50 protein-coding genes and 1 pseudogene (1 of these 51 running past the window's edge) are annotated in these 57,671 nt (G+C 71.1%); 15 read left to right on the plus strand and 36 right to left on the minus strand.

Annotated features, from left to right (window positions below):
• The 9 genes from B082_RS35820 to B082_RS0108750 form a co-directional block, all read right to left on the minus strand.
• On the minus strand, window positions 1-7,250 hold a 7,250-nt coding region (locus B082_RS35820), incomplete at its 3' end, for a type I polyketide synthase (protein WP_018551422.1).
• A 110-nt stretch (window positions 7,251-7,360) separates the two neighbouring features.
• Complete coding sequence (locus B082_RS0108715; protein WP_018551423.1) at window positions 7,361-8,719, minus strand: hypothetical protein; 1,359 nt, start codon at window positions 8,717-8,719, stop codon at window positions 7,361-7,363.
• Complete coding sequence (locus B082_RS0108720) at window positions 8,716-9,216, minus strand: cobalamin B12-binding domain-containing protein (protein ID WP_018551424.1); 501 nt, start codon at window positions 9,214-9,216, stop codon at window positions 8,716-8,718. The genes B082_RS0108715 and B082_RS0108720 overlap by 4 nt, the downstream gene beginning before the upstream one ends.
• Entirely contained in the window at window positions 9,213-10,475 is a 1,263-nt protein-coding gene (locus tag B082_RS0108725; protein ID WP_018551425.1) for a hypothetical protein, read from the minus strand. The genes B082_RS0108720 and B082_RS0108725 overlap by 4 nt, the downstream gene beginning before the upstream one ends.
• Window positions 10,472-12,007 (minus strand): AMP-binding protein, encoded by a 1,536-nt coding sequence (locus tag B082_RS0108730; RefSeq protein ID WP_018551426.1) that lies wholly within the window; start codon window positions 12,005-12,007, stop codon window positions 10,472-10,474. Before B082_RS0108730 ends, B082_RS0108725 begins: the two co-directional genes overlap by 4 nt.
• A 157-nt stretch (window positions 12,008-12,164) precedes the next feature.
• Complete coding sequence (locus tag B082_RS0108735) at window positions 12,165-12,359, minus strand: ferredoxin (RefSeq protein ID WP_018551427.1); 195 nt, start codon at window positions 12,357-12,359, stop codon at window positions 12,165-12,167.
• 11 nt (window positions 12,360-12,370) lie between these two features.
• Window positions 12,371-13,600 (minus strand): cytochrome P450, encoded by a 1,230-nt coding sequence (locus B082_RS0108740; RefSeq protein ID WP_018551428.1) that lies wholly within the window; start codon window positions 13,598-13,600, stop codon window positions 12,371-12,373.
• Window positions 13,601-13,649: 49 nt separating this feature from the next.
• On the minus strand, window positions 13,650-14,531 hold the full coding sequence (locus B082_RS0108745) for a sugar phosphate isomerase/epimerase family protein (protein WP_018551429.1): 882 nt from the start codon (window positions 14,529-14,531) through the stop codon (window positions 13,650-13,652).
• 99 nt (window positions 14,532-14,630) lie between these two features.
• Complete coding sequence (locus tag B082_RS0108750) at window positions 14,631-15,497, minus strand: ACP S-malonyltransferase (RefSeq protein ID WP_018551430.1); 867 nt, start codon at window positions 15,495-15,497, stop codon at window positions 14,631-14,633.
• Window positions 15,498-16,137: 640 nt separating this feature from the next.
• Here B082_RS0108750 and B082_RS0108755 point away from each other — a divergent pair.
• From B082_RS0108755 to B082_RS0108800, 10 genes are all read left to right on the plus strand, one after another.
• The gene (locus B082_RS0108755; protein ID WP_018551431.1) at window positions 16,138-17,748 is read left to right on the plus strand and encodes an acyl-CoA carboxylase subunit beta; all 1,611 of its coding nucleotides are present in this window, start codon (window positions 16,138-16,140) and stop codon (window positions 17,746-17,748) included.
• 17 nt (window positions 17,749-17,765) lie between these two features.
• Window positions 17,766-17,999, plus strand: coding sequence for an acyl-CoA carboxylase epsilon subunit (locus B082_RS0108760; protein WP_018551432.1), 234 nt, complete (start codon window positions 17,766-17,768; stop codon window positions 17,997-17,999).
• A gap of 78 nt (window positions 18,000-18,077) precedes the next feature.
• Window positions 18,078-18,842: a thioesterase II family protein gene (locus B082_RS0108765; RefSeq protein WP_018551433.1), complete on the plus strand. Its 765-nt coding sequence runs from the start codon at window positions 18,078-18,080 to the stop codon at window positions 18,840-18,842.
• Window positions 18,843-19,391: 549 nt separating this feature from the next.
• Entirely contained in the window at window positions 19,392-19,661 is a 270-nt protein-coding gene (locus B082_RS0108770; protein ID WP_018551434.1) for a hypothetical protein, read from the plus strand.
• A 411-nt stretch (window positions 19,662-20,072) separates the two neighbouring features.
• Complete coding sequence (locus B082_RS35825; protein WP_018551435.1) at window positions 20,073-21,587, plus strand: ATP-binding protein; 1,515 nt, start codon at window positions 20,073-20,075, stop codon at window positions 21,585-21,587.
• Window positions 21,584-22,027, plus strand: a complete 444-nt coding sequence (locus tag B082_RS0108780; RefSeq protein ID WP_018551436.1) for a roadblock/LC7 domain-containing protein — start codon at window positions 21,584-21,586, stop codon at window positions 22,025-22,027. Before B082_RS35825 ends, B082_RS0108780 begins: the two co-directional genes overlap by 4 nt.
• Window positions 22,028-22,044: 17 nt before the next feature.
• Window positions 22,045-22,386, plus strand: a complete 342-nt coding sequence (locus B082_RS0108785; RefSeq protein ID WP_026249567.1) for a DUF742 domain-containing protein — start codon at window positions 22,045-22,047, stop codon at window positions 22,384-22,386.
• 61 nt (window positions 22,387-22,447) lie between these two features.
• Entirely contained in the window at window positions 22,448-22,996 is a 549-nt protein-coding gene (locus tag B082_RS0108790) for a GTP-binding protein (protein ID WP_018551438.1), read from the plus strand.
• On the plus strand, window positions 22,993-24,342 hold the full coding sequence (locus B082_RS0108795; RefSeq protein ID WP_018551439.1) for a cytochrome P450: 1,350 nt from the start codon (window positions 22,993-22,995) through the stop codon (window positions 24,340-24,342). Before B082_RS0108790 ends, B082_RS0108795 begins: the two co-directional genes overlap by 4 nt.
• A 139-nt stretch (window positions 24,343-24,481) precedes the next feature.
• Window positions 24,482-25,729, plus strand: a complete 1,248-nt coding sequence (locus B082_RS0108800; RefSeq protein WP_026249568.1) for a cytochrome P450 family protein — start codon at window positions 24,482-24,484, stop codon at window positions 25,727-25,729.
• Between the two features lie 69 nt (window positions 25,730-25,798).
• Here the strand turns inward: B082_RS0108800 and B082_RS0108805 are convergent, their stop codons facing one another.
• Both B082_RS0108805 and B082_RS0108810 read right to left on the minus strand, forming a co-directional pair.
• Window positions 25,799-26,008 carry a DUF397 domain-containing protein gene (locus tag B082_RS0108805; protein WP_018551441.1) on the minus strand — a complete coding sequence of 70 codons (210 nt, stop codon included), beginning with the start codon at window positions 26,006-26,008 and terminating at the stop codon, window positions 25,799-25,801.
• Window positions 25,990-26,832: a helix-turn-helix domain-containing protein gene (locus tag B082_RS0108810; protein WP_018551442.1), complete on the minus strand. Its 843-nt coding sequence runs from the start codon at window positions 26,830-26,832 to the stop codon at window positions 25,990-25,992. Before B082_RS0108810 ends, B082_RS0108805 begins: the two co-directional genes overlap by 19 nt.
• A gap of 176 nt (window positions 26,833-27,008) precedes the next feature.
• On the opposite strand from B082_RS0108810, the gene B082_RS0108815 reads away from it, so the two are divergent.
• On the plus strand, window positions 27,009-27,302 hold the full coding sequence (locus tag B082_RS0108815; protein WP_018551443.1) for a hypothetical protein: 294 nt from the start codon (window positions 27,009-27,011) through the stop codon (window positions 27,300-27,302).
• Window positions 27,303-27,587: 285 nt separating this feature from the next.
• Here B082_RS0108815 and B082_RS40490 read toward each other — a convergent pair whose 3' ends face one another.
• The 7 genes and pseudogenes from B082_RS40490 to B082_RS0108850 form a co-directional block, all read right to left on the minus strand.
• Window positions 27,588-27,719 (minus strand): DUF2399 domain-containing protein, encoded by a 132-nt coding sequence (locus B082_RS40490; protein WP_018551444.1) that lies wholly within the window; start codon window positions 27,717-27,719, stop codon window positions 27,588-27,590.
• 204 nt (window positions 27,720-27,923) lie between these two features.
• Entirely contained in the window at window positions 27,924-29,486 is a 1,563-nt protein-coding gene (locus B082_RS0108825; RefSeq protein ID WP_234018132.1) for an NnrS multi-domain protein, read from the minus strand.
• Between the two features lie 577 nt (window positions 29,487-30,063).
• On the minus strand, window positions 30,064-31,125 hold the full coding sequence (locus tag B082_RS40370; RefSeq protein WP_420707670.1) for a chitinase: 1,062 nt from the start codon (window positions 31,123-31,125) through the stop codon (window positions 30,064-30,066).
• A gap of 42 nt (window positions 31,126-31,167) precedes the next feature.
• A pseudogene (locus B082_RS40375) lies at window positions 31,168-31,698 on the minus strand (carbohydrate binding domain-containing protein); the annotation flags it as partial.
• Between the two features lie 313 nt (window positions 31,699-32,011).
• Window positions 32,012-32,686, minus strand: a complete 675-nt coding sequence (locus tag B082_RS0108840) for a lytic polysaccharide monooxygenase auxiliary activity family 9 protein (protein ID WP_026249570.1) — start codon at window positions 32,684-32,686, stop codon at window positions 32,012-32,014.
• Window positions 32,687-33,266: 580 nt separating this feature from the next.
• Entirely contained in the window at window positions 33,267-34,637 is a 1,371-nt protein-coding gene (locus B082_RS0108845) for a class I SAM-dependent RNA methyltransferase (protein WP_018551449.1), read from the minus strand.
• Window positions 34,638-34,772: 135 nt separating this feature from the next.
• Entirely contained in the window at window positions 34,773-36,821 is a 2,049-nt protein-coding gene (locus B082_RS0108850; RefSeq protein WP_018551450.1) for an APC family permease, read from the minus strand.
• Between the two features lie 297 nt (window positions 36,822-37,118).
• Between B082_RS0108850 and B082_RS0108855 the strand changes: the two genes are divergently transcribed.
• Together B082_RS0108855 and B082_RS0108860 are read left to right on the plus strand one after the other, a co-directional pair.
• Entirely contained in the window at window positions 37,119-37,787 is a 669-nt protein-coding gene (locus tag B082_RS0108855; protein ID WP_018551451.1) for a potassium channel family protein, read from the plus strand.
• Window positions 37,787-38,464, plus strand: a complete 678-nt coding sequence (locus B082_RS0108860; protein WP_018551452.1) for a potassium channel family protein — start codon at window positions 37,787-37,789, stop codon at window positions 38,462-38,464. Before B082_RS0108855 ends, B082_RS0108860 begins: the two co-directional genes overlap by 1 nt.
• A 60-nt stretch (window positions 38,465-38,524) precedes the next feature.
• Here B082_RS0108860 and B082_RS0108865 read toward each other — a convergent pair whose 3' ends face one another.
• From B082_RS0108865 to B082_RS0108925, 12 genes are all read right to left on the minus strand, one after another.
• Complete coding sequence (locus B082_RS0108865; RefSeq protein ID WP_018551453.1) at window positions 38,525-39,283, minus strand: DUF3159 domain-containing protein; 759 nt, start codon at window positions 39,281-39,283, stop codon at window positions 38,525-38,527.
• 3 nt (window positions 39,284-39,286) lie between these two features.
• Window positions 39,287-39,703 (minus strand): OB-fold nucleic acid binding domain-containing protein, encoded by a 417-nt coding sequence (locus tag B082_RS0108870; RefSeq protein WP_078622532.1) that lies wholly within the window; start codon window positions 39,701-39,703, stop codon window positions 39,287-39,289.
• 87 nt (window positions 39,704-39,790) lie between these two features.
• Entirely contained in the window at window positions 39,791-40,483 is a 693-nt protein-coding gene (locus B082_RS0108875; RefSeq protein WP_018551455.1) for a response regulator, read from the minus strand.
• Entirely contained in the window at window positions 40,480-43,182 is a 2,703-nt protein-coding gene (locus tag B082_RS0108880) for a sensor histidine kinase (RefSeq protein ID WP_018551456.1), read from the minus strand. Before B082_RS0108880 ends, B082_RS0108875 begins: the two co-directional genes overlap by 4 nt.
• A 152-nt stretch (window positions 43,183-43,334) precedes the next feature.
• A complete protein-coding gene (locus B082_RS0108885) occupies window positions 43,335-44,069 on the minus strand; it encodes an ABC transporter ATP-binding protein (RefSeq protein ID WP_018551457.1) in 735 nt (244 codons plus the stop codon).
• A gap of 112 nt (window positions 44,070-44,181) precedes the next feature.
• Window positions 44,182-44,859 carry a potassium-transporting ATPase subunit C gene (locus tag B082_RS0108890; protein WP_018551458.1) on the minus strand — a complete coding sequence of 226 codons (678 nt, stop codon included), beginning with the start codon at window positions 44,857-44,859 and terminating at the stop codon, window positions 44,182-44,184.
• Between the two features lie 6 nt (window positions 44,860-44,865).
• Window positions 44,866-46,920: a potassium-transporting ATPase subunit KdpB gene (kdpB, locus tag B082_RS0108895; RefSeq protein WP_018551459.1), complete on the minus strand. Its 2,055-nt coding sequence runs from the start codon at window positions 46,918-46,920 to the stop codon at window positions 44,866-44,868.
• A gap of 26 nt (window positions 46,921-46,946) precedes the next feature.
• A complete protein-coding gene (gene kdpA / locus B082_RS0108900) occupies window positions 46,947-48,611 on the minus strand; it encodes a potassium-transporting ATPase subunit KdpA (RefSeq protein WP_018551460.1) in 1,665 nt (554 codons plus the stop codon).
• Between the two features lie 6 nt (window positions 48,612-48,617).
• Window positions 48,618-48,707, minus strand: a complete 90-nt coding sequence (kdpF, locus tag B082_RS37585; protein ID WP_018520580.1) for a K(+)-transporting ATPase subunit F — start codon at window positions 48,705-48,707, stop codon at window positions 48,618-48,620.
• Window positions 48,708-49,022: 315 nt separating this feature from the next.
• Window positions 49,023-49,787 (minus strand): DUF3710 domain-containing protein, encoded by a 765-nt coding sequence (locus tag B082_RS0108915; protein WP_018551462.1) that lies wholly within the window; start codon window positions 49,785-49,787, stop codon window positions 49,023-49,025.
• Window position 49,788: 1 nt separating this feature from the next.
• The gene (dut, locus tag B082_RS0108920; protein ID WP_018551463.1) at window positions 49,789-50,322 is read right to left on the minus strand and encodes a dUTP diphosphatase; all 534 of its coding nucleotides are present in this window, start codon (window positions 50,320-50,322) and stop codon (window positions 49,789-49,791) included.
• Entirely contained in the window at window positions 50,322-50,906 is a 585-nt protein-coding gene (locus tag B082_RS0108925; protein WP_026249571.1) for a PaaI family thioesterase, read from the minus strand. The genes dut and B082_RS0108925 overlap by 1 nt, the downstream gene beginning before the upstream one ends.
• A gap of 58 nt (window positions 50,907-50,964) precedes the next feature.
• On the opposite strand from B082_RS0108925, the gene B082_RS0108930 reads away from it, so the two are divergent.
• Complete coding sequence (locus B082_RS0108930; RefSeq protein WP_018551465.1) at window positions 50,965-51,423, plus strand: DUF3093 domain-containing protein; 459 nt, start codon at window positions 50,965-50,967, stop codon at window positions 51,421-51,423.
• 39 nt (window positions 51,424-51,462) lie between these two features.
• Here the strand turns inward: B082_RS0108930 and B082_RS35835 are convergent, their stop codons facing one another.
• The 4 genes from B082_RS35835 to B082_RS0108950 all read right to left on the minus strand — a co-directional run bounded on the left by B082_RS35835 (window position 51,463) and on the right by B082_RS0108950 (window position 55,024).
• Window positions 51,463-52,413: a hypothetical protein gene (locus tag B082_RS35835; protein WP_026249572.1), complete on the minus strand. Its 951-nt coding sequence runs from the start codon at window positions 52,411-52,413 to the stop codon at window positions 51,463-51,465.
• Between the two features lie 13 nt (window positions 52,414-52,426).
• On the minus strand, window positions 52,427-52,723 hold the full coding sequence (locus tag B082_RS0108940; RefSeq protein WP_003965732.1) for a DUF4193 domain-containing protein: 297 nt from the start codon (window positions 52,721-52,723) through the stop codon (window positions 52,427-52,429).
• 406 nt (window positions 52,724-53,129) lie between these two features.
• Window positions 53,130-54,344: a sensor histidine kinase gene (locus tag B082_RS0108945; protein WP_018551467.1), complete on the minus strand. Its 1,215-nt coding sequence runs from the start codon at window positions 54,342-54,344 to the stop codon at window positions 53,130-53,132.
• Window positions 54,345-54,370: 26 nt separating this feature from the next.
• Complete coding sequence (locus tag B082_RS0108950; protein WP_018551468.1) at window positions 54,371-55,024, minus strand: response regulator transcription factor; 654 nt, start codon at window positions 55,022-55,024, stop codon at window positions 54,371-54,373.
• Between the two features lie 381 nt (window positions 55,025-55,405).
• On the opposite strand from B082_RS0108950, the gene B082_RS39435 reads away from it, so the two are divergent.
• On the plus strand, window positions 55,406-55,582 hold the full coding sequence (locus tag B082_RS39435; RefSeq protein WP_168712273.1) for a hypothetical protein: 177 nt from the start codon (window positions 55,406-55,408) through the stop codon (window positions 55,580-55,582).
• Window positions 55,583-55,687: 105 nt separating this feature from the next.
• Here B082_RS39435 and B082_RS0108960 read toward each other — a convergent pair whose 3' ends face one another.
• The gene (locus B082_RS0108960; RefSeq protein WP_018551470.1) at window positions 55,688-56,512 is read right to left on the minus strand and encodes an inositol monophosphatase family protein; all 825 of its coding nucleotides are present in this window, start codon (window positions 56,510-56,512) and stop codon (window positions 55,688-55,690) included.
• Window positions 56,513-56,557: 45 nt separating this feature from the next.
• Window positions 56,558-57,671, minus strand: the 3' portion of a protein-coding gene (locus B082_RS0108965) for a ferrochelatase (RefSeq protein ID WP_018551471.1). Its footprint extends 14 nt past the window's final position; 1,114 of the gene's 1,128 nt are visible here — the last part of the coding sequence; the start codon falls outside the window, past its right edge; it ends in the stop codon at window positions 56,558-56,560.

Here is a 57,671-nt window from a genome sequence, read left to right on the forward strand (position 1 = left end):
GCGTCGAACGCCTCCGCGAACACCGGATACGCCCCATACAACTCACGCCCCATACCCAGACGCTGCGCACCCTGNCCCGTGAACAGGAACGCGACCTTGCCCTCGCTGACCGTGTCCCGCACCGGTCCGGCTCCGGAGGCCAACGCCTCCAGTGAGGCGGCGAGTTCGGTACGGTCGGCGCCGAGCGCCACGGCTCGGTGGTCCAGGGCGGCGCGGGTCGTCGCGAGGGCGTGTCCCGTCGCGGCGAGGGCGTCGTCGGGGACGGACGCGAGGTGGTCGAGCAGGCGCGTCGCCTGGGCGTTCAGCGCGTCCGGGGTCCTCGCCGAGAGCGGCCAGGAGATCAGACCGGGGGTGGGCCCGGCCGGCTCGGGCTCTTCCGGCGTGGTGACGGCGGGCGGCTCCTCGATGATCACGTGGGCGTTGGTGCCGCTGATACCGAACGACGACACCCCGGCGCGACGCGGACGGCCGTGCGTGGGCCAGGCGGTGGAACCGGTGAGCAGCGCGACGGCGCCGGAATCCCAGTCCACCTGGGGTGACGGCTCGTCGGCGTGCAGGGTCGCGGGCAGGGTGCCGTGCCGCATGGCCTGCACCATCTTGATGATGCCCGCCACACCGGCCGCCGCCTGGGTGTGGCCCATGTTGGACTTGATGGAGCCGAGCAGCAGGGGGCTGTCGTCCGACGGGCGCTCCTGGCCGTAGGTCTCCAGCAGCGCCTGGGCCTCGATCGGGTCGCCGAGGACGGTGCCGGTGCCATGGCCCTCGACTGCGTCCACGTCGGCCGGGGTGAGGCCGGCGACGCTCAACGCGCGTCGGATGACGCGCTGTTGCGCCGGGCCGTTGGGGGCGGTGAGGCCGTTGGAGGCTCCGTCGGAGTTGACGGCCGAACCGCGGACGATGCCGAGGACCCGGTGCCCGTTGCGTTCGGCGTCGGAGAGCCGCTCCAGCAGGAGCATGCCGACGCCTTCGCCCCAGCCGGTGCCGTCGGCACCGCTGCCGAAGGACTTGCACCGCCCGTCCGCGGCCAGGCCCCGCTGCCGGCTCATGTCGACGAAGGTGTCGGGGGTGGACATGACGGTGACGCCGCCCGCGAGGGCGAGGCTGCAGTCGCCGCGACGCAGGGCCTGGGCGGCCCAGTGCAGGGCGACGAGGGAGGACGAGCAGGCGGTGTCGACGGTGACCGCGGGGCCTTCGACGCCCAGGGTGTAGGCGACCCGTCCGGACACCACGCTGGCGAGGCTGCCGTTGCCGTGGTAGCCGGCCACGTGCTCGGGCAGCGGGCCGAGCCGCAGTCCCCAGTCGTGGTACATCACTCCGGCGAAGACACCGGTGTCGCTGCCGCGCAGGGCGTGCGGGTCGATGCCCGCGCGTTCGACCGTCTCCCAGGCGATCTCCAGCAGCAGTCGCTGCTGGGGGTCCATGGCCTGGGCCTCGCGGGGGCTGATGCCGAAGAACTCGGCGTCGAAGTCCGCCGCCTCGTAGAGGAAACCGCCCTGATCGGTGAGGCTCTTGCCCGGTGTGCCGGGCACGGTGTCGTGGATATCGGTGGCCCAGCCGCGGTCGGTGGGGAACGCCGAGACGACATCGCGTCCCTCTTCGACGAGCTGCCACAGCTCCTCGGGCGAGGTCACCCCGCCGGGGTAGCGGCACGCCATGGAGACGATGGCGATGGGGTCGTCGTCGGAGACGGTGGCGGCGGGGACGGGCAGGCCGGACTGCTGTTCCGCGTCGCCGTCGAGCCGGGAGGCCAGGTGGTCGGCGAGGGCCCCGGGCGAGGGATAGTCGAAGACGAGAGTGGCCGTCAGAGGCAGGCCCGTGGCGGAGCAGAGGCGGTTGCGCAGTTCGACGGCCGCGAGGGAGTCGAAGCCCATCTCGTTGAAGGCCCGCGTGGTGACGACGCGTTCGGGTCCGTCGTGGCCGAGGACCGCGGCCACCTGGGTACGGACCAGGTCGAGGAGGGCGTCGCCGCGCTGCGCGCGGGTCAGACCGGCCAGGCTGCGCGCGAGGGACTGCTCGACGTTGACTCCGCCGCCGCCCACGGCACGGCGCGGGGCTCGGACCAGGGCGCGCAGAACGGCCGGGACGTCACCGCCACGGGCGTTGAGCGTGCGCAGGTTCAGCCGTACGGGCAGAACGGCCGGGTGTTCCGCGGTGGCGATCGCGCGGTCGAGCAGCGCCAGGTTCTCCGCGACGGACAGGGGCTGGAGGCCGAGGCGTTCGATGCGCCGCAGCGCGGCTTCGTCGAGGCTGCCGCCCATGCCGCCGGTGCCGGTCCACAGCCCCCAGGCGAGCGAGGTCGCGGGGAGTCCGAGTGCGGCGCGGTGGGTGGCGAGGGCGTCGAGGAAGACATTGGCGGCGGCGTAGTTCCCCTGTCCGGCGCCGTCCAGGACGGTGGCGGTGGAGGAGAACAGGACGAACGCCGACAGGTCGCTGTCGCGGGTGAGTTCGTGCAGGTTCCAGGCACCGTCGGCCTTGGGCCGCAGAACGGTGTCCAGGCGGGCGTCGTCGAGCGAATCGACCAGGGCGTCGTCCAGGACTCCCGCCGCGTGCACCACGGCGCTCAGCGGCAGTCCTTCCGGAATGGCGGCCAGGGCACCGGCCATCGCGTCGCGGTCGGCGGCGTCGCAGGCGGCGATCACGACCTCGGCTCCCAGCGCGGTGAGCTCGGCCCGCAGCTCCTCGGCGCCGGGGGCGTCCGCGCCCCGGCGGCCGGTGAGCAGCAGCCCGCGTACACCGTGCGCGGCGACCAGGTGCCGGGCGACCGTGGCACCGACGCCACCGGTGCCGCCGGTGATCAGGACGGTGCCGTCGGTGCGCCAGGGGGCGGCGGGGTTCGGCGCCTGGGTGGTGCGGGTCAGCCGCGGGACGTACAACCGGCCTTCACGCAGTGCGATTTCGGGCTCGTCCGTGCCGGCCGTGAGGCGCAGCAGTTCGTCCGTGCCGAGGGAACCGTCGGTGTCGAGCAGGAGGAAGCGGCCGGGGTGTTCGGCCTGGGCCGAGCGCACCAGGCCCCAGACGGGTGCCTGGGCGAGTGCGGCCGGCTCCCCCGCGGTGGCGGCGACCGCGCCCCTGGTGAGCAGGGTGAGCCGGGCGGTTGCGGACCGTTCGTCGGCGAGCCAGTCCCGTACGGCCGTCAGCGTGGTACCGAGGGCGGTACGGACTTCGGCCGCGATGTCGGGCCCCGCGGGTTCCGGGCAGATGTGGAAGCGGGCGTCGGGGTCCGGCTCGGTGGCGGCGGGGGCCGGCAGCGGGGTCCACCGGATGTGGTGGAGCGCGTCGGGGTGGGCGGTGGCGGCCAGTTGGCCGGTGGCGAGGGGCCGGACGAGGAACGAGTCGACGGAGGCCACCGGGGCGCCGGTGGCATCGGCCAGTTCGATGGCGACCTCATCGGTGCCGGTGGCGGTGACGCGGGCCCGCAGCGTGGTGGCCCCTGCCGCGTGCAGAGTGACGCCGGTCCAGGCGAAGGGCAGCAGGACGCGGTTGTCCGGGGTGTCGGTGGCCGCCGCCGTGGCGAAGTCGGTGGCGTGCAGGACCGCGTCGAGGAGGGCGGGGTGGAGTCCGTAGGCGGAGGCGGGGTCCCCGGCCGTGTCGGGCAGCCGGACCTCCGCGCACACCTCGCCCTGTCCGGTCCTCCAGACGGCTCGCAGCCCGTGGAAGGCGGGGCCGTACCCGTAACCCTGCGCGGCCAGGTCTCCGTAGAGGCCGGTGATGTCGAGGGGCTCGGCGCCGGGGGGCGGCCAGGTGCCCGCCGCGAAGTCCGCGGCCTGCTGCCCGGCGTCCCGGGGGGCGAGGCGGCCGGTGGCGTGACGGACCCACGGGGCGTCGGCGGGGGCGTCCTCGTCGCGGGAGTAGAAGGTGATGGCGCGACGGCCGGCGGGGTCGGGGGCGTCGACGACGATCTGGAGGGCGACGCCGCCCGTGGTGGGCAGGGTCAGCGGGGCCGCCATGACAAGTTCGTCCAGGCGTTCGCAGCCGGTCTGTTCACCGGCCCGGACCGCGAGGTCGACGAACGCGGTGCCGGGCAGCAGGACATGGCCGTCGATCACGTGGTCGGCGAGCCACGGGTGCGAACGCAGCGAGACCCGTCCGGTGAGGACGGCGCCGCCGGTGTCCGCGAGGCCCACCACCGCACCCAGCAGGGGGTGGTCGGCGGCCATCTGGCCGAAGACGGTCGCGTCCTGGGCTGCGTCGGGGGCGCTCAGCCAGTACCGCTCGCGCTGGAAGGCGTAGGTGGGCAGGTCGACGCGGTGGGCGCCGGTGCCGGCGAAGAAGGCGTGCCAGTCGACGCGGGTGCCACGTGTGTGGGCGACGGCCAGGGCGCCGAGCACCTGCTGCGGTTCGTCGTGCCCGCGCCGCAGGAGCGGGGCGAAGACGGCGGACGGGTCGGCGCTCGCACGGCCCATGGCGCAGAGCACCGGGTCGGGGCCGAGTTCGAGGAAGGTGGCGACGGCCCGTTCCGTGAGGGAGGCGACGGCGTCGTGGAAGCGTACGGGCGCGCAGATGTGCCGCACCCAGTGCTCGGGGTCGGTGAGTTCACCGGTGGTGGCGAGCCGGCCGGTGAGGGCGGAGACGACGGGGAGCTTCGGCGCGTTGTAGGTGAGGATCCGGGCGACCTGCCGGAACTCCTCGAGCATGGGTGCCATCAGGGGGGAGTGGAACGCGTGGCTGACCCTGAGCCGCTTGGTGCGGTGTCCGTCGGCTTCCAGCCTGCGGGCGAGGGCGGTGACCGTGTCCTCGTCGCCGGACAGGACGACCGAGCGGGGGCCGTTGACCGCGGCGATGCTGACGGTCTCGCGGCAGTCCGCGAGGAGCGGCTCCACCGTCTCCTCGGCGGCTTCCACGGCGATCATGGCGCCGCCCTCGGGCAGTGCCTGCATCAGCCTGCCGCGTGCGGCGACGAGGGTGGCGGCGTCGTCGAGCGAGAGGACTCCGGCAACATGGGCGGCGGTCAGTTCACCGATGGAGTGCCCGGCCACGTAGTCGGGCCGGACGCCCCAGGACTCCAGGAGCCGGAACAGCGCGGTCTCGACGGCGAAGAGCGCCGCCTGGGCGTACATGGTGTGGTCCAGCAGGGCCGCCTCGGGGGTGTCCTCCTCGGCGAACAGGACGTCCCACAGGGAGCGGTCGAGCTGAAGGTCGAGATAGCCGATGGCGTTGTCGAGGGCCTTGGCGTAGACGGGGTAGCTGTCGTACAGACGGCGTCCCATGGCCAGGCGCTGGCTGCCCTGGCCGGTGAAGAGGAAGGCGGTGCCGCCGTGTCCGGATACCGAGGTGAACACCTCGGGGGCGTCGCGGCCGTCCGCCACGGCGCGCAGTCCGGCGAGGAGGCCGGCGCGGTCTCCGGCGAGCACCACGGCGCGGTGGGGCAGCGCGGAGCGGGTGGTCGCCAGGGAGTGCGCGAGGTCGAGCGGCCGGGCGCCGGGGGTGTTCTCGATGTGCGTCAGCAGGCGTCGCGCCTGGTCACGCAAGGCGGCCCCGCTCTTCGCCGAGAGAGCAGCCGGCAGCGGTCTGCCGTCCTCGTCCGGGGCGCCGGAGTCCTCGGCTTCGCCCTGTGCGTCCTGGGCCGGCGGCTCCTCGACGACGATGTGGGCGTTGGTGCCGCTGACGCCGAAGGAGGAGACGGCGGCCCGGCGGGGGCGCTCGCCCGGCGCCCACGGCACGGCTTCGGTCAGCAGACGGACCTCGCCCGCCGACCAGTCGACGTTGGGCGAGGGGGCGTCCACATGCAGCGTCGCGGGCAGCAGACCGTGGCGCATCGCCATGATCATCTTGATCAGTCCCGCCGAGCCCGCCGCCGCCTGGGTGTGCCCGATGTTGGACTTCACCGAACCGAGCCAGGCCGGCCCCGCGGTGCGCCCCTGCCCGTAGGTGGCAAGCAGCGCCTGGGCCTCGATGGGGTCGCCGAGCGTCGTGCCGGTGCCGTGCGCCTCTACGGCGTCGACCTCGCCGGCGGTGAGTCCGGCGTCCGCGAGCGCTTGGCGGATGACATGACGCTGGGCCCGGCCGCTCGGTGCGGTCAGACCGTTGGACGCGCCGTCCTGGTTGATGGCCGTGCCGCGTACGACGGCGAGGACCGGGTGGTTGTTGGCCTGTGCGTCGGACAGGCGTTCCAGGACGAACACACCGGCGCCTTCGGCGAACGCGGTGCCGTCCGCGGCGGCGGCGAACGCCTTGACCGTGCCGTCGGGCGCGAGACCGCGCTGCCGGCTGAACGCGGTGAACACGCCGGGGCTCCCCATGACGGCGACCCCGCCGGCCAGCGCGAGGGAGCACTCGCCGCGCCGCAGCGACTGGACGGCGAGGTGGAGGCCGACCAGCGAACCCGAGCAGGCGGTGTCGATGGTCAGCGCGGGGCCTTCCAGACCGAGCGTGTAGGCGACCCGGCCGGACACCACGCTGGGTGCGTTGCCGCTGAGCAGATATCCGTCCAGACCGTCCGGTGCCTCGTGCAGGCGCATCGCGTACTCCTGCGGCTCCGCGGCGACGAAGACGCCGGTCCGGCTGGAGCGCAGGCTCTGCGCGTCGATCCCGGCCCGTTCCACGGCCTCCCACACGGTCTCCAGCACGAGACGCTGCTGCGGGTCCATGGCGAGGGCTTCGCGGGGGCTGATGGAGAAGAACTCGGCGTCGAACTCGGCCGCGCCGGAGAGGAATCCGCCGTGCCGGGCGTAGCTGGTGCCGGGGGTCGTGGGGTCGTCGTCGAAGAGACGGTCGAGGTTCCAGCCCCGGTCGGCGGGGAAGTCGTCGCGAATGTGGGTGCCTTCGGCGACCAGCCGCCACAGGTCCTCGGGCGACGACACGTCACCGGGGTAGCGGCAGCCGATACCGACGACGGCGATCGGATCGTCGGTGGCGATGCCCGGCGCGACGACCGGGTCGGGCAGGTCGGGCAGCCCCAGGGCCTCGGTGCGCAGATGGGCGGCGAGGGCGGCCGGTGAGGGGTGGTCGAAGACGACGGTAGGGGGCAGTGCGAGGCCGGTGGCCGCGTTCAGCCGGGCGTGCAGGGCCACCAGTGCCACGGAGTCGAGCCCCAGCTCGCGGAAGGCGCGTGCCGGGTCCACGGTCTGCGCGGTGTCCGGCCGGGTCTGCCGCAGAACGGCCTCGGCGTTCTCGCGTACCAGGTCCAGCAGCACCCGGGTCTGCTCCGAGGTGGGGAGGGATTCCAGCTCACGCACGAGTGCGGCCTGCCGCTCTGTGCCCCCGTCCGGCACACCGTCGGTGCCAGAGACGAAGTTGCCCGACTCAGTCATCTGCACTCCACACAATTGTCGCCCGTCGCCAGACGGAATTCACCAAGGAACCGCACCACTGCGGGTCACGCTATGAAGGCAAAGGGCCGCGCACAGCCCCTAGAGCCCCCCTAAGAGAAACCGGAATCCGGCAGCGCGATATCCGCGCGGTCGCGGCCCGGGAGGCCACTGGATTCCCTCGCCCTTCTGTCGAACGCCCGTTGCACATAGGAGAGGTCGGCGATCAGCCCTGACGAGGTGACGTCGCGGGAACGGGCCGGGCCGACGAGCCCGGCCAGCGGCAGCCTCCCGATGCCTGCCCACCGCAGCCTGCCGTCGCCGTCGATGTAGCTGCGGGCCCGGCCGTGGTTGTCCGGGTGCAGGCAGTAGGGGATGTCCAGGGCCCCCTGCCTGAAGGCGAGCTCGAAGGCGTGCCCGATGTCCGGGGACAGTTCGAGTACGCCCTCGATCAGGGCTCTGGCCTCCAGGTACGTCTGTGAGTCGGACTCGGTGGAGGACGGGCCGCCGGCCACCGCCGTCCTCGCGGTCCGGGCCGCCGCCTCCAGGGCGGCGACGTTCTCGGCGACGGTGGGGATCCGGCGTGACTCCGCCACCGTCTTCACGATGAGCCGTTCCGAGCCGGAGTCGACGGCGAGCCGCGCCGCCTCGTCGAGCAGCAGATAGGCGCCCTCGTCCGTGGTCGGGTACACGCCCATGTAGGCGTAGATGACCACGTGCCAATTGGATGTCGGAAGCAGTTCGCCGCAGAGCCGCCGCAGAGCCGCGACCGCTTCCCGGTCCTGCCCCGGGTGGGTCTGCTGGGCATAACTGAGCGACACACTGCGTATACCGTGCTGACAGAAGAAGAGCGCTTCGAGCACGCTCATCGCCACCAGTTGGCTCGGCGGGCACAATTGCCCGAGCATGCAGCCGCCGAACGTCTCCAGATGCGGTTCCACTCCCGATTCCCGCAACTGCGCGAAATCTTCGGTGCAGCGGATCCAGTTCCGTACCGACTCGTCCAGCGGAGTACGTCCGTAGGGGAGGCAGTAGGAGACGGGACCCCCCTCGGTGGCATTGATCAGCGTGGTGCGCAGCGCGGCGAAGATGTCTACGGGAACAGCCGATCCGTGCCGGACCTGGACCGGAAAGGTCTCGTCCCTGATGCCCGCGAGTACCTGCCCGGTCACGGCCCGGTCGTAGGTGACGATGGGGTAGCCGTTGAGATCGGCGCCGGTTTTCAGCGCGTTCTCCACGGACGCCAGTTCTCCGACCCTCGTATAGCTGTCGAGGGTGATGGTGCCGACCGTCGCGGCGTCGGCGTCCCGGGTGGCGGCCAGCCCCGCGCGCATGGTGAGGGGATCACCGAATCCCATGCGGGGCTGCACCACCAAGTCGCCGGTGCGGCTTCTGGCGCGGACGAAGGCTCCGAAGTCCACCGGGCGCGCGCCCTCGGCCGTCCGCCGGAGCGGGTGCGCGCCCGGTCTCACGCCACGACCTCGGTACGCCCCACGGCGCGGGCGGCCGTGGGCAGCGCGCCGACGAAGTGGATGAACTCCAGTGCGGTGGTCGAGGCGTCGTCGAAGACGGCATCGAACCCGGCGGACAGCAACGCGCCGATCGCCGCCTCGCTCTGCTGCCCGCCGACGCCGAGCTTGCCGCCGATGACCACCGGAGTGGAGGCCAGCTCACCGCAGGCGCGCAGCGCCTTGATGACGCGCAGACCGCCCTGGTGACCGTGCCCGTTGACACTGCTGACAACCACCAGGTCGGGGGCTGCCTCCCGGCAGGCGTCCACGACGACGAGGTCTGGGGTGCACGGGCCCAGGTTGATCACCTCGTAGCCCAGCTCCTCGATGAGCAACTGGAGGAAGACGAGGTTCCAGGTGTGCGAGTCGGAGGCCACGGTCGTGACGATCGCGGTGCCTCGCCGGGCGTCCGCGGAGTTCACGGTGTCCGTGACGCCGTGCATCAGGCCGGCGCTCACTCGGCGCCTCCCGCAGCGGTGTGCGTGGGCGCTCTGTCCACGGCCGCGTAGGTACGGCTGTGCTCGATCCGGGAGACGGACACCACCGTGTCGCCCCGCACCACCACCTCGGTGGGGGCCGGGCGGCCCAGGAACATCAGCAGGCTGGCGGTCGGCCCGTAGGCGCCGGCGTTGGGGATCGTCACCAGGTCGCCCGGGGCGAGTGCCGGGAGGTCGATCTCCCGGCCGAGGATGTCACCGGGGGTGCACAACGGGCCCACCAGACTGGCGGATTCGACGCACTCCCCCGACTCTGTCCCGACGGCGACGGGCAGCAGCCGCCCGAGGCCCGACATCCCGCCGAAGGTGTTGATGCCCGCGTCGAGGATGACGAACTTGCGGCCCCGGCTGATCTTGACGTTGCTGACGGAGGCGACCAGCGTGCCGCTCGCCCCGACGAGGTAGCGGCCCGATTCGCAGGCGATTTCGGGGCCCTCGGTCCGCCACTGCGGGAAGTGGGTGTCCAGTGCGGCGGCGAGTTCGCCGCGCAGCTTGGGGTACGTGCCCCGGGTGCCGGGCACGGCGTACGGCACGGTGAAACCGCCGCCGATGTCGAGGAAGCGCAGGGGGAGGCCGAGTTCGTGCTGGAGGCGGGCGGCCAGCTCGATGGTGTGCCGGAACTCGCCGACGAGGCTCTCCTCGTCCTTGGCGTTGCTCAGCGGGAAGAAGTGCATCCCGGTGATGCGGACGCCCTCGATCGCGCGCAGCTCGGGGAGGACATCGGGCAGCGTCTCGCTGTCGAAGCCGAACTGGGAGGGGGTGCCGGTCATCCGGATGCTGCTGGTGGCGCTGGCGGTCGCGCTGTTGACGCGCAGCAGGCACTCGGCGGTGGCACCGTTCGCCAGGGCGGCGTCGGCCACATGGCGGACGTCGGAGACCGAGTCGGTGGAGAAGACGCGGACTCCCAGGCGGATCGCCTCGTCCAGCTCACCCGGCGTCTTGCCGGGGCCGGTGTACAGGCAGTCCTCGCCCCGGAACCCGGCCGCGAGGGCGGCCTCCAGCTCGCCGGTGGAGCTGATCTCGGGCCTGCAGTGACGGCCTTCGCCCTCCCGCAGGGCCCGGACCAGGTCCGGGTGGGGGTTGGCCTTGAGTGCGTAGAAGAGGGTGAGCTCCTCGGGCAGGGCCTCGAACAGCTGCTGCCGTGCCGCGTCGACCTCGTCGAGGTCGTACACGTAAAGAGGTGTGCCGAAGCGTTCGGCCAGTGCCTGGTAGCGGCTCATCGTCCTTCCCCGTCGATCATCTCGGTCAGTACCTGCCGGGCGTTCTTCCCGTGCAGGCTCAGCGGAAGTTCGTCCAGGACCCGGCACAGGGCGGGCACCTTGGCCGACTCCAGGCGCTCGGCCAGTTCCTTCAGCACGGTGTGGGGCGGCAGTTCGGTCTCCGCGAAGATGACCAGGTCGCGGGTGTCGGTGGGCGGCAGCGCCGTGGCGGTGCGGACGCCGGGGATGTCCATGGCGGCGGCCTCGATCTCCACCGTGCTCATCCGGATGCCCTTGCGCTTGAACATGTCGTCGCGGCGGCCCTCGAAATAGAGGTAGCCGTCCTCGTCGAGCCGGCCGTAGTCGCCGGTGTGCAGCCGCAGCGCCCCGGTTTCGGGGTCGGTGCGGAAGGTGCGCGCCGAGAGTTCGGGGCGACGCCAGTAGCCGGGCATGACGTGCGGTCCCACGGCGACGATCTCGCCGGTCTCCCCGGGCGGCAGGGGCTGCCCCTGCGCGTCCAGGATCAGGACGGTGGTGCCGGGCAGGGGCAGGCCCACCGACCGCGGACGCTCGTTCTCCTGGTCCGGCGGCATGATGCTGACGCGTTTGCACTCGGTCTGTCCGAACTGGCGGACCACCCGCGCGCCGGGGAACGCCTCGTGCAGGGCGTCGACCGCGTGATCGGGAAGCGCGGCACCGGTGTTGGTGAACATCCGTACCGGCGGCGGGTCCTGGGAGTCGCGTGCGGCGAGAGTGCCGATCATCGTGGCCAGCGACGGCACGATGGGGACCACGGTGGCGCCGGTCTCGCGCATCCGTCGCAGCAGTACGAGATCGGACTCGCCGCCGTCCAGGACCAGCCGGGAGCGTCCCAGGCAGGCGAGCAGCACCTTGTACAGGCCGTAGTCCCAGGAGATCGGGAAGCGGCAGAAGACGACGTCGTCCGGCCGGTAGCCGAGGACCTGCTGGATGGCGCGGGAGGCGAAGGTGACCTGCGCGTGCGGGCACACCACGGCCTTGGGCGCGGCGGTGCTGCCGGAGGTGTAGACGAGGAACGCGATGTCGTCGGCGCCGATCCCGAGAGGTGCGGGCGCCGGCCGCCCCGCGGCCTCCTCCACGTACGGCCAGATCTCCGCGAGGTCGTGCACGGGGAGGGTGGCGGCGCGGCCGAGCACCTCGGTGGTGGCGCCTTCGCCGATGATCAGGGAAGGTTCGGCGTCCTCGATGACGGACCGGAGGTGGTACTCCTTCATCGCGGGGTTGAGCGGCACCAGGATCACACCGGCGCGCGAGGCCCCGTAGACCATGGCCACCAGTTCGCGCCGGCTGGGGAGCTGCACGAGCAGCCGGTCGCCGCGCGCCACGCCCTGTTCGGTGAGCCAGGCGGCGAAGCCATGGCTGAGTTCGGTCATCCGGCGGTACGTCACCAGGCCCGCGGCGTCCTGCAGGCACTGCCCGTCCGGGGTGTCCGCGGTCGCCTCGTCGAGCAGGGAATGGACCGTCCCGCCGTTCCCGTGCGCCGTCGGCGCGCAAGTGGTGTTCGGATTCTCCACGGTTCCAACGTCGCTTTCGGGAGTGAGTGGCGAGCTGACCGCGCCGTCGCGTCAGGGAGGTCGGCTCTTGGGGGCGTGGGGAGGTCCGGTGCGGCCGGGGCACGGACCCGGAGGGGGCGGGTCCGTGCCCCGGGGTTCCGGGGGGAGTGGTCGGTCCCTAGTCGGCGATGCTCAATGCCCCGACCGGGCAGACGTTGACGGACTCCAGGACTTCCTCACGCAGCCGGTCGTCCGGCGTCTCGATCAGCAGGACCACCTTGCCGTCCTCGTCGTTCTGGTCGAAGACGGCGGGTGACGTGATCACACAGGAACCGGCCGCGACGCAACGCTCTTTGTCGACGATCACACGCATGGAAAACTCCTTTACCAGGTAACCGGCAGCTCGTGGACGCCGTCGATGAGGGCGTTGGCCTTGAAGGGCAGTTCGTCCAGGGCCGCATCGAGGCGCAGTCCGGGAATGCGGCGAAGCAGAGTCGTGAAGACGACCTCCAGCTGCATGCGGACGAGCATCTGGCCCGCGCACTGGTGGCGTCCGAAGCCGAACGCCACGTTGTGGCGTGCCTCGCGGCGGGTCAGGTCGAGGGTGTTGGGGTCCTTGAAGACCGCCGGGTCGTGATTGGAGGCGGAGAGCGAGCAGATGACGCCCTCACCCTTGCGGATCAGCTGACCGCCGATCTCGGCGTCCTCCAGCGCGACTCGGACGGTGCCGTGGTCGGAGATGCTGGAGTAGCGCGACAGCTCGTCGACGGCCTGGCCCGACAGTTCGGGGTGGGCGCGCAGCCAGTCGGCCTGCTCGGGGTGCTGGAGGAGGACCAGGGTACCGATGGTGATGCCGTTGACGGTGCTCTCGTGACCGGCGGCGATCATGGCCCGAACCAGGGCGCTGATGTCGGACGGTTCGAGTTCCTTCTTCTGGTCGTTGCGCTGGAGCAGGCTGCTGATCAGGTCGTCGCCGGGGTTCTTCTGCCGCTCGGCGATGAGCTCGTAGAGCAGCACCTCGACCTCGGCGTTGGCCGATGCGTGCTCCTCGGCGCTGCCCTGGGTGACGAGGAGGGTGACCCAGCGGTGGAACAGTTCGCGCGACTCGTGCGGGACGCCGGTCAGCTCGCACATGCCGACGGACGGCACGGGCATCGAGAGCATGGACACCAGGTCCACCGGACCGCCCTGCTCCAGCATCGCGTCGATGCACTCGTCGACGATCTCCTGGGTACGCGGCCGCATCGCCTCGACGCGCTTCACACTGAGTTCCGGCATCAGCATCATGCGGTGCGCGGTGTGCTCCGGCGGGTCCATGTGGAGCAGGGCCGGCTTGACCTTGCCGAGGAGCTCCATGGGGAAGTGGAACTGGAGCGGGTAGCCGGGGTCGGCCATGTTGGAGCTGAACCTCGGGTCGACCAGCATCTGCCGGACGTCCTCGTACCGGGTGAGGAGCCATGCCTCACGGCCGTTGAACTTGAGCTTGACCCGGGAGACCGGCTCGGTCTCCCGCAGCACCGCGTACTCCGGTGCCGGGTCCAGGGGGCAGCCGGTGCGCTCCAGGGGGAACGGGCGGGGCTGGGCGTGCGGACATGCGTCGACGAGATCGGACATGGTTCCTTCTCCAGAGGTCTCTGCGCTCGGTGGGTAGGGGGCTGCGCTCTCAGCCACGGGCCTTTTCGAGGGAGGCGCGTACGGCGGCGGCGGTACGGGCGATGTTCTCGCTGAGGGGCAGCGCCCGCAGGTCGGCGGAGAGGACCTCCGCACACGGGGTGACGTCGACACCCTTGGCGTCCAGCGTGCGCAGCAGCCCGGTGACGTCGCACTCGCCGTCGCCGGGCAGCAGGCGGCCGCTGAGGACCTCGTTCATGACGTCGGGGGACGGGGTGCGCGGGGCGTCGGCGAACTCCACGGCCGCGATCTGCGCGGCGGTGAGCTGGTCGACCGAGCCGACGCCCGTCGGGTCACGGAAGAGGTGCCACATGTCGATGAGCAGACCGGCGTTGGGGCGGTCGGCGGCGACGATGATGTCGGAGGCGACCTGGTAGGTGAAGCCGGGCATCACGGCCATGGCTTCGAGGGAGATGCCCAGCCCGCGCGCGGCGGCACGGTCGCACATCGCGCCGAAGCGCTCGGCGAGGACTTCGGTGGGGGGCATCTCCACGCCGGTCGGGTAGACGGCGCAGGACTTGACCGTGGGAATGCCGGCCAGGACGGCCAGCTCGAACAGGCGGCTCTCCGACTCCAGGGCAGGTCCGCTCTCCTCGGGCCCCGCGTTCCAGCCGAACAGGACCTCCAGCTCGTGCAGCCGGACCCCGTACTCGGCGAGCAGGCCGCGCAGCTTGTCCGCCGAGTGGTCGGCCAGGAACGCCTCCAGCTCCTCGACGCTCATGCCCATCGAGACGCAGTTGTTCTCGGCCAGCGCCGCCAGGCGCTCCTCCAGGGTGTACCGGACGGGCTCCTGCCAGGCCGACCCGGTCAGCTGCAGATAGGCGAAACTCAGGTCGGTCCTGGTCAGAAGGGTCATGGTGTACCTCTCGCTCATGAATCCGCGGCCGGTCCTGGTAAAGACGGCAGGGGCGCGGCGCCGGCCTGGGCGCGTCCCGCCGGGTGTGCGTCGGGGCCAGGTCGGCCGGAGCCCCGCTCAGGCCGCGAGGTTCCGGCGGACGGGCTGGAGGGCTGTCCTCGGATCCACTGCGACGACGTCGAAGTTCCCGGTGGTGACGGGAACCCGGCCGAAGAGGCTGTCCGGGCCGGCGACGTACAGCCTGCGGACACCGTGTCCGCGCAGAGCGTCGACGACGGCGGGCCAGCGGACCGGACGGACGAAGCCGTCCAGCAGCATGGTGCGGACCTGATCGCCGGTGGTCAGCAGGGTGCCGTCCTGGTCGGCGACGACCGGTATCCGGGGGTCGTGGAAGGTCAGCGGGGCGAAGAGCTCCTCCTCGGCCCGCCGGCGCAGGGGTTCGAAGACGCTCGCGTGCATGGGCGGGCGCATCGTGTACAGCGGCAGGCCGCCGACCGAACGCAGCCGCTTGCCGAGCCACTCCAGCACGGTCTCGCGCAGCGACACCATGTAGAAGTCCTCGTCGACGTAACAGGCGATCTCGTACCACTCACCGCGCTCGTCGAGTTCGGCGAGCACCCGGTCCAGTTCGGGGCGCGGGACGCGGGTGAAGGACTGGGTGACGACGTCCTGGTGGTTCTCGGCGAACCAGGACTCCAGGAGCCTGGCCCAGCCGGCGGTCAGGCGCACCGCGTCGGCGAAGTCCAGGACGCCGGTGTAGGCCGCCGCGGTCTTTCCGCCGAAGCTGGGGCCGACGCAGAGCGCGGGTTCCGGGTCGAACCGGTCCTGCGCCCAGGTGGCGAGGGCAAGGCAGTTGACGAGGAACGCGACCTGCGCGTATTCGCTGTAGTCGCCCTCCGCGTCGCGGTAGCGGTCGACGAGCGAGTAGCCGAGCACGTCGTCGGCCTCGGCGACGAGCCGCCGGGCCACCGGGTTGATCAGCATGAACTTGGCGGATTCCTGAAGGCGCGTGGGGCTCATGCCGGGAAAGACCAGCGCACCGCCGGTGCGAAAGTCGTGTCTCATGGTGTCCTGCCCTTCAGCACGTCGTTCAGGAGCGATCAGCCCGTGGGGCGCTTCGATTCCCAACCGGTCGGGACCCAGGCTGAGGTCTGCCCGCTGCCGCCAAAACCCCTAAGGTTCGCGGGTCCCAATTCTGTTGACGACCGGTCGCGTTGGTCTCCGGGCGCGCCGCCGCCCCGGTGGTGTAAAGGCACTTCGCTTCCACCGGGCGATACCCCGTAGAGCCCCTAAGGGTGCTGGTCCGGTCCGGCGCGGCGAGGTGACGGCGGCTCGCGTGGCCCGGACACCGGCTTTCGACCGGATCAGCTCGAACTCGCTCTCGCGGCGATCGGTCTCCGGCCTGGAGGCACATTCTGCTGCTGGACGGCGATCCGGCCCCGGAGACGTGGACCGGCCACGGCCTTCCGGCGCCTCGGCCACAACGGCGAGGTTAGGGGGGTGCCGGACAACTTAGGGGAGGGCGCGGGGATCGCACCGGGCCTTCAATGAGGGACGGTTATCCCGATTCCTGCGCCGGTGCGAGCAGCCACCGCGCACCGTCGATATGCGGATGGGTGGGACCATGACAGTTATTCAGGACACCCCGTCGGACAGCGGTGGTGACATCTCCGCGGAGCACCGGCCGGACCTGCGCTCGCTGGTGGCTCAGGCGGCGGAGCTGAAGAGCGCGGCGCGCGAGGGTATGGGCCCCCGCTCGACGGAACAGCAGCATGCCCGGGGCAAGTTGACCGCGCCCGAACGTCTGGAGCTGCTCTTCGACCCGGGTACGTTCCAGGAGGTGGAGTCACTGCGGCGGCACCGGTCCACAGGGTTCGGCCTGGAGCACCGGCGGCCGAGCGGGGACGGGGTGATCACCGGGTGGGGCCAGGTGCACGGTCGCACGGTGTTCGCGTACGCGCATGACTTCAGAGTCTTCGGCGGCTCGCTGGGCGAGGCTCACGCGCAGAAGATCCACAAGGTGATGGACCTGGCGATCTCGGCCGGCGCGCCATTGGTGGGGCTGAGCGACGGCGCCGGTGCCCGGATCCAGGAGGGCGTGACGGCGCTCGCCGGATACGGCGGGATCTTCCGCCGCAATGTGCGGGCGTCCGGGGTGATCCCGCAGATCAGCGTGATCCTCGGGCCCTGCGCGGGCGGTGCCACCTACTCTCCCGCACTCACCGATTTCGTCTTCATGGTGCGGGACATCTCGCAGATGTACATCACCGGGCCGGACGTGGTCCAGGCCGTCACCAACGAACGCGTGACACACGAGCAGCTGGGCGGGGCACAGGTCCACGCGACGGTCTCCGGCGCGGCCGGTTTCGTGTACGACGACGAGGCGGAGTGCCTGGACGAGGTCCGGCACCTGCTCTCGCTGCTGCCCGCGAACAACCGCGAACTCCCGCCCGAGGCGCCGACCGAGGACCCCGCGGACCGGCGGTGCGAGGCACTGCTGAGCATCGTGCCGCACCACCCCAACCAGTCGTACGACATGCGTGGGGTGATCCGGGAGGTCGTCGACGACGAGGACTTCTTCGAGGTCCACGCGCAGTGGGCCACCAACATCATCTGCGCGCTGGCCCGGCTGGACGGCCACACGGTCGGCATCGTGGCGAACCAGCCCGCTTCACAGGCCGGGGCGCTGGACATCCACGCCTCGGAGAAGGCGGCACGGTTCGTCCAGACCTGCGACGCGTTCAGCATTCCCCTGGTCACGCTGGTCGACGTGCCGGGCTTCCTGCCGGGCACCGACCAGGAACACCAGGGCATCATCCGGCACGGCGCGAAGCTGCTCTACGCCTACTGCGACGCGACCGTCCCCCGTGTCCAGGTCATCCTGCGCAAGGCGTACGGCGGGGCGTACATCGTGCTGGACTCGCGTTCCATCGGAGCCGACCTGTCCTTCGCGTGGCCGACGAACGAGATCGCGGTGATGGGCGCGGAGGGCGCCGCGAACATCGTCTTCCGCCGGGAGATCGCCGCCGCGCCGGATCCCGCGGCGGCCCGCGAGCAGCGGATCAAGGAGTACCAGCAGGAGTTGATGCACCCGTACTACGCGGCTGAGCGCGGCCTGGTCGACGACGTGATCGATCCGGCCGAGACCCGTGCGGTGCTGGTGCGTTCCCTGGCGATGCTGCGGACCAAGAACGCACACGTCCCGGCCCGCAAGCACGGCAACCCCCCGACCTGAGCCTGTGAGGACCGACCATGACCACTGCCCCCTACTCCCCCGGGCCGGGCACCGCGGCCCCGGACCGCACCGGACCGGCGCTGCGCTTCCTCGGCGGTGCGCCGTCCGCCGAGGAGATCGCCGCGGTGACGGCCGCGCTGCTGAGCCTGCGCCGCGCCCCGACGGCCGGCCCCGAAACCCGCCGGGGCACGACACCCCGGTGGAGCGCACCGCTTCACTACCGGCCGCCCGGAAGCTGGGCGGCACGGTGAGGCGTGGGCTCGGCCCTGCCTCACCTCACCCTGTTCCCCCCGGCCGCCAAAGCCACAGCAGAAGGATGTAGAGCACTGATGACGGATGAATCACGGGAGACCGGACCCTGGATCCGGCGCTTCCATCCGGCTCCCGAGGCCCGCACTCGCCTGGTCTGCTTCCCCCACGCAGGCGGATCGGCGACCTACTACTTCCCGGTGTCGCGTGCGCTGTCCCCGGCGGTCGATGTTCTCGCGATCCAGTACCCGGGCCGTCAGGACCGGAGGCACGAACCCTGCGTCGAGGACATCGAGGAGCTGGCCGACCTGGTCGTCGGGGAGCTGGACTCCTGGCGGGACCTGCCGCTGACCCTGTTCGGCCACAGCATGGGAGCCACGCTCGCGTTCGAGGTGGCCCGCAGGCTGGAGGCCAGGGGGACACCGCCGGGCACGCTCTTCGCCTCCGGCCGGCGTGCACCCTCCCGGGTGCGCGACGAGAGGGTGCACCAGGCGGGAGACGACCGTCTCATCGCCGACATCACCCAGCTGAGCGGCACGGATTCCGCGGTGCTCGGCGATCCCGAGATCCTGCGCATGATCCTTCCGGCGATCCGCAGCGACTACAAGGCCGCGGAGACCTATCGCTACCGGCCGGGGCCCCCGCTCGGGGTGGACGTCGTAGCACTCGTCGGTGACGCCGACCAGCAGGTGACGGTCGACGAGGCGGAAGCGTGGCGCGAGCACACCACGGCCTCGTTCGAGCTGAGGGTGTTCCCCGGCGGCCACTTCTTCCTCGACTCCCACGTGGCCACGGTCCTCGACCTGATCCGCGCCCGCACGAGCGCGCTGACGGTCGGATCATGAGTGACCGGGACCGGCGGGCCGTCCGTCCGCCGGTCCCGGTCACTCACGAGCGAGTCCCGCGCAGGACGCCGACGACCGGCGTCCCTCTTCCCGGACCCGCTCCCGCCTGCCCCGGAATCGTTTCCGAGGCAGGCCAACTTCATGTACTGGGCAATGTATTCCGGACAGAGTTGCACTTCCCTCACCAGAATCTAGACGGCCGTACTAGACTAACGTCTATCGCGGCATCGGACAGTCCGCCCCAAGGGCTGTCCCGCAGTTCCTGGCAGATCGACGCGCGGCATCGGATGCGGTGCGGCGCAAGGCGGAGGGGTACTCGCATACTGGACGTCCTCGGGTGTTTCGACATCGCGGCGAAGCGTCGTAGCTGTCGTCGCGCGCCCGCCAGGAATTGCGGAACAGCTCTCAGTAAGCCGATGCGCGAGGCAGCCCCAGTAAACGCCGGCGAAACACGCCGTCCGGACAGACACCGATCTTCGCCCCGTGTACACGGTCACGCCTCCTCCCCGGTTGGCCGTCACCGACCGGCTATCGACTACGGAGGCCAGAGTGCCGGTACGACCAGAGAACGGCGTCACCTCACGCGTCACCGAGGACGGGTACCTCGAATTCCTCACCGCGGCGGACGGCGCCAGCTACCGGTGCAGCCCCGTCGCCGCAGCCATGTGGATCGCGCTGCGCCAGCACGACGGCCAACTCGGCCCGGCCGCCGAGATGCTGGCCAAGCTGTGGTGCACGGACCCGGAGAACACCCGTACCGACATGGACATCTGGGTCAGCGAGCTGCGGGACGCCGGCCTGGTCCGCGACGAGCCCTGAACGTCGTGGGTCGCATCCCGCCCGACCGCCCACCCCGTGCGAGCCGTTGGGTACCACCCCGTTCGGGCGGACGGGCCCGCCCGCCGGCGGCGCCCTGACGCAGCACCAGAGCCGCCCTCATCGCCGCCGCCGGGGCGCGGTCCGAGGTCGCTTCCTCCGGTGAGAACAGCTACCGCCGACACCGAGGGCGGGCCCTCCCGCACACCGGGTCGTACGGCGCAAGGGCGTCAACACGCCATTCCCGCGCGCCCGGTGTGACTGAAACACACCAACGACTCAACACGCTCGGTCGGTTGACCTACGCTCTGGATGCTCCCAACCCCCCGCACGGGGATTCGACGCGTCGTGAAAGGTTTCGCTTCTCGTGGCTGGCACCAATATCCACAGGGTCGTCAGATCGGGACCGCTGTGGTGAGCCGACCGTCGAGAGAGCCAGGACGCGGACCCGGTGCGAGCGCCGCCGTCGCCGGATGGGCCGTCGCGCTGTCGGCCGCCGCCGGTGCGGGTTGGGTCGTCGTCACCTCGGACGCCGAGCGGCACCGGGCGCTCGCGGGAGCCTGTGCCGCGGCGGTCGTCCTGCTGATCGCCTGCGTGCTGTTCCTCGCCCGGCGGCTGTCCACCGAACGCGCACACCGTGCCCGGGAGGCCGGAGTCGCCGCCGCCCGGGGCGCCGAGGTGGCGCATCTGGCCGCGATACGTGTCCCGGCCATCGCCGAGCGGCTGCGGACCGGACAGCGACTGGACGGTGTGCCGGGGCCGATGGCGTCGCCGGAGGAGACCGGTGAGGAATTCGCCCGAGCGCTGGACTCGGTCGTCGTCGCGCTCGGCTCGGACACGGCCGTGCACCGCGAACGTGCGCTGCGCGACTCGGTGCAGGCCGCCTTCGAATCCGTGGCGCGCACCATGCACGTGATGGCCACCGTGCAGCAGCAGGTCCTGGACGAGGTCGAGCGCTCCATCGAAGACCCCCTTCTGATGGCGAACGTGATGAAGGCCGACCACGCGGCCTCGCAGATGACCCGCAAGGCGCAGACCCTTCTGGTGATGTGCGGAATCTGGCCCGCCCGTCGGGAGACCCGGCCGGTCTCGCTCTACGACTGCGTACGGGGCGCCCAGTCCCGGATCGTGGAGTTCGGACGGATCGAGGTGCACGGCGGACAGACCCTGTACGCGGTGCCCCCGGCGGTGGAGGGGCTGATGCACTCCATCGCCGAACTGCTGGAGAACGCCGCGGTGTTCTCACCGTCCAGTTCCCCCGTGGTCGTCAGCGTGCGGGAGGTGGGCGCCGGTGCGGTCATCGAGATCGACGACGCCGGGCTCGGGATGCCGCCGGACATCCTGCACCAGGCACTCGGCCAGCTTCGCGACGACCTGGACCTGACCCGCCTGGGCGCGGTCCCGCGGCTCGGCCTGGCGTGCGTCGGGCGCTGGAGCCGGGAGCTGGGCTTCAACGTGGAGCTGAGCGCGTCCTCGGCGTACGGCGGCACCCGGGCGGTGATGTTCGTACCGTTCCGGCTGCTGACCGAGCCGCTGCCGAGGGCCGCCGCACACCGCCGCCCGGCCGTCGAACCGGCCGAGCACGTCGGGCCTGTCGTCTCCCCGGACGGCGTGCCCGACGACGCCCCCGATCCGGCCGGCGCACCCGCCCCGACGACGGCCGGCCTGCCCCGGCGGCGCAGCCGGCGCGGTGGCACCCGGGCCACGACCCCCGCACGGCACTCGGCGCCCGGTCCGCCGCCCGGTGCCGCACCCGCCGAACCCTGGACGCCGGAGGCGGCACGCGCCTCGATCACCAGTGTGGTGTCCGGGACCTTGCGTGGCCGGGCGGCCGTCGACGCGGACGGTGACACCGAACCGGCGTCGCCCCCGCACGGCGGACCGACCCTGCCCAGTACCCCGCACGAGCACGCCGGAGGCCGACCGTGACCGGAACCATCGCTCGACTCCCCGACCTGGGGTGGATGCTCCGCCCGCTCACCGAGATTCCCGGCGTCCGGCACTCCGTGGTGGTGTCCGAGGACGGACTGCGCCTCGGGCACGCCTCCGCCGAGAACCTCACGGGTCCGGTGGCCGGCCTGAGCGTCGCCGAGGCGGAGTCGCTGTCGGCGGCCTGCGCGGCGATGACCATGACGGGGCGGTCCACCAGCGCGCTGCTGTTCGGGCGGGATGCCCGGACACGCCAGTTGATGCTGGAGACCGACCAGGGGTTCGTGCTGTTCACCCATGCCGGGGTGGGCGCGCACCTGGGGGTCGCCACCGATCCGGACGCCGACGTGGGCCTGGTGGCCCAGCAGATGCAGTTGCTGGTCGCGAAGATCGGCGCACACCTGAGCAGTCTGCCCCGGGACGAGGCCGCCGCAACGTGACGACGGAGCGGCCTGAGGTGCCGAGGGCCTCGGCGATCCGCCCGTATGTCATCACCCGCGGCCGCACGGAGTCCGAGGGCGAGCCGCTGTCCTGGGAATCCCTGGTGATGACGGCGGAGGCGGCGTTCCCCGCCACGCTCCAGCCGGAGCACCTCGCCATCCTCAAGCACTGCGAGGGGCTCATCTCCGTCGCGGAGGTGGCCGCTCACCTCGGCCAGCCGCCGTCGGTCGCACAGGTGCTGCTCTCCGATCTCCTCCGATGGGGGCTGATCGTGACCCGGCCGCCCATCCCGCAGGCCGAACACGCCGATGTGACCATGCTCAGAAAGGTCCTCCATGGTCTCGAAAGTCGCCTCTGAAACCCTGGCCGCGGCCGGCCCGCCGCCCGCCGCGGCCGGCGGGAAGTACCTCGAATCAAGCGTGTCGGGCGCGGCGAAGATCCTGGTCGTCGGACCGCTGGGGGTGGGCAAGACGACGCTGATCGGTACGGTGTCGGAGATCGAACCGCTCTCCACCGAGGCGTCGATGACCCAGGCGGGCGTCCGGGTCGACCCGGACGTGGACAGCGGCAAGAAGACCACCACGGTCGCCCTCGACTTCGGCCGGCTGACCATCGACGGCGACCTGGTCCTGTATCTGTTCGGCACTCCGGGACAGCAGCGGTTCCTGCCGGCCTGGCAGGACCTGGCCAAGGGGGCGCTCGGCGCGCTCGCGCTGGTGGACACCCGGGACCTGTCGGCCTCCTTCGACGCGCTGGGCAATCTGGAGGATCTGGACCTGCCCTTCGCGGTCGCCGTCAACGTCTTCCCGTCCGGCCCCCGTTACGACGCCGACGACATCCGTACGGCCCTCGATCTGCTGCCCGATACCCCCCTGGTGACCTGCGACGCACGGGACCGGGCCTCATCGATCCGGGCGCTGATCGCCCTGATCCGTCACCTCATCCACGTCGCCACGGAGTCCTCATGAGCACGCCGCACCCCACGACCGGGCCGGCCGTCGGCTGCCCCGTGACCGGCGCCTCCGGCACGACGGCCGCGCTGTACGGGCCCGACCTCGACGGCATGACGATGCCCGCGCTGTACGAGGAACTGCGCCGCGCACACGGCCCGGTGGCGCCGGTGTCCGTCGCCCCCGGCATCGACGCCTGGCTGGTCCTGGGCCACCGCGAACTGCTCCGGCTCACCCGCGAGGAGCAGGACTTCTCACACGACCCGCGCCGGTGGGGCCTGCTGCGCGAGGGCCGGGTGCCGGCCGACGCGCCGATCCTGCCGATGGTCGGCTGGCGCCCCGCGCTGCTCTTCGCGGACGGGCAGCAGCACCGCAGGATGCGCACCGCCGTCTCCGACGCGCTGGCCGGGATCAACGGACACGAGCTGCGCCGCAGCGTCCGGGCCACCGCCGAGGCCGTGATCGCCGGATTCGCGGCGCACGGCGAGGCCGACCTCGTCTCCGCGTACGCGCGCCTGCTGCCGATGCGGGTGATCGCCGGGCTGCTCGGGCTGGACGACCGGACCGGCGGGGAGCTGGTGGAGGCGGTGGCGGGCCTCGTGTCCGCCAGCAGCGTGGCAAGGGACGCGAGCCGCAGGATGGGCGCCATCCTGCACGGACTGATCGAGGAGAAGCGGCGCGCGAGGGGCGACGACATCGTCTCGGCGCTGCTGCACCACCCGGCGCGCCTCACCGACGAGGAGGTGCTGCACAACCTGGTGGTCATGTTCGTCGCGGGCAACCAGACCACGGTGAACTGGATCGCCACCACGCTGCGCATCCTGCTCTGCGACCCCGCGCTGCGCTCCTCGCTGAGCGGCGGCCACCTCAGCGTGGACGACGCACTCGACGTGGTCCTGTGGCGCTTCCCGCCCACCCAGAACTTCCCGGCCCGCTACGCCACCCGCGACATGACGTTCGGCGGCCAGGACGTCCGGGCGGGCGACATGCTGATCCTGGGCCTGGCGGCGGCCAACGCGGACCCGGAGGTGCTGCCGGACGACGGCACCCCCGTCGTCGGCAACCGCTCCCACCTGGCATTCGGCGCGGGCCCCCACACCTGCCCCGCCCAGGACCCGGCCCGCCTGATCACCCGGACCGCGGTCGATACGATCCGGCACCGCCTGCCCGACCTGGAACTGTCGGTGCCGGAGAGCGAGTTGAAGTGGGTCAACTCGCCCTGGAGCAAGGGCCTGGGCACGCTGCCCGTACGTTTCACCTCACCGCAGTTGCCACAGGGCCCGGTGCCCTCCCGGACAGCCGAGGCCCCCGCCCCGGCATGGCCGCACCGGAACGCGGCACGGCCACAGCCCCGTCCGCACTGACCCACCCGAAGCGACCTTCACTCGGCTCGTCGCCCCCCCCTTCCCCTTTCCTCCACCAGCCCCCTCCCCCTCCCCCTCTCCCTCTCCCCTCCCCCCTCTCCATTCCGTCCCTCCCGCCCTCCGAAGACCTGGAGCCCCGTTGAACACGTCACCGGTGAACCCCGCGGCCGACCGTCCGCACCGTCTGGACCCGGCGGGTGGCTGCCCGCACGCGGCCAACGCCCGGCTGCTGGCCCAGGGGGCGGTCACCCCGGTCGTCCTCCCCGGCGAGGTGCGGGGGATGGCGGTGCTGGGCCACGACGCGCTGAAGGAATTCCTCGCGCACCCCGACGTCGCCAAGAACGCACAGCACTTCACGGCGCTCCAGGCCGGGGAGATCGCCGACGGCTGGCCGCTGAAGACGTTCGCCACGGTGCAGGGGATGACGACCGCGGACGGCGCCGACCACCGGCGGCTTCGGTCGCTGATGAGCAAGGCGTTCACGGCCCGCCGGGTCGAGGAACTACGCCCCCGTATCGAGCAGTTGACGCTGCGCCTGCTGGACGGCCTGGAGTCGGCCGCGACCAAGGACGGTGTCGTCGACCTGCGTACGCACTTCGCGCTGCCACTGCCGATGGGCGTCATCTGCGAACTGCTGGGCGTGGACGAGGCCCACCAGGACCGGCTGCACGACCTCTCCAACCAGATCGTGGCCACGGACATCGGTCCGGCCGAGGCGATGGCGGCCAACCGGGAGATGGTGGAGACGCTGACCGAGGTGGCCAGGGTCCGGACCGCCGCCCCCGGCGACGACCTGACCAGCGCGATGATCGCGGCCCGCGAGGAGAACGGCGACCGGTTCAGCCCGCACGAGCTGATCGGCACGCTGATGCTGACCATCATCGCGGGGCACGAGACGACGCTGAACCTGATCACGAACGCCGTACGCGCCCTGTGCACCCACCGGGACCAGCTCGACCTGGTCCTCTCCGACAAAGCGAGCTGGTCGGACGTGGTCGAGGAGACCCTGCGCTGGGACAGCCCGGTCAGCTACTTCCCCTTCCGGTACCCCACCCGCGATCTGACCCTGGACGGCACCGTGATCCCCCAGGGCACCCCGGTCCTCGCCGGCTACTCGGCGGCCGGCCGCGACACCCGGGCCCACGGCCCGGACGCGGCACACTTCGACATCACCCGCAGCGACACGTCCCGCCACCTCTCCCTGGGACACGGCGCGCACTACTGCATGGGCGCACCCCTGGCCCGCCTGGAGAGCACCACAGCCCTGGAACAGCTCTTCACCCGCTTCCCGGACCTGGACCTCGCGGTCCCGGAGCCGGAACTGCCCCGCCACGCCTCGTTCGTGGGAAACAGCGTGCAGAAGCTGCCGGTACGGCTGAAGGGGTGAGGGGGCGAGGGGCGTTCACGCCGGAATGCCGACGGCCCCGTCGACGGGGCCGTCTCGCACGTGGGCGGCTCAGGCGCCTAGGGTTCCGTCCTTAACGGCGGAGACGAAGGACGACCAGTCGGCCGCCGCGAAGGTCAGGGCGGGGCCGTGCGGGTTCTTGCTGTCCCGGACGGGGACGAATGCGGCGAAATCATCGGAGACCTCGATACATGCGCCACCGTCTGGATTGCTGTGGCTGCTCTTGCGCCACGCAGTAACGCTCAAATCGATGGGCTGCACGACATTTCCTCCAAGATGCGCATGATGAACTTCCGCGACTCGGATGGGGAGAGGGCCAGGTCGCGCACTACATCGTAGGCGCGCTGCAAACGCTCGACCTTGGCGCTCTCCTCGATGAGTTCACCCCAGTAGGCGTTCTCTGTGTACGCGACCGGGCGCCCTCCGGGCAATCGAAGGAACCAGACATCGGTGCTGACCAGCCCATGGGTGCCCGCACTCTGGGGCAGTACCTGGACGGTTACGTCACTCTGTTCCCCCGCCTCCGCAAGACGTTCCAGTTGCCCCCGCCACTCGGTGGCACTCCGCAGCGGCGTCCGGAGCGCCGCCTCCGACAGAATGGTACGGAAGGGCGGCGGGTCGTCCCCCGTCAGCAGATGCTGCCGCCCTATCCTCGCCTCGACCTGCTGGTCCAGGGCGGCGCCCTTGAAGCCACCTGCGGCAAGCAACTCCCGTGCGTAACCGGGTGTCTGCAACAGACCCGGCACGACACTCACCGAGAAATGCCACAGGCTCGTCGCCTCCGCTTCCAGGGCCATGTACCGCCGGTAGCGCTCCTTGAACTGCGTCTTGTCGCTGATGGCAAGTTCCCACAGCGCCAACAGCAGTCCCGGCGTCCCGTAGTACTGATCGAGCGCCTCCACCACCTCCGGGCCACCGACCGTCTCGCCCTTCTCCATCTTCCCGAACAACGACCAGTCCCAGCCCAGTCGTTCGCCGAGCTGCCGCAGACTGTCACCGCGCGCGGTACGCAGGTGCCGCAGCTCCTCCGCGAACCGTGCCCGTGGTTCCCTGCTGCGGCCTGTTACCGCCCGCCTCGTCGGCATCGCGCCCTCCGTGGAACGTGTGGAACGTGGCTCGCCCGCCGGGGAGGCACCCTCCACCCTCGGTGTGTCACCCCTCTGACGGGGCCATTCTCGTAACGAGCCCCTCACGCACCGTACGACCGGGCGTGCGGCGAGGCAGAGGAATCCGCGAAAGAACAGCCGAAGGAAGCAGCCCCATGAAGCCGTCCCTCCCCCGCAGGACGCCCCAGGCGAACCCGCCCGTCCCCCAGACAGGGAACACGCCAACGGCCAAGGCCCAGGAGGCCGTCGACGCCCGCGACGACCTCGCCGCCGCCCTGACGGCCGCGGGTATCCAGCTGCCCGCGATGGACGTACGCACCCCGTGGCGAGACGCCGGGGACGAAGGCGGCGCACGGCCGGCCGACTACGCACTCGTCCACCTCGGTGTCTGCTCCGCCCCCGTGGCGCACGCCCTCGCCGCAGTGATCAGGGGCGGAGCGACCGAGTGACCGACCACGGCCTCCCTAGCATCGGGACGGTCGTGCACGACGGCGGGAGCGACCGGGTGGGAGTGGTAATGGGCCACGAGGGTCCGTGTCTCCGGCTCCGCCCCCTCGGCGGTGGCCGCGAGTGGGAAGCCGACCCGGCCCGCCTGCGGACACTCAGCCCCTCCGAGTTACTGAGCGCCCGCGTCGCCGAGGCCAACGCCCGCAGCCGTACCGGCCTCAGTGTGTGCGACGTACGGACATCGCCCCGGCTGCTTCCGGATGGGGCGGAGGCCCCGCCTACTCCCCTCACCCGAGATCGGCCGGCAGATCGTCCAGCGCCGCCTCCTCCTCAGCCCGTACCCCCGCCTCCCGTAACGCGTCCGACAGACTGGGGTCCCACGGGGCGTCGGCCCGTGGGAGCCCGGTGAGGGCGGGCACGGGGTCAGCTGCCGCAGAGTCAGCACGACGGGCTCGCCCGTGTCGGCCGTCCAGCCCGGGGCGGGCGGGCCCCGCAGGTTCAGGGCGAGCACGGTCGAGGACAGCTCGTCGCGCGGCAAGCCGGGTCCCGGTGAAGCCTCAGAAGCCGGTGCTCGAAGGGCCGGCTGTCCCGGGTCTCGACGAGGTCCTCGCGGACTGACGAGGTCAGCCGTCCTTCGACACGCGCGCGTACGAAAAGGCGCACCGGGCCCGGCCGTCGGTCGCAGGAACAAGGCGTACCTGCTCGGCGGGCATCTGCACCGCCCGGCCCGCCGGCTCGTCCCAGAGCGACACCGTTCCTCCGGCCTCCCCGAAGGACAGGTACGGGTGCTCGGGCTTCAGCACACCCCCCTGGCTGCCGAGTTCGGCTGCGGAGACCGTCGGCTCGACGCACATCCACTCCGGGTCCACCCCGAAGTACGAAGGCGGAGCCGTCTTCCGGACCGCGGCCGTACGGAAGTCCTGCGCCGCCTCCCGAGCCGAGTCCAGCGCCCCCAGCGCACATATCAACACCACGGCCAACTGGGTACACACGTACAACGGGACCCCCAGCCGTTCGACGGGGCTGACGAACGGGGCGTGTACGTGCTTCGCGATGCCCCAGAGAGCCGGGACGAACAGGGCATAGCTGAGCAGGAGCAGCAGCTTCGCCGCCGCCGCGGCCTGCCAGATGCCAGGGACGTCGAGGTCGTCGGGTGTCACGCCGAGGTCGGCCGCATACAGCGCGTGCAGCACCGATCCGGAGGCCACCACGAAGGACGCGGCAGCCGTGAAGACGAGCGGTGCCGCCCAGGCGAGCCATTCACCCGATGTCCACTGGCGGACGAGCAACCAAATCCCTCCCGCCGTCGCGATGACGGCGAAGGCCGACAGCATCTCCACCGGAGTCCAGCCTCTGCCGTCCTCCGCGCCCACGCCGGAGGCGAGAGCGAGGAAGACCCCTGCCGCCACACCGCACACGAGGAGACTCCCCACGCGGCCGCCTACCGCGAACAGGCCATAGGCAACCCGGGCTCCCCCGGCGAAGCACAGCACCGCGATGCCGGCCCACACCCATACCCACACACCGCTGTGCTGCCAGGCGACCGCCGCACAGAAGGCCATAGCGAACAGCCAGGCCACGATGCGGAACCCACGTTGCCAACCGTCCTCCTCACGACGCGGAACGATGTGGCTCCGCTCCCGGCCGTGGAGCGGCCGCACATCGACGGGAACCCCGGGCGCGGAACCGCCGGGCAGGTTCATACGGGAGAGCCGACGGGCCTCCGATGCCGTACCCGTAACCACCATTCCGGTGTCGCGGTAGCCACGCCTCTCCAACATGCGGGCACGTGACACCGCGGCCGCTCGGCGCAGTATCGCCGGCAACGTCAGTGGCCTCGGGGCGGGTACGCGAGGTGGTCTGTGGTCAACCGTATGCGCCTGCCAGCCGGTCAGCTGTTCCCTGTCCCGGTCCACCAGATCGCAGCGCCGGGCGTACATCTCCAGACGGGCCACCCGTGCCAGCTTCTGCACCTGCCAGGCGGCCGCACGCTCGGTGCGCCGGTTGCGGGCTCCGAAGAACCGCACCTCGACGGAGTACAACCGTGACGAGACGGCCCCGCGCAACACGCCCCGCGACGGACCCTCACCGCGGGCGAACGCGGTCACGACCGGCCAGCCCCGCTGTTCGAACGCCCGCTCCGCCTCGTCCCAGTCGCGTTGCTCCCCCCGCACCTCGACAAGCACGATTACCCGCTGGTCGTACCGCAACCTTCCCCCCCCTCATCAGCCTTCGACGTTACAAGCGCTCAAGCCGGTTGCAGCACGAGGTCGAGGTCACTAACGCAGAACCGGGCGAAGCCCTTCGTGGACACCCCGAACAGCACCCCGCGCCGCATCCTGGGCCTCCCGGAAAGGGCGGGGGCCATGGGCGCAGATGCTCCTGAGTCCTCATCACGCGAGCACACGCTCGGCCCTCTCCTGGCGGACGGACGGTTCCGGCCCCGGGCAGCGGCTGGTGTGGCGGCGCCGCGATCCCAACCAGGTGCACTACGCGGATCGCCTGGAGACGGGCGCACTTCGGTTGGAGGACGGATCCGTCCACGACATCCCCTCCGGGCGGCCACCAGCCTCGCGGGTAACGCGCAGAACGCCTGGAAGGCCTTCACCACGGAAGACGGAATCCCGTTGCACGACCTGCGATGACCACCGGGCAGAGCGAGCCCGGGTCTCCTCGGGTCGATCTGCCCGGTGGCAACCTCGGCGCCCCCGGTGAAGGCGGACCCGGGACCAGCCCCGGTGGCCGGACGCGTCGGGCCTAGGGCTAGCGGTTCTGCAGGGACTTGACGTTGTTACCGAAGGACCAGCCCTTCGAGCCGTCCCAGTTGAGGGACCACGTCATAAGGCCCTTGAGCGAGCCGTTGAACGTGTTCCACGCCTGGCTGACCTGGCTGGGCGCCATGTAGCCGCCGCCCGCGCCGGGCTGGGCCGGCAGTCCGGGCACCTGCTTGTCGTACGGCACCCTGATCGTGGTGCCCTGGATGGTCAGGCCGTTGTTGAGGCAGGTGGTCTGAGCGGCGAAGCCCTCCACGGTTCCGGCCTGGTACGAATCGCCCGCGCAACCATACATGCTGCCGTTGTAGTACTGCATGTTGAGCCACCACAGCCGGCCGTTGTCCACGTACTTCTTCACGATCGGCAGGTACGCGCCCCAGATGGACCCGTAGGTGACGCTGCCGCCGGTGACGTAGGCGGTCTCGGGCGCCATCGTCAGGCCGAAGCCCGCCGGCATCTCGGCAAGCACGCCGTCGATGATGCGGATCAGGTTCGACTGGGAGGCGGACAGCGTGCTGATGTCCCCACTGCCGGACAGACCGGTCTCGATGTCGATGTCGATCCCGTCGAAGTTGTACTTCCTGAGGATCGGGACGACCGTCTCCACGAAGCGGTCGGCGATCTTGCTGGACGACAGGTCGATGCCCGCGGCCGCGCCGCCGATGGACATCAGGATCGTGGCACCGCCCGCCTTGGCCTCACACATTTCCGCCGGCGTCGAAACCTTCACACCCGCGTCCATGCCGTCCTCCCACAGGACGGTTCCGTCCGAGAGGATCACCGGGAAGGCTGCGTTGATGACGTTGTAGCCGTGCTGGGCGATCCGGCTGTCGGTGATGGGGGTCCAGCCCATGCCGGGGTGAACGCCGTTCGAAGCGCCGTCCCAGTTCTCCCAGTACCCCTGCAACACCTTGCCGGTCGGCTTGGGCTTCGTGGCACAGGTGTCGTCGCCCGGAGGGTCGGTGGGTGGCGGGGTGGTGGGCGGCGGAGTCGTGGTCGGCGGGGTGGTGGTGGGCGGGGGCGTCGTGCCACCGGGGCCGGTGAGCGACACGTCGTCCGCGAGGTACGCGGGCGTCCCGTACCAGCCGTGCAGGTAGACCGTCACCGATGTGGTGTTCGCACCGGTGGTGAAGTCGACGCTGAGCTCGCTGTACGAGGAGGAGTTGGGCGTCCAGGTCGACGGCTCGCTGGTGGCTCCGGTGCCGCTGGCGCCGAGGTAGACGTAACTGCCCTGGACGAAGGCGCTCAGCGTGTACTTCGAGTTGGGCTGCACGCTGACCGTCTGGCTGCACTGGGCGTTGCCCAGGCCGGAAGGCGTGGCCTTCAGAGCGGACGAGCCGGAGTGCGCCGGGCTGCTGGTGACCGCGCCGGAACCGTCGGCGCAGGACCAGCCGGAAAGGCCGTTCTCGAACCCGGAGTTGGTCACCAGGTTGGTGGCATCGGCGGCGCCGGCCGAGCCGGAACCGACCAGGCTGACGCAGGCACCGATGACGGTCGCGGCGCTCACCCCGGCGACCGTACGGGTCAGGACGGCCGAGCTGCGCCGGGTCCGGACAGCGACCGAACGCCCCCCATCCCCCTCGGGCAGAGTACGAATTCTCCGACGGAACATGCTGTGCTCCATTCTCGCCGCGTGCCGTGGGCGTGGGCGTGCGTGAGGGGCGCGGCCGCACGGCCCCGGATGAACTGGGGAGATGCGGTGCGGCAGTCGACGGGAGCGTAGAAGCGGGGGCCGGGCCCGTCAATAGGTCTGGACCAAAGACGAGCGTTTGCGGGTGGCTGCGCTTGCCGGACGCTTCAGGGCTGCCCCCTTCGGACCACGGGAGCCCCGCGGGGGCAGGGCAACCGGAGGGCTCCCCGCCCCGACGGGGCTCGTCATGCCGTGGGGCGCGTCATCGGCGCCCGGAAGAGGCCGGTGCCGTGCCACGCTCAACGGATCAGCCGAAGTTCACGTCACTGCACCACATGTAGGCCTGGTCGGTGTGCGAGGCCTGCCAGATCGTGAACACGATGTGACGTCCGGTGTAGCCGGAGGTGCTGACGTCGAACGTGTAGTCGGTCGACGGACCGAAGCTGCCTGTCTGCGTGATGAAGTCGAGGTTGCCCCAGCCCAGGGACTGAGCCTCGGGGTCGAAGCCCTGCTTGCTCACGTAGACCTTGAAATAGTCGGCACCGTGGGAGGCCTGGTCGGCCACGTGGACCGAGAAGTTGCTGCCGACGTCGGTCGCCTTCCACTGCCCGGGCACGTCCAGGCTGGCGTTCCTCGAGATGTTGTTGCTGCAGAGCGTGCCGTCCGGGGTCCGCGCCTGGAACTGGCCACCGAGGCCGTCGCGAAGGGCACTCATCCAGTTCCACATGGTGTCACTGTTGGCCTGGAAGGCCTGCCAGCACATGGGGTCCTCGGTCTGCATGGCCGGGTTCATGTGGTCGCTGCCCCACCTCTGCCAGCACTGATAGGCGCGGGAAGGAGGTCCGACGACGGAGCCGTGGGCCTGGGCGGGCGCCGACCAGACCAACGCGCCGACCAACACGGCGAACAGCGACACGAGCACCGAGAGGGGCCGACGAAGGATGGACCGGGAACGCCCGGATAAGGGGGTTTGTTTGCGCATGGGGGGAACTCCTTGTGGTCGCGAACATGCGTGGGAGCGCTCCCAACGGTACGAGCTCAGGAGTAAATGTCAACGCAACAAACAAGGTTGATCACGAGGAAGGCAGCCGGCAGGGGTGCGCCGGGAGATGGAGACCAACTTCTTCGGCCCGCCGGCCGCCTCCCTCCCGCTCTCCCCGGGCGTCACGCACCATCTCCTGCCAGCCGTTCGGAACCGGACCGACGTCGGACCTGACGTCGCCCTCGGCCCGGACCGACTTCCCAACGACGCCGGCCGGCCGGCTGCCTCTGACTGCACCTGCGCAAGGGAGGGGCCGGCTGCCGGGACCTCCCCGCATCCGGCCCTCTCTTCAAAACGTAGGACCAGGCGGCCTTGCGCATCGCTGCCGCGGAGGCCCGAAGCTTCTTTCGAGCGTCATCCAGGCGTCAAGAACCCCGCAGAAGCCATTGGAGGGCGTCGCCGCACAAGCGCCTCGTTCACGAAATCGCTGGTCAGAGAGCTCTCAAGGAGCGATCCGTCCGCTCGAACCGCAACGCGGAGGGAAACAGGTCGAAACCCACCGGAGGAGCAAAAACGCAGGTCAGGCGCCCTTTTCGGCGGGCTCAAGAATCGCCACGCACTCCACATGGTGCGTCATCGGAAACAGATCGAACGCCCGCAGCGTCCGCACCCGGTAGCCGCCCTCCCGGAAGTAAGCCAGGTCCCTCGCCAGCGCCGCCGGGTCGCACGCCACGTACGCGATCTTGCGCGCTCCCAGGCCCACCAGCTGCTTCACCGTGGCCTTGCCGGCGCCCGCGCGGGGCGGGTCCAGGACGATGAGGTCGCATTCGGTGATGCCCGTGCGGGGCAGGACCTGGTCGACCTTGCCGTGTTCGATGCGGACGCGGTCGAGGTCCTTGAGGTTGTGGCGGGCATCCTCGACCGCGCGCTTGCCGGACTCGATGCCGAGGACCGCGCCCTTTTCGCCGATGCGCTGGCCAATGGCGCCGGCGAAGAGGCCGACGCCGCAGTAGAGGTCGAGGGCGGTGTCGTTCTTGCGGGGCAGCAGGCCCTGCATGACGGCGCGGACGAGGGTGTCGGCGGCCTGGGGGTGGACCTGCCAGAAGCCGCCGGAGCCGACGCGGTAGGTGCGGTCGTCGGCGCGTTCGCGGACGAAGCCGCGGCCGTGGACGCGGTGGACGCCGCCGTCGCGCTCGTCAACGCGGAGGACCGAGACGGGCTTGTCCAGCTCGACGAGGGGGAGGCGGCCGCCCGTGCGGGGGGTGAGGATGACCTGGCGGTCGTGGGAGCCGGTGGCGGAGATGGCCTCGACCGTGGCCATCTGGGGCCAGTCCTGCTTCTCGACGCCGAGCTCGGAGACACCGGGCGCGGCGATCATGCAGTGGTCGATGATCTCGACGTCGTGCGAGCGGTGCTTGCGCAGGCCGACGCGGCCGTCCTCGTCGATGGCGTACTGGACGCGGGTGCGCCAGGCGGGCACCTCGCCGGCCGGGAGCTTGTCGCCCTCGGCCGGCATGACCGTGCCGTCCCAGCCGGCCTCCTCGGGGGTGAGGCCCGCGAGGCGCTGGAGCTGCTCCGCGATGACCTCGCCCTTGAGGCGGCGCTGGGCGCCCGGCTTGGCGTGCTGCCAGTCGCAGCCGCCGCACTTGCCGGGGCCCGCGAACGGGCAGGGCGCCTTCACCCGGTCCTTGGACGCCTCGATGATCCGTGCCGCGTCCGCGCGCAGGAAGCGCGAGTCGTTGTCGCCGTCGGTGACCTTCGCGACGATCTTCTCGCCGGGCAGGGTGTGGCGTACGAACAGGACGCGGCCCTCGTCCGTCCGCGCGATGCAGTGGCCGCCGTGCGCGACGGGACCGACCTCGACCTCGTACTCCCGCCCGATGAGCGACTCCGGCTGCGTCTCCCCGGTCTGTGTCTCCCCGGACTGCGGCGACGTGGATTCGTTCTGCATGAGGGGCGGGCTCCAAGGGAAGGGGGGCGGCCGGCGGCCGGACAACAACCTACGAGTCTACGTCGGTCTCGTCCGGCCGCCGACCACCGGAAGACCTCCCGGGGGTCCCCCGGGAATCCCCGGGAATCCCCCGCCTCAGCGCTTCGGCGTCGGGTCCTTGTGCTTGCGTTCCACCGGGCCGCGGCGCACCGAGCCGGGGGCGATCCAGTCCGCGCGCCTGCGTGCGCGCTTCTTGGCCGCCTCGGAGGACTCCAGCTGGTACGGGACCGAGGTGACCATCACGCCGGGGGTGAAGAGCAGGCGGCCCTTGAGCCGCAGGGCGCTCTGGTTGTGCAGCAGGTGCTCGTACCAGTGGCCGACGACGTACTCCGGGATGTAGACGCTCACCACGTCGCGCGGGCTCTCCCGGCGCAGGCCCTTGACGTATTCGATGACCGGGCGGGTCACCTCGCGGTAGGGCGAGTCGAGGATCTTCAGCGGTACGTTGATGCCGCGCCGCTCCCAGTCCTCCCTGAGGGCCTTCGTCTCGGCCGGGTCCACGCTGATGGAGAGTGCCTCCAGATGGTCCGTACGGATGAGCTTGGCGTAGGCGAGCGCGCGCAGGGTGGGGCGGTGGAGCTTGGAGACCAGGACGATCGAGTGGACCCGGGAGGGGCGGATGGACTCGTCGGGGGCGGCGTCGTCGGCGGCGATCTCCTCGGCGACCCGGTCGTAGTGCTTACGGATCGCGGTCATCGTGCCGAAGAAGATCACCATGCCGAGCAGCGCCACCCAGGCGCCGTGGGTGAATTTGGTGGCGAGGACGACGACGAGCACCAGGCCCGTGAAGAAGGCGCCGAAGGTGTTGATCGCGCGGGAGCGGATCATATGGCGGCGTTTGGCCTGGTCCCGCTCCACGCGCAGGTGGCGGTTCCAGTGCCGGACCATGCCGGTCTGGCTGAGCGTGAAGGAGACGAACACGCCGACGATGTACAGCTGGATCAGCCGGGTCGAGTCGGCGCCGTAGACGACGACCAGCAGGATCGCGGCGCCGGCCAGCAGCACGATGCCGTTGGAGAAGGCGAGCCGGTCCCCGCGGGTGTGGAGCTGGCGGGGCAGGTAGCGGTCCTGGGCCAGGATCGAGCCGAGCAGCGGGAAGCCGTTGTACGCGGTGTTGGCGGCCAGGAAGAGGACGAGGGCGGTGGCGGCTGCGAGGATGACGAAGAAGAACGTGCCGTCGCCGAAGACCGCGGCCGCGACCTGGGAGATGACCGGGTCCTGGACGAAGCCGGAGCCGACCGGGGAGCCGTCGCGGACCAGGTCCGTCGCCGGGTTCTCCGCCATCTTGACGTCGGTGGCCATGGCCAGCGCGATGATGCCGCAGAACATGGTGACGGCGAGCAGGCCCATCATGGCGAGGGTGGTCGCGGCGTTCTTGCTCTTGGGCTTGCGGAACGCGGGCACACCGTTGCTGATCGCCTCGACACCGGTGAGCGCCGCGCAGCCGGAGGAGAAGGCGCGCAGCAGCAGGAAGACGAGGGCGAAGCCGGCCAGGCCCTGGTGCTCGGGCTTGATCGTGTACGCGGCGGTCGGGGCGTGCATGGTGTCGCCGAGGACGAGGCCGCGGAAGGCGCCCCAGATGAGCATGATGAAGACGCCGGCCACGAAGAGGTAGGTGGGGATGGCGAAGAGCTTGCCGGACTCCTTGACGCCGCGCAGGTTCATCACGGTCAGCAGCACGATGGCGGCGACCGCGCACCCCGTTTTGTGCTCGACGACGAAGGGGATCGCCGAGCCGAGGTTCTCCACCCCGGAGGCGATCGACACGGCGACGGTCAGGACGTAGTCGACCAGCAGGGCGCTGGCCACGGTCAGACCGGCCTTGGGTCCGAGGTTGGTGGTGGCGACCTCGTAGTCGCCGCCGCCGCTCGGGTAGGCGTGCACGTTCTGCCGGTAGGAGGCGACGACCGTGAACATGAGGACCACGACCGCGACCGCGATCCACGGGCTGAAGTGGTAGGCCGACACACCCGCGATGGACAGCACGAGGAGGACTTCTCCGGGTGCGTACGCCACCGAGGACAGCGGGTCGGATGCGAAGACGGGGAGTGCGATGCGCTTGGGGAGGAGTGTCTCCCCCAGCCTGTCGCTGCGCAGGGCCCGTCCGATCAGAATCCGTTTGGGCACGTCGGTCAGTTTGGACACGCTGGGATCGTAAGGGTTCTGTATGGGGCCTGCCCCCGCACGACCGGCGTGGCCCGCCAATCTCCTGCACTCGGCCGGGAGGGGCGCGAAATCCTTAACGGAATCCTTGCACCGGGGCCCCGCGGCACCGCGTTGCGCGCACTCGGATGAGGCAACGTATCCGGCGCGGCATAAGCTCGTATCCGGGCGACGGGAAACACCGTTGCCCCGTTGTTTGCCCGGCCAGCCGAGGAAAGAGTGTGAGCAGGGTGTTTTCGCAGGTCAGCCGGACGACCAGGACTGCGAGGTAGGCGCAAGGTGCACATCGTCATCATGGGCTGCGGGCGAGTGGGAGCCGCTCTCGCGCAGACCCTGGAGCAGCAGGGGCACACGGTCGCCGTCATCGACCAGGACCCCACGGCGTTCCGGCGCCTCGGCTCCGGGTTCGGCGGACGTCGCGTCACGGGGGTCGGTTTCGACCAGGACACCCTGCGTGAGGCGGGGATCGAGGAGGCCGGGGCGTTCGCCGCGGTGAGCAGCGGCGACAACTCGAACATCATTGCGGCCCGGGTGGCGCGCGAGATGTTCGGCATCGACAACGTCGCGGCGAGGATCTACGACCCCCGGCGCGCCGAGGTGTACCAGCGCCTTGGCATCCCCACGGTGGCCACCGTGCGCTGGACCGCGGACCAGATGCTGCGCCGGCTGCTGCCCTCGGGCGCGGAGCCGCTGTGGCGTGATCCGAGCGGCGGTGTGCAGCTCGCGGAGGTCCACACCACGCCGTCCTGGATCGGCCACAAGATCAGCACGTTGCAGGAGGAGACGGGCGTGCGCGTCGCCTTCCTCACCCGGTTGGGCGAGGCCATCCTGCCGTCGTCGCAGACGGTGCTCCAGGAGGGCGACCTCGTCCACGTGATGATGCGTACGGACGAGATCGCGAAGGTCGAGGCGGCGTTCGCCGAGGGCCCTGAGGAGGGCGGTCACTGATGCGTGTCGCGATTGCCGGGGCCGGTGCGGTGGGCCGTTCCATCGCGGGCGAGCTGCTGGAGAACGGGCACGAGGTGCTGCTCGTGGACAAGGCGCCGACCGCCATTTCGGTGGAGCGGGTGCCGATGGCCGAGTGGCTGCTGGCGGATGCCTGTGAGATCACGTCGCTGGACGAGGCGGCGTTGCAGCGCTGCAACGTCGTGATCGCGGCGACCGGCGACGACAAGGTGAACCTGGTCGTCTCGCTGCTCGCCAAGACGGAGTACGGCGTTCCGCGGGTCGTCGCCCGGGTGAACAACCCGAAGAACGAGTGGCTGTTCAACGAGTCGTGGGGCGTCGATGTGGCGGTCTCCACGCCGCGTCTGATGTCGGCGCTGGTGGAGGAGGCGGTGAGTGTCGGCGATCTGGTCCGGCTGCTGCGCTTCAGCCACGGTGACGCGAACCTGGTGGAGCTGACGCTGCCGCCGGAGTCGGCCCTGGCGGGTACGCAGGTCGGGGAGGTCGCCTGGCCGGAGGACACCTCGCTGGTGACGATCATCCGGGGGCAGCGGGTGCTGACGCCGAGCCCGGAGGAGAGCCTGGAGGCGGGTGACGAACTGCTGTTCGTGGCCGCGCAGGCGCGCGAGGAGCAGTTGGAGGACCTGCTGTCGGTGCGCCAGGGCGATCCTGGGAAGTAGGACAGCGGCGGCGCATGCGAGAGGGCCTGTCACCAGGGGTGACAGGCCCTCTCGCGTGGTTCAGAACTCCTGGCCGCGGGCGGCTTCGGCGGCAGCCGCCTCCTTGCGCGCCTTCTCGGCCTGTTCCTCGGCCTCCATCTCGGCGAAGACGTCGATGGGCGGCGGTGCCTTGGCGAGGAAGACCCAGGTGAGGTAGACCGCCAGCAGGAACGGCGGGATCTTCAGGGCGACCAGCACCCAGCCGAACTGGGTGGTGTCGGCCCACCAGTACAGCGGGAAGAGGATCGCGCACTTGGCGAGCAGGATCAGGCCCCAGGCGTAGCTGGCCTTGGCGTAGGCCTTCTTGCGGCCGGGGTTACGGGTGCGCCAGGAGAGGTTCTCCTTGAAGACCGGGCCCAGGATGAGGCCGATCAGCGGGAGACCGGCGACCGTGCTGACCAGGTAGGCCAGGGCGAGGCCCAGCGTGTAGAGCATGCCCGGGAGGTAGAAGTCCTTGGCGTTGCCCGTCATCTTGGCGAAGACCACGCCGAAGGCCACCCCGAAGACACCGCTGAAGGCGTGCTTGACGGTGTCCTTGCGGATCAGCCGGACGGCCACGAGCGCCAGCGACACCGCGACGGCCGCGATGGCCGAGTTGGTCAGGTTCTTGTCGATGGTGAAGATCGTGACGAAGAGCAGTCCGGGCAGGACGGTCTCCACCATGCCCCGCACGCCGCCGAAGGCCTCGAAGAGCGCTGCCTCGGTCACCGCCCTGGCATCGGCCTCCTGCTGGTCGGTGGTGCGGTCCGTGTCGGACGTCGGCTTGTCGAGAGACGTCACCGGCTACTCCTTGCCGAGCGGTCGGAGTTCGTATTTGGGGTTGAACAGCACCCGGCGCCCGTGGCTCATCGCGATCCGGCCGGAGGCGATGAGCTTGCGGCCCGGCTCTATGCCCACGATGGAGCGGCGGCCGAGCCAGACCACGTCGAGCGGTGCGGTGCCGTCGAAGATCTCCGCCTCCAGGGCGGGCACTCCGGCGCGCGGCCGCAGGGTCACCGTCCGCAAGGTACCAGTGACCTTCACGATCTGGCGGTCGGTGCATTCGGAGATCCGGGTGCACCCCGACGCCTGCGCGTCCTCCTCCAGCTCCTCGCACTCCAGGTCCTCCTGGGAGCTGGCAAGGCGGTCGAGCATCCGCCGGAAGCGCCCGGAAGGCCGGCCGGCCTTGTGGGGCTTCTCGAATCGAGGAACAGCACTCATACCCGAAGGGTACCGGTCCCACGAGGTCGTCGCGGGTGGCCGCCGTCTCACTCGAACGGGGGACGTGAATGCCCCCGGTCGCCGGTTTCAGGAGCGTTCGAAGCGGTATCCCATGCCGGGTTCGGTGACGAAGTGGCGGGGGTGGGAGGGGTCGGCCTCCAGTTTGCGCCTCAGCTGGGCCATGTAGACGCGCAGGTAGTTGGTCTCGGTGCCGTACGACGGTCCCCAGACCTCCTGGAGCAGCCTGCGCTGGCTGACGAGCCGGCCGCCGTTGCGGACCAGGACCTCCAGCAGGTGCCACTCGGTGGGCGTGAGCCGTACGTCGCGTCCCCCGCGGTGGACCTTCTTGGCGGCGAGGTCGACGGTGAAGCCCTCGGTCTCCACGATCTCGGCCTCGTCGGCGCCTGACTGGCTCACGGGCTCGGCGCGGCGCACCGCCGCCCGCAGCCGGGCCAGCAGCTCGTCCATGCCGAACGGCTTGGTCACGTAGTCGTCCGCCCCCGCGTCCAGCGCCTCGACCTTCTCGTCGGAGGTGTGGCGGGCCGAGAGCACCAGGATCGGCACCCGGGTCCAGCCGCGCAGGCCCCTGATCACGTCGACGCCGTCCATGTCGGGCAGCCCGAGGTCCAGGACGACGACGTCGGGGTGGCGGGCGGCGGCGAGCTGGAGGGCGGTCGCCCCGTCGGGCGCTGCGTCCACCTCGTACCTGCGCGCCTTCAGGTTGATCACGAGGGCGCGTACGATCTGCGGCTCGTCGTCGACCACAAGCACCCTGGTCATCGCGGTCCTGCCTTTCTGCTGTGGGTGGGGCCCGTCGGGAGTCGCCCGTCGTCCGGGAGCTTTCCGCCGTCCGGGGGTTTCCCGATGTCCAGGAGCCTTCCGTGGTCCGGGAGGTTCCCGGCGTCCGGGGGATTCCCGACGTCCGGGAGCCTTCCGTCGTCCAGGAGGTTCCCGGCGTCCGCGCGGGGAACGGAGGCGTGGCCCGGGGCCGCCTTGAGGGTCAGGACCATGGTGAGGCCGCCGCCGGGGGTGTCCTCGGCGTCGAGCGTGCCGCCCATGGACTCGGCGAATCCGCGGGCCACCGCGAGGCCGAGGCCCACTCCGGCGCCGCGCGGGGCGTCGCCGTAGCGCTGGAAGGGTTCGAAGATGCGCTCCTTGCCCTCGTCTGGGACGCCGCGGCCGCGGTCGGCGACCCGGAGTTCGACGCGGGTGCCGAGCGCGCTGGCGGCGACGGTGACGCGGTCGCCGTCGGGGCTGTACTTGACGGCGTTCTCCACGATGTTGGCGACGGCCCGCTCCAGGAGCCCGGGGTCGACGGCGACCATGGGCAGCGTCTCGGGGATGTCCAGGTCGACGCTGTCCTCCGGGACGCCGCCCAGGGCCATGGGCACCACCTCGTCCAGGTCGATCTCCCGGATCAGCGGGGTGACCGTGCCGGTCTGGAGCCGGGACATGTCGAGGAGGTTGCCGACGAGGTGGTCGAGGCGGTCGGCACCGGCCTCGATGCCTTCGAGGAACTCGGCCTCGTCGTCGTCGGACCAGGCGACGTCGTCGGAGCGCAGGGAGCTGACGGCGGCCTTGATGGCGGCGAGCGGGGTACGCAGGTCGTGGCTGACGGCGGCCAGCAGCGCGGTCCTGATGCGGTTGCCCTCGGCGAGCCTGCGGGCCTCCTCCGCCTCGTCCACCAGGCGCTGGCGGTCCAGGACGACGGCGGCCTGGGCGGCGAAGGCGCCGAGCACCCGGCGGTCCTCGGCGGGCAGCACCCGGCCGGACAGGGCCAGGGCCATGTGGTCGCCGACGGGCATGTCCACGTCGGCGTCCTCGGGGCGGGCGACCGGTGCCGGGCCCACGCTCCCGGCGCACGTCCACGGGTCGACGTCGCTCTGCCGCTCCAGCAGGGCGACGGACCCCATGCCGAAGGTCTCACGGACCCGGTCCAGGAGCGCGGCCAGTGTGGTCTCGCCGCGCAGCACGCTGCCGGCCAGGAACGACAGGATCTCGGACTCCGCGCGCAGCCGGGCGGCCTGGTGGGTGCGGCGGGCCGCGAGGTCCACGACGGAGGCCACCGAGACCGCCACCGCGAAGAAGATCACGATGGCGACGAAGTTCTCCGGGTCCTGGACGGTGAGGGTGTGGGTGGGCGGGGTGAACCAGTAGTTCAACAGCAGTGAGCCGGCGGCGGCCGACGCGAGGGCGGGGAGCAGTCCGCCGATGAGGGCGGCGGCGACGGTCATGAAGAGGAAGAGCAGGACGTCGTTGGCGAGCCCGGGGCCGGACTCCAGGGCCTTGAGGAGCACGGCGAGGAGGACGGGACCGCCGACGCCGACCCCCCAGCCCCAGATGATGCGGACACGGCCGAGCCGGGCGCCGCGGGCGATGGGCAGGCCCCGGCCCTTGGCGACCTCGTCGTGGGTGACGATGTGGACGTCGAGGTCGGGGCCGGACTCGCGGGCGACGGTGGCGCCGACGCCGGGTCCGTAGATGTACTGCCAGGCCTTGCGGCGGCTGGAGCCGAGGACGATCTGTGTGGCGTTGACGCCCCGGGCGAACGCGAGGAGCGCGGAGGGTATGTCGTCGCCGATGACGTGGTGGAAGGTGCCGCCGAGGTCCTCGACCAGGGTGCGCTGGACGGCCAGTTCCTTGGGCGAGGCCGAGGTCAGTCCGTCGCTGCGGGCGATGTAGACGGCGAGGATCTCGCTGCCCGAGCCCTTGGCCGCCATCCGGGAGGCGCGGCGGATGAGGGTGCGGCCCTCGGGGCCTCCGGTGAGGCCGACGACGATGCGTTCGCGGGCCTGCCAGGTGGTGCGGATGTTGTGCTCGCCCCGGTACTGCTGGAGGTATTCGTCCACCCGGTCGGCGACCCAGAGGAGGGCCAGTTCGCGCAGGGCGGTGAGGTTGCCGGGGCGGAAGTAGTTGGACAGGGAGGCGTCGATCCGGTCCGGTTTGTAGATGTTGCCGTGGGCCATGCGGCGGCGCAGGGCCTGGGGCGACATGTCGACCAGTTCCAGCTGGTCGGCGCGGCGGACCACCTCGTCGGGCACGGTCTCGCGCTGGCGTACGCCGGTTATGGACTCGACCACGTCGCCGAGGGATTCCAGGTGCTGGATGTTGACGGTGGAGACCACGTCGATGCCGGCCTGGAGCAGCTCCTCGACGTCCTGCCAGCGCTTGGCGTTGCGGGAGCCGGGCACGTTGCTGTGGGCCAGCTCGTCCACCAGGGCGACGGCCGGGGCGCGTTCCAGGACGGCGTCGACGTCCATCTCGGTGAAGAGGGCCGCGCGGTGCTCGATCTCTCGGCGCGGGACCTCTTCGAGGCCGGTCAGCATGGTCTCGGTGCGCGGGCGGCCATGGTGCTCGACGAAGCCGATGACGCAGTCGGTGCCCCGTTCGACACGGCGGTGCGCCTCGGCGAGCATCGCGTACGTCTTGCCGACGCCGGGTGCCGCACCGAGGTAGATCCGAAGTTTGCCGCGCCCCATGGCCCCATCGTCTTCCGAAACCGGCGACTGCCTCCGTGGCAGCCCGTTGTCGAAACTACCCTGTGAATTTCCGGCATATCGGGCGGGGGTGGGGAGGTGGGTGTGAATTGACGCAACCCTGATACGGCGCCCCGGCTGTCACCGCTCGCACGTCAGTGCTCGATGATGTGCCCGTCGCTGAGCTCCAGCACCCGGTCGGCCAGCCCGAGCAGCTGGGCGTCGTGGGTGGCGACGAGTGCGGTGACGCCCTCGCTGTGGACGACGGCCCGCAGCAGCTCCATCACCGCGAGACCGGTCTCCGCGTCGAGCTGTCCGGTCGGCTCGTCGGCGATCAGCAGGGCGGGCCGGTTGGCCAGCGCGCGGGCGATGGCCACCCGCTGCTGCTGGCCGCCGGAGAGCTCGCCGGGGCGCTGGGCCGCGTGGTCGGCGAGCCCCACCAGGGACAGCAGCAGCGACACCCGCTCCTCGCGCTCCTTCGGGTCGGCCTTGCGCAGCCGCATCGGCACGCCGACGTTCTCCGCCGCCGTCAGGATCGGGATCAGGCCGAACGACTGGAAGATGAAGCCGACGCGGTCGCGGCGCAGCTCCAGCAGGCCGTTCTCGCCGAGCAAAGAGAGGTCGGTGCCGTCGACGGTGATCCGGCCGCCGTCGGGGCTGTCGAGGCCGCCGACGAGGTTGAGCAGGGTCGTCTTGCCGGAACCGGAGCGTCCCTTGAGGGCGACGAGTTCGCCGCGCGGCACGTCGAAGGAGACGCCGCGCAGCGCGTGTACGGCTCCGGCGCCCGAGCCGTAGGAGCGGTGCAGGTCCTCGATGCGGACCATGGGGCCGTCCGCGACGGCCGTGCCGCCCTGCCCGCCGGTGTTCGTGTCGGCGGTGTTCTCGGTCATGGCGCTCCCCCGTGGGTCCTCGGTGTGTCGGCCGCCAGTATGTGCAGGTGGCACGGGACCGGGCAATGCCCGGGTCCGGCCGCGGCGGCCGGACCCGGGCACGGCGTACCGGTCAGCGCGTCCCGGCACCGCCCATCAGACGCCGCAGCGCGAGGTTGAGTTCGAGGACGTTGACGCGGGGTTCCCCGATGAAGCCGAGGACGCGCCCGTCGGTGTGCTGCCCGACCAGCTCGGCGACCCGCTCGGCCGCGAGGTGGTTGCGGGCCGCGACGCGGCGGACCTGGAGGTGGGCGTAGGCCGGGGAGATGTCGGGGTCGAGTCCGGAGCCGGAGGAGGTGACGGCGTCGGCGGGGACCTGGGAAGGGCTGACGGGGTGGCCGGGGACGGAGTTGTCCTTGACCACGGCGTCCTTGGCGGCGGTGACCCGCTCGATGAGGTCCGCGTTGTCGCCGGAGAGGTTGCTCGCGCCGGAGACGAGCAGCGTGTAACGGGTGTTGAGGCTGTTGGCGCCGAGCCCTTCGGAGGGGCGCGGCTGGAACCACTTGAGGTCGGGGGCGGCGACCTCCTGCCCCTTCTTGAGGGGCAGGTCGTAGCGCTGGCCGATGAGCGTGGAGCCGACGACCTTGCCGTTGGAGCTGATCTCGGAGCCGTTGGCGCGGCCGGGCATGAACGCCTGGGCGACGGCCGTGACGGCGAGCGGGTAGATGACGCCGCACACCAGGGTGAGGACGAGCAGGGCGCGCAGGGCGGCCCAGAGCTGCCGGGCGGGGTTGCGTACGGACTGGTTCATGGCGGGTCAGCCGATTCCGGGGACGAGGGAGAGGAGCAGGTCGATGAGCTTGATGCCGGCGAACGGGGCGATCAGTCCGCCGATGCCGTAGACGGCGAGATTGCGCCGGAGCATGGACGCGGCGCCGCCCGGCCGGTAGCGGACGCCCCTGAGGGCGAGCGGGACGAGCGCGACGATGATCAGCGCGTTGAAGATCACGGCGGCGAGGATCGCGGACCTGGGCGACGACAGGTCCATGATGTTGAGCGTGTCCAGGCCCGGATGGACCGCGGCGAACATCGCGGGGATGATCGCGAAGTACTTGGCGACATCGTTGGCCAGCGAGAACGTGGTCAGCGCCCCGCGCGTGATCAGCAACTGCTTGCCGATCTCCACGATCTCGATCAGTTTCGTCGGGTCGGAGTCCAGGTCCACCATGTTCCCGGCCTCCTTGGCGGCCGAGGTCCCGGTGTTCATGGCCACGCCGACATCGGCCTGGGCGAGCGCCGGAGCGTCGTTGGTGCCGTCGCCGGTCATCGCGACGAGTCCGCCGCCCGACTGCTCCCGCTTGATGAGGGCCATCTTGTCCTCGGGCGTGGCCTCGGCGAGGAAGTCGTCCACGCCCGCCTCCTGGGCGATGGCCTTCGCGGTCAGCGGGTTGTCGCCGGTGATCATGACCGTACGAATGCCCATCCGGCGCAGTTCGGCGAACCGTTCGGGCATGCCTTCCTTGACGACGTCCTTGAGGTGGACGACGCCCAGGAGCCGCGCCCCGCTTCCGTCGTCCACGGCCACCAGCAGTGGGGTGCCGCCCGCGCCGGCGATGCGGTCGGTGAGCGCGCGGGCCTCGTCCGGGACGCTGCCGCCGCGTTCCCTCACCCAGGCGAGGACCGATCCGGCGGCGCCCTTGCGGACCGCGCGTCCTTCGGTGTCCACGCCCGACATCCGGGTGCGGGCGGTGAAGGCGACCCAGGTGGCACCGGGCAGCTCGCCCGCGTGGCGTTCGCGCAGCCCGTAGCGCTCCCTGGCGAGGACAGTCACGGACCGGCCCTCGGGTGTCCCGTCGGCCAGCGAGGCGAGCTGGGCGGCGTCCGCGAGCTCGGCCTCGGTGACCCCGGGCAGGGGCAGCAGTCCGGTGGCGCGGCGGTTGCCGAGGGTGATGGTGCCGGTCTTGTCGAGCAGCAGCGTCGAGACGTCACCGGCGGCCTCGACGGCCCGCCCGGACATGGCGAGGACGTTGCGCTGGACGAGCCGGTCCATGCCCGCGATGCCGATCGCGGAGAGCAGCGCGCCGATGGTGGTCGGGATCAGGCAGACCAGCAGGGCGGTCAGCACGATCATGGACTGCTCGGCGCCCGCGTGGACGGCGAAGGGCTGGAGGGTGACGACGGCGAGCAGGAAGACGACGGTGAGGGACGCCAGCAGGATGTTCAGGGCGATCTCGTTGGGCGTCTTCTGCCGGGCGGCGCCCTCCACCAGGGCGATCATCCGGTCGATGAAGGTCTCGCCGGGCTTGGTGGTGATCCGGACGACGATCCGGTCGGAGAGCACCCTCGTACCGCCGGTGACCGCGCTGCGGTCGCCGCCCGACTCGCGGATGACGGGGGCCGACTCGCCCGTGATCGCGGACTCGTCGATGCCTGCCACGCCTTCGACGACGTCTCCGTCGCCGGGGACGAGGTCGCCGGCCTCGCAGACCACGAGATCGCCGACGCGCAGGTCGGTGCCCGCGACCCGCTCCTCTCGCGCGCCGGTCAGCCGGCGGGCGACGGTGTCCGTCTTCGCCCGGCGCAGCGTATCGGCCTGGGCCTTGCCGCGGCCCTCGGCGACCGCCTCCGCGAGGTTGGCGAAGACGGTGGTCAGCCACAGCCAGCCGGTGATCGCCCAGCCGAACCAGTCGCCCGGGTCCCGCACGGCGAGCACGGTGGTGAATACGGAACCCGCCAGCACCACGAACATGACCGGTGTCCTGGCCATCACCCGCGGGTCGAGCCTGCGCAGGGCCACGGGGAGCGCGGCGGTCAGGGTCTTCGGGGCGAACAGCCCGATGCCGGTGCGCCGCCGGGGCGCGGTGGTGGGCATGGGGCGCTCCTGTCGCGTACGAGTGGTCATGACGCCAGTCCCTCGGCGAGCGGGCCCAGGGCGAGGGCCGGGAAGTAGGTGAGGCCGGCGATGACCACGACGGCGGCGGCCAGCAGCCCGCTGAACAGCGGTGTGTGCGTGGCGAGGGTGCCGGAGGTGGCCGGTACGGGCCGCTGCTCGGCCAGCGAGCCGGCCAGGGCCAGGACGAAGACCATGGGCAGGAACCGGCCCAGCAGCATCGCGAGCCCGATCGTGGTGTTGAACCACGGGGTGTCCGCGTTGAGCCCGGCGAAGGCCGAGCCGTTGTTGTTGGCGCCGGAGGTGTAGGCGTAGAGGATCTCGGAGAAGCCGTGCGCGCCCGTGTTGGTCATCGACGCGGGCGGGGTGGGCAGCGCGAGGGCGACGGCGGTGAAGCCGAGCACCAGGGCGGGGGTGACCAGGAGGTAGCAGGCGGCGAGCTTGATCTCGCGGGCGCCGATCTTCTTGCCCAGGTATTCGGGCGTGCGGCCGACCATCAGACCGGCGACGAACACCGCGATGACCGCCATGATCAGCATCCCGTAGAGCCCGGAGCCGACGCCGCCCGGCGCGATCTCGCCGAGCTGCATGCCGAGCAGGGTGATGCCGCCGCCCAGGCCGGTGAACGAGGAGTGGGAGGAGTTCACCGCCCCGGTCGAGGTGAGGGTGGTGGCGACCGCGAACAGGGACGAGCCCCCGACTCCGAACCGGGTCTCCTTGCCCTCCGTCGCCCCGCCCGCGATCTCGAAGGCGGGCCCGTGGTGGGCGGACTCGGTCCACATCATCAGCGCGCTGAAGCCGATCCAGAGGACGAGGGTCGTCGCGAGGATCGCGTATCCCTGCCGGACCGAGCCCGTCATGCGGCCGAAGGTGCGGGTCAGGGCGAAGGGGATGACGAGGATCAGGAAGATCTCGAAGAGGTTGGACAGGCCGTTGGGGTTCTCGAAGGGGTGGGCGGAGTTGGCGTTGAAGTATCCGCCGCCGTTGGTGCCCAGCTCCTTGATCGCCTCCTGCGAGGCGACCGCGCCGCCGTTCCACTGCTGCGGCCCGCCGGTGAACCGGCCGACCTCATGGATGCCGGAGAAGTTCTGCACGGCCCCGCAGGCGACCAGCACGAGCGCGCCGACGACCGAGAGGGGCAGCAGGATGCGCACGGTGCCGCGCACCAGGTCGGCCCAGAAGTTGCCGAGTTCCCCGGTGCGGTGGGCGGCGAAACCTCGTACGAGGGCCACCGCGACGGCCATGCCGACGGCGGCGGAGACGAAGTTCTGCACCGCGAGGCCGCCGGTCTGTACGACGTGCCCCATGGTCTGCTCACCGGCGTACGACTGCCAGTTGGTGTTGGCGACGAACGAGGCGGCCGTGTTGAACGCCTGGTCCGGGCTGATCGAGGAGAAGCCGAGCGAGCCGGGCAGGGCGCCCTGGAGCCGCTGGAGCAGGTAGAGGAAGAGGACGCCGACGGCGGAGAACGCGAGGACGCCCCGCAGATAGGCGGCCCGGCGCATCTGTGCGCCGGGGTCGGCGCCGATCGCCCGGTAGATCCACGTCTCGGCCCGCAGGTGGCGGGGCGAGGTGTAGACGCGGGCCATGTGGTCGCCGAGGGGGCGGTAGGCCAGTCCCAGCGCTACGAAGAGCGCGAGGAACTGGAGCATGCCGGAGAGGACGGGGCTCATGTCGGCTCAGAACCTCTCCGGGAAGAGGAGGGCGAGTACGAGGTAGCCCAGCAGGGCGGCGGCCACGACGAGGCCGGCCACGTTGTCCGCGGTCACAGCTTCGCCACCGCCCCGGCGACGAGTGCCACCAGCGCGAAGACCGCGATCGTGGTGACGACGAAGGCCAGATCGGCCATCGGGTGCTCCTGGATGAGGTGTCGATGGATCGGACCTCTTGAGCAAACCGCCTGCCGGAACCGCTGTGACCTGCGTTGATGTCTTCCATACGCGAAGGAGCGCGGCTTTGACGACGCCTGTACGCCCCCGATACGCGCCCTGTACGCGCCCTGTACGCGCTGGAGCCGCGCAAAAGCCGGTGGGCCGCACCCCGGGAAGGGGTACGGCCCACCGGCCGGTGTCCGCGGGTGCGGGTCAGCGCACCTCGGTGATCTCGGGGCCGCGCTGGAGCTGGCCCATGCCACCGGAGAACTTCGAGCCCTCCTGCTCCTCCTGCTGGACGCCCTCGGGGACCATCTGGGCGTCGTTGGGGAGCTTGAGGACGATCGGGTCGCGGGGGGCCATCGGGCCCTCGCCGCGGACGACCACGGTGTCCCGGAAGACCGTCTCCAGGAGACCTGCGGCCTCCGGCTGCACGGCGCCCTGGCCGGAGATCACTCCGCGCAGGAACCAGCGCGGGCCGTCGACGCCGACGAAGCGCACCAGCTGCACGCCGTTCGTCCCGTCGGGAAGCTGTACGGGGACCTGCGCGCGCAGCTCCCAGCCCAGCGGGCCCTCGACCTCGTCGATGATGCCGCCCTGCTGGGTGATGCCGGAGGCGATCTCCTCGCGGACCTCGCCCCAGATGCCCTCCTTCTTGGGGGCGGCGAAGGCCTGGAGCTGGATCGCGCTGTCGCGCAGCACGACGGTGGCGGCGACGATCGCGTCGCCCGCGACCTCCACCCGCAGCTCCATGCCCTCGACGCCGGGCACGAAGACGCCGCCCAGGTCGACCCGGCCCTCGCCGGGCTGGGACACCTCGCTGATGTCCCACGGGCCGTCCGGGCGCGGCGCCGGCGGAAGGTTCGTCCGGCGCGATCCGCCCTCGGCGTCACCCTGCTCGTCGACGACCTGCTCGGCCTCGCGCGCCTCGTCCGCCGTGTCATCGGCGGCATCACTGTTCTTGCGACGTCCGAACACGTCACTGTCCTTCCCGGTCGGATTCGACCGAAGCGTAGCTGTTCCCGTCCTGGGGAACCCCGCCCCGGACGCCATCAACATCAACGGCGGCATGGCCGCCGGTGGACCCGAAGCCCCCTTCGGCCCGCGCCGAGCCGGGAAGCTCCGACACTTCGTGGAAGCGCACCTTCTCGACCTGCTGCACGACCAGTTGGGCAATCCGGTCGAACCGCTCGAACCGCACGGACTCGCGCGGGTCGAGATTGATGACGATCACCTTGATCTCTCCACGGTACCCGGCATCGACCGTCCCCGGGGCATTCACGAGGGCCACTCCGCAGCGGGCGGCGAGGCCGGATCGTGGGTGCACGAACGCGGCGTACCCGTCGGGCAGGGCGATCGAAACCCCGGTGGGCAGCACGGCCCGCTCGCCCGGCGCCAGCTCGGCCGCCTCGGTCGTCACGAGGTCGGCCCCGGCGTCTCCGGGGTGCCCGTAGGCCGGAAGGGGAACGTCCGGGTCGACCCGGCGGATCAGCACGTCGACAGGGTGGCGCATCAGGGGTTCACCTCGAAGGCACGGGCCCGCTTGACCTGGTCGGGGTCGGCCATCGCGGCCCGGATCTCGGCCGGCCGGCCGTTCTCGATGAAGTGGTCGACCTTGACTTCGATGAACAGGGCATCGGCGCGTACCGCCACGGGCCCGTCCGGGCCCCCGATCCGGCCGGTCGCCCGGGAGTAGATCTTGCGGCCGTGCACGGCGGTGATCTCGGCGTCGAGGAACAGCACGGTGTCGACGGGGACGGGGCGGACGAAGTCGGTCTCCAGCCGTCCGGTCACCGCGATCGCCCGCAGCAGCCAGTTCAGCGAGCCGAGCGTCTCGTCCAGCGCGGTGGCCAGCACACCGCCGTGCGCCAGGCCGGGGGCGCCCTGGTGGGCGGCCTTCACGGTGAACTCGGCGGTCACGCAGACCCCCTCGCCGGCCCGCGCCTGGAGGTGCAGTCCGTGCGGCTGTCCGCCGCCGCAGCCGAAACAGTGCTCGTAGTGTGCGCCGAGGAGTTCGCCGGGGGCCGGGGCGTCGGGGTGCCGGACCGGTTTCACCGCGTCGGCCGGGGGCGTCAGAGCCGCAGATGTTCCACTCACAGGCGCAGACCTTACCCGCGCGGGTACCCGCCGGTCGCGCCGTGCCAAGCTTGGAGCCATGCAGCCTTCCACACCGCCCTTCGACGAACGTCTCACCGCCCCCCGTTCGTGGTGGCTGATCGCCGTCCTGATCGGCATCGCGTGCGCGCTGATGCTGCTGCCGCTGGGCACTCTGCCGCTGCTCGCCGGTCTCGCGGGCGGCACGGTCCTGTCGGCGGTCGCGGTGAGCTCGTACGGCTCCGCCCGTGTCCGGGTGGTGGCGGGTGCGCTCGTCGCCGGGGACGCGCGGATTCCGGTGTCGGCCCTCGGCCGCGCCGAGGCGCTGGACGCCGAGGAGGCGCGGGCCTGGCGCACGTACAAGGCGGACACCCGTGCCTTCATGCTGCTGCGCAGCTACATCCCGACGGCGGTGCGCGTGGAGGTCACCGACCCCGAGGACCCGACTCCGTACGTCTATCTGTCGACCCGCGACCCGCGGGCACTGGTGGCCGCGCTGAACGCGGCGGTCCCGGCGTAGTCCCTAAGGGCTGTCCCGCAATTCCTGGCGGGACAGCCCTTAGGACCTTTTGCCGGGCGGCTGTTCCAGCGGGGGCAGCTCGGGGAGGCGGTCCCAGGGGACCTGCTTCTTGCGCAGGTCCTTCCTGATGTGCCCGGCGAGCTTCCTGGTGTCGCGCCGGTTCATCACCGCGCCTACCGTGGCGCCGATCAGGAACGGGATGAGGTTCGGCAGGTCGCGCGCCGTGCGCTTCATGATCTGCCGGCGCAGCTCGCGCTTCATATGACCGCCCAGCGCCGCGTCGAGCGTGACGGGCTGCAGGACGTCGATGCCGCGTTCCTCCGTCCAGGAGGTGAGGTAGGCGGTGGAGCGCCGGCCGACGCCGCCCGGTGGCCGCAGGCCGTAGACCTCGTGCAGTTCGGCGACGAGCTTCAGCTCGATCGCGGCGACGCCGGTCAGGTCCGCGGTCAGCTCGGCGAGCATGGCGGGGGGTACGGGCATCATGGCCGCCGCGCCGATTCCGGCGCCGACGGTGGCGCTCGCGCGGCTCGCGCCGGTGACCAGGCGGTCGGCGATCTCCTCCGGCCCGAGGCCGGGAAACTGTTCGCGCAGGGTGGCGAGGTCGCGCACAGGGACGCGGGGAGCGATGGCGATGATCAGGTCCGCGATACGGCCGATCGTCGCCCTGGCGCTCTCCCCGCCCTTGCGAACGCCCCGTTTCACTGAATTCAGACGGCCTGCCCCGGTCACGGGCTCCGTCCTGTCGACCTGTTCGGCCCCATCGGCCGTGTCGACTCCGGCAGCCTCGCGGACTGCCTCGGCTGCTACTTCCGCTGCTTCGAGCGAGGCCGCCAGGCCCCGCTCGTCGTCCTGTCCGTCCGGCGAGGGTGGCAGGGCGGACCGCTCGGCAGGTGCTGTCGCACCTTCTGCCGGGCCTGTACCGCCCTGTTGCGCCTCCGACGACTTCTTGCCCCAGGGGCGCCGCTTACGGAAGGGTGTGTCCCCTGCCACGGCCGACCGGACCTCAGTCGCAGTCGCGGCAGATCGGCTGACCGTTCTTCTCGCGGGCCAGCTGACTGCGGTGGTGGACGAGGAAGCAGCTCATGCAGGTGAACTCATCGGCCTGCTTGGGCAGGACCCGTACGGCCAGCTCCTCGTTGGACAGGTCTGCGCCGGGCAGCTCCAGTCCTTCTGCGGCGTCGAACTCGTCGACGTCGACGGCGGACGCCGTCTTGTCGCTCCGACGCGCCTTCAGCTCTTCAAGGCTGTCCTGATCGACGTCGTCGTCGGTCTTTCGTGGGGTGTCGTAATCCGTTGCCATGTCGCTCTCCCCCTCTGGGTGTCTGCGGGTGTCTCAGCGCACGTAACGCGTGAGAGGCCGGACTTGTGCCCGACCTGAGGCGGAGATTTTGCCTCACATCAAGGTCTGTTACTCAATCGACACCCAAAAGGACCGCTCCGGAGTGATCAGCTTGGGTGGCGTTGGGGACCGTACACGGTCCCGGCGGCGGCCTTCGCAGGCGCCACCCCGTGTACTTCCCGTGATGACGACCCCCGGAAACCCGGCGTTTCGCCGGGTTTCCGATGGGTTCCCTGGTCACGGAACGTGGACAGGGCGATATTCGCTTCTGTGATCGATCACACATGGACTTTCCGGGATCAGGTCCCGAAAATTCCGCTCAAAGCGAACAAAAAATAATCGTTGCGGGAGCGGCTCGCTCCGCCCGTCACACGGGCAGTGAGACACGCATCACAAGACCACCGCCTTCGCGGGGCTCGGCGATGATACGGCCTCCGTGGGCGCGCGCGACGGACCGCGCGATCGACAGGCCGAGCCCGACCCCCTTGTCGCTGCCCGTGCGCTCGGTACGCAGCCGTCTGAAGGGCTCGAAGAGGTTGTCGATCTCGTAGGCGGGCACCACGGGACCGGTGTTCGAGACGACGAGCACCGCCTGACCCGGCAGAAGCTCCGTGCTCACCTCCACCCAGCCGTCCTCCGCCACGTTGTAGCGCACGGCGTTCTGTACGAGGTTGAGCGCGATGCGCTCCAGCAGGACGCCGTTGCCCTGGACGACCGCCGGGGCCAGCGCCACGTGCACCTCCACGCCCTTGGCCTCGGCCTCCCCGCGCGCCTGGTCGACGGCGCGCGAGGCGACCTCGGCGAGGTCGACGGGTTTGCGCTCGACGATCTGGTTGTCGCTGCGGGCGAGCAGCAGCAGGCCCTCGACCAGCTGCTCGCTGCGCTCGTTGGTGGCCAGCAGGGTCTTGCCGAGCTGCTGGAGCTCGGGAGGTGCCTGTGGGTCGGAGAGGTGGACCTCCAGCAGCGTGCGGTTGATGGCCAGCGGGGTGCGCAGCTCGTGCGAGGCGTTCCCGACGAACCGCTGCTGCGCGGTGAAGGCCCGCTCCAGGCGGTCCAGCATGTCGTCGAAGGTGTCGGACAGCTCCTTCAGCTCGTCGTCCGGGCCGTCCAGCTCGATCCGCCTGGACAGGTCCGTACCGGCCACCCGGCGGGCGATGCGGGTGATCCGGCCCAGCGGTGAGAGCACCCGGCCCGCCATCCCGTAACCGAAGGCGAAGGCGATGACGCTCAGGCCCACCAGGGCCAGCAGCGAGCGGTTGAGCAGCGTGTCCAGGGCCTGCTGGCGCTGGTGGTTGACGCAGGAGTTCATCGCCGCGTTCACCGCGCTGGGTGAGCTGCCCTGCTTCAGCAGGTCGCAGACGTCGCTGGACACGTACCCGTCGACGATCTTGAACGGCAGCTCGCTGCCCACGTGCAGGGCCTGGGCGGCCAGCATGTAGATGATCGACAGCAGCAGGATGCCCGCGATCAGGAACATGCCGCCGTACAGCAGGGTGAGCCGTATCCGGATGGTAGGGCGCAGCCAGGGGTAGGCGGGCTCCTGCTGCTTGGGCTCCCAGGTGGGTTTGGGGGGCGCCCCCATGGGCGGCGGTACGGCGGGCACCGGGCTCAGATCCGGTAGCCGGAGCCGGGCACGGTGACGATCACCGGGGGCTCGCCGAGTTTGCGGCGCAGGGTCATGACGGTGACCCGGACGACGTTGGTGAACGGGTCGGTGTTCTCGTCCCAGGCCTTCTCCAGGAGCTGCTCGGCCGAGACGACCGCCCCCTCGCTGCGCATCAGGACCTCCAGGACGGCGAACTCCTTGGGCGCCAGCTGGACCTCCTGGTCGCCCCGGAACACCTCGCGTCGGTTGGGGTCGAGCTTGATGCCGGCCCGCTCCAGGACCGGCGGCAGGGCGACGGTCGTACGGCGGCCGAGCGCCCGGACCCGGGCGGTCAGCTCGCTGAAGGCGAAGGGCTTGGGCAGATAGTCGTCGGCTCCCAGCTCAAGCCCCTCCACGCGGTCGCTGACGTCCCCGGAGGCGGTGAGCATGAGCACCCGGGTGGGCATGCCCAGCTCGACGATCCGGCGGCACACGTCGTCGCCGTGGACCAGGGGGAGGTCGCGGTCCAGCACCACGACGTCGTAGTCGTTGACCTCGATGCGCTCCAGGGCCGCGGCACCGTCGTACACGACATCGACGGCCATGGCCTCGCGGCGCAATCCGGTGGCCACCGCATCGGCGAGCAGCTGCTCGTCCTCCACGACGAGTACGCGCACGGCGCTTCCTTCCCTAGAACTTCGCAAGCGGTCTTCACCACGGGCCTCACGGCGTCCGGAACGGACCGGCCGCCGGTGCCGCGGGCGTGCCCCGGCACACCCCGTGCGGCTCCATCCTGCCCGGAACGCGTATAAACCGGCGGTAAGACGGTACGGTCCGACCTGCGGCTTCAAGGAAACAACGGGATTTTTGGGCCAGTTGAGGTTTCTCTGAGGTTCGAGCGGGGGAGGACGCATTCACACCCCGCGATCACGTCTTTTATGTGGCGTGCCACAGGCCCCTCCGTCCCCGGAGAGTGCGTGATCACCCGCCCTACCGCCTCGGCGGAGGGAAATCCGGGCACACCCCCGTGCCACCGACCCACGATGAGGGGGCGCTTCATGGACGCTTTCACCGCAGGTCTGCTGCAACGCATCAGGACCACCGAGTCCGATCTCACGAAAGCACGCGAGACGGGCGACGATTTCCTCGCGGACGTCGAGCAGAGCGAACTCGACGACCTTCATCGCCTCGCCGCCGAGCACGGTGTTCAGATCAGCACGGCGACGAACGCCTGAACCGTCGCGAGAGGGCCCCGGGACCGCCGCAGGGCGGCCACGGGGCCCTCTTCATGCCCGTCCCCACCGGGAGGCGGCCAGGGCCTCCTGGCGGGCGTGGCCCAGTCAGTCGTGCCAGGCGCCCAGCTCCTCCAGGAGGGTCTGGAGGGGTTCGAAGACACCGGGGGACGCGGCCACCATCAGCTCCCCGTCGCCGGGGCGGCCGGGACGTCCGCCGGTCAGGGCGCCCGCCTCCCGGGCGATGAGGTCGCCGGCGGCCAGGTCCCACGGGTGCAGGCCGCGCTCGTAGTAGCCGTCGAGCCGGCCCGCGGCCACGTCGCAGAGGTCGATCGCGGCCGAGCCGCCGCGCCGGATGTCCCGCAGGCCGGGGATCAGCCTGCGCGCCACCTCGGCCTGGTGCGCCCGGACGTCCGCGACGTAGTTGAAGCCGGTCGACACGAGGGCCTCGGCGAGCGGCGCGGCGGGGCGGCAGCGCAGCCGGACGGGGGTGTCGCCGTGGATCCCGCCGGTGACGTACGCGCCGCCGCCGAGTACCGCGTGGTACGTCTCCTGGCGCATCGGGGCCGCCACCACCCCGGCGACCCGCTCGCCGTGCAGTTCCACGCCGATGGAGACGGCCCAGGTGGGCAGCCCGTAGAGGTAGTTCACCGTGCCGTCGAGCGGGTCGATGACCCAGCGCACGCCACTCCTGCCCTCGGTGGTCGATCCCTCCTCGCCGAGGAAGCCGTCGTAGGGGCGGCGCTCGGCCAGGAATCCGGTGATCAGCTTCTCGGCGGCGATGTCCATCTCGGTGACGACGTCCACCGGGCTGGACTTGGTCGCGGCCACGCCCAGCCGGGCGGGGCGCCCGTCGCGCAGCAGCCGGCCGGCGAGCTCGGCGGCCTCCAGGGCGAGATCGAGCAGGGTGTGCGACACGTCGGGGTCGGTCACGGCGCTCCCAAAGGGGTGAGAAGGGCGGGGTCGGTCGGGCGGCTGCTACGCGTACGGACTGTCGGCGCCCGCGGCGGCGGGCTTGGGCGTCCTGGCCGGGCAGCAGCCCACCGGGCACAGGTCGTGGCTCGCGCCGAGCGTTCCGAGCGCGCACGGCCGCGGCGGGCGGCCCCGCTCGGTGGCGGCCCGTTCGAGGACTAGGTCGCGCACGGCCGCGGCGAACCTCGGATCGGCGCCGACCGTCGCGGACCGGCGGACCGGCAGGCCCAGCTCGGCGGCCTTGGCGGTGGCCTCGGTGTCGAGGTCGTACAGGACCTCCATGTGGTCCGAGACGAAGCCGATGGGCGCCATCACCACGGCGGGGACGCCCTCGCCGTGGAGCGATTCGAGGTGGTCGCAGATGTCGGGTTCCAGCCAGGGGATGTGCGGGGCCCCGCTGCGCGACTGGTAGACGAGCCGCCAGGGGTACTCGACACCGGTCCGCTCGCGCACCGCGTCGACGATCAGGCGGGCGACGTCCAGATGCTCGGCGACATAGGCGCCGCCGTCGCCGTGCGCCTCGACGGGGCCCGAGGTGTCGGCGGCCGAGAGGGGGATGGAGTGCGTGGTGAAGGCCAGGTGCGCCCCCGTACGCACGTCGTCGGGCAGGTCCGCCAGCGAGGCGAGCACACCCTCCACCATGGGCTCGACGAAGCCGGGGTGGTTGAAGTAGTGCCGCAGTTTGTCCACGCGAGGCAGGGGAAGACCCTCGGCCTCCAGGGCGGCCAGCGACTCGGCGAGGTTCTCGCGGTACTGCCGGCAGCCGGAGTAGGAGGCGTAGGCGCTGGTCGCCAGGACGGCGATGCGGCGGTGGCCGTCGGTGACCATCTCGCGCAGCGTGTCGGTGAGGTAGGGGGCCCAGTTGCGGTTGCCCCAGTAGACCGGCAGACCGAGCCCGTGCTCGGAGAAGTCCTTGCGCAGCGCGTCGAGCAGGGCCCTGTTCTGGGCGTTGATCGGACTGACGCCCCCGAACAGGAAGTAGTGCTTGCCGACCTCCTTGAGCCGCTCCTCGGGGATTCCCCGGCCGCGGGTCACGTTCGCGAGGAACGGGACCACGTCGTCCGGGCCTTCGGGGCCTCCGAAGGAGAGCAGCAGCAGGGCGTCGTAGGGGGCGGGATCG

Source organism: Streptomyces sp. ATexAB-D23 (assembly GCF_000373645.1).
In the GTDB taxonomy this organism is placed as follows: Bacteria; Actinomycetota; Actinomycetes; order Streptomycetales; family Streptomycetaceae; genus Streptomyces; species Streptomyces castrisilvae.

Bases quoted from the DNA above. Each gene is read 5' to 3' on its own strand.
- B082_RS0108725 (WP_018551425.1), bottom strand. From the start codon at position 10,475: ATGAGCCGCTACCAGGCACTGGCCGAACGCTTCGGCACACCTCTTTAC.
- B082_RS0108735 (WP_018551427.1), bottom strand. From the start codon at position 12,359: ATGCGTGTGATCGTCGACAAAGAGCGTTGCGTCGCGGCCGGTTCCTGT.
- B082_RS0108740 (WP_018551428.1), bottom strand. From the start codon at position 13,600: ATGTCCGATCTCGTCGACGCATGTCCGCACGCCCAGCCCCGCCCGTTC.
- B082_RS0108745 (WP_018551429.1), bottom strand. From the start codon at position 14,531: ATGAGCGAGAGGTACACCATGACCCTTCTGACCAGGACCGACCTGAGT.
- B082_RS0108750 (WP_018551430.1), bottom strand. From the start codon at position 15,497: ATGCTGATCAACCCGGTGGCCCGGCGGCTCGTCGCCGAGGCCGACGAC.
- B082_RS0108755 (WP_018551431.1), top strand. From the start codon at position 16,138: ATGACAGTTATTCAGGACACCCCGTCGGACAGCGGTGGTGACATCTCC.
- B082_RS0108760 (WP_018551432.1), top strand. From the start codon at position 17,766: ATGACCACTGCCCCCTACTCCCCCGGGCCGGGCACCGCGGCCCCGGAC.
- B082_RS0108765 (WP_018551433.1), top strand. From the start codon at position 18,078: ATGACGGATGAATCACGGGAGACCGGACCCTGGATCCGGCGCTTCCAT.
- B082_RS0108795 (WP_018551439.1), top strand. From the start codon at position 22,993: ATGAGCACGCCGCACCCCACGACCGGGCCGGCCGTCGGCTGCCCCGTG.
- B082_RS0108810 (WP_018551442.1), bottom strand. From the start codon at position 26,832: ATGCCGACGAGGCGGGCGGTAACAGGCCGCAGCAGGGAACCACGGGCA.
- B082_RS0108815 (WP_018551443.1), top strand. From the start codon at position 27,009: ATGAAGCCGTCCCTCCCCCGCAGGACGCCCCAGGCGAACCCGCCCGTC.
- B082_RS0108840 (WP_026249570.1), bottom strand. From the start codon at position 32,686: ATGCGCAAACAAACCCCCTTATCCGGGCGTTCCCGGTCCATCCTTCGT.
- B082_RS0108845 (WP_018551449.1), bottom strand. From the start codon at position 34,637: ATGCAGAACGAATCCACGTCGCCGCAGTCCGGGGAGACACAGACCGGG.
- B082_RS0108860 (WP_018551452.1), top strand. From the start codon at position 37,787: ATGCGTGTCGCGATTGCCGGGGCCGGTGCGGTGGGCCGTTCCATCGCG.
- B082_RS0108870 (WP_078622532.1), bottom strand. From the start codon at position 39,703: ATGAGTGCTGTTCCTCGATTCGAGAAGCCCCACAAGGCCGGCCGGCCT.
- B082_RS0108875 (WP_018551455.1), bottom strand. From the start codon at position 40,483: ATGACCAGGGTGCTTGTGGTCGACGACGAGCCGCAGATCGTACGCGCC.
- B082_RS0108880 (WP_018551456.1), bottom strand. From the start codon at position 43,182: ATGGGGCGCGGCAAACTTCGGATCTACCTCGGTGCGGCACCCGGCGTC.
- B082_RS0108885 (WP_018551457.1), bottom strand. From the start codon at position 44,069: ATGACCGAGAACACCGCCGACACGAACACCGGCGGGCAGGGCGGCACG.
- B082_RS0108890 (WP_018551458.1), bottom strand. From the start codon at position 44,859: ATGAACCAGTCCGTACGCAACCCCGCCCGGCAGCTCTGGGCCGCCCTG.
- kdpB (WP_018551459.1), bottom strand. From the start codon at position 46,920: ATGCCCACCACCGCGCCCCGGCGGCGCACCGGCATCGGGCTGTTCGCC.
- kdpA (WP_018551460.1), bottom strand. From the start codon at position 48,611: ATGAGCCCCGTCCTCTCCGGCATGCTCCAGTTCCTCGCGCTCTTCGTA.
- dut (WP_018551463.1), bottom strand. From the start codon at position 50,322: ATGCGCCACCCTGTCGACGTGCTGATCCGCCGGGTCGACCCGGACGTT.
- B082_RS0108930 (WP_018551465.1), top strand. From the start codon at position 50,965: ATGCAGCCTTCCACACCGCCCTTCGACGAACGTCTCACCGCCCCCCGT.
- B082_RS0108940 (WP_003965732.1), bottom strand. From the start codon at position 52,723: ATGGCAACGGATTACGACACCCCACGAAAGACCGACGACGACGTCGAT.
- B082_RS0108945 (WP_018551467.1), bottom strand. From the start codon at position 54,344: ATGGGGGCGCCCCCCAAACCCACCTGGGAGCCCAAGCAGCAGGAGCCC.
- B082_RS39435 (WP_168712273.1), top strand. From the start codon at position 55,406: ATGGACGCTTTCACCGCAGGTCTGCTGCAACGCATCAGGACCACCGAG.